General features: G+C 67.8%; 53 protein-coding genes and 1 tRNA gene (1 of these 54 running past the window's edge). 27 read left to right on the top strand and 27 right to left on the bottom strand.

Features of this window, described 5'->3' with window-relative positions:
• A protein-coding gene (locus LRA87_RS14235) for a sensor domain-containing protein (RefSeq protein ID WP_230632445.1) crosses the window boundary here: on the top strand, positions 1-1,164 show its 3' end. It extends 1,443 nt beyond the left edge of the window; the window shows 1,164 of its 2,607 coding nt (coding positions 1,444-2,607); the start codon falls outside the window, past its left edge; it ends in the stop codon at positions 1,162-1,164.
• Here the strand turns inward: LRA87_RS14235 and LRA87_RS14230 are convergent.
• The 9 genes from LRA87_RS14230 to LRA87_RS14190 all read right to left on the bottom strand — a co-directional run bounded on the left by LRA87_RS14230 (position 1,161) and on the right by LRA87_RS14190 (position 12,367).
• Positions 1,161-2,885, bottom strand: coding sequence for a carboxypeptidase regulatory-like domain-containing protein (locus LRA87_RS14230; protein ID WP_230632444.1), 1,725 nt, complete (start codon positions 2,883-2,885; stop codon positions 1,161-1,163). The two genes, LRA87_RS14235 and LRA87_RS14230, sit on opposite strands and share 4 nt — an antisense overlap.
• Positions 2,882-5,002, bottom strand: a complete 2,121-nt coding sequence (locus tag LRA87_RS14225; protein WP_230632443.1) for a DUF4175 domain-containing protein — start codon at positions 5,000-5,002, stop codon at positions 2,882-2,884. The genes LRA87_RS14230 and LRA87_RS14225 overlap by 4 nt, the downstream gene beginning before the upstream one ends.
• Entirely contained in the window at positions 4,999-6,108 is a 1,110-nt protein-coding gene (locus tag LRA87_RS14220) for a BatA domain-containing protein (protein ID WP_230632442.1), read from the bottom strand. Before LRA87_RS14220 ends, LRA87_RS14225 begins: the two co-directional genes overlap by 4 nt.
• Positions 6,105-6,977 (bottom strand): DUF58 domain-containing protein, encoded by an 873-nt coding sequence (locus LRA87_RS14215; RefSeq protein WP_230632441.1) that lies wholly within the window; start codon positions 6,975-6,977, stop codon positions 6,105-6,107. Before LRA87_RS14215 ends, LRA87_RS14220 begins: the two co-directional genes overlap by 4 nt.
• The gene (locus tag LRA87_RS14210; protein ID WP_230632440.1) at positions 6,970-7,956 is read right to left on the bottom strand and encodes an AAA family ATPase; all 987 of its coding nucleotides are present in this window, start codon (positions 7,954-7,956) and stop codon (positions 6,970-6,972) included. The genes LRA87_RS14215 and LRA87_RS14210 overlap by 8 nt, the downstream gene beginning before the upstream one ends.
• A 7-nt stretch (positions 7,957-7,963) precedes the next feature.
• Positions 7,964-8,665: a DUF4159 domain-containing protein gene (locus LRA87_RS14205; protein WP_230632439.1), complete on the bottom strand. Its 702-nt coding sequence runs from the start codon at positions 8,663-8,665 to the stop codon at positions 7,964-7,966.
• Positions 8,666-8,754: 89 nt separating this feature from the next.
• Entirely contained in the window at positions 8,755-10,089 is a 1,335-nt protein-coding gene (locus tag LRA87_RS14200; RefSeq protein ID WP_230632438.1) for a TldD/PmbA family protein, read from the bottom strand.
• A gap of 12 nt (positions 10,090-10,101) precedes the next feature.
• Positions 10,102-11,736, bottom strand: a complete 1,635-nt coding sequence (locus LRA87_RS14195; RefSeq protein ID WP_230632436.1) for a TldD/PmbA family protein — start codon at positions 11,734-11,736, stop codon at positions 10,102-10,104.
• 214 nt (positions 11,737-11,950) lie between these two features.
• Positions 11,951-12,367 carry a DUF3597 domain-containing protein gene (locus tag LRA87_RS14190; protein ID WP_230632434.1) on the bottom strand — a complete coding sequence of 139 codons (417 nt, stop codon included), beginning with the start codon at positions 12,365-12,367 and terminating at the stop codon, positions 11,951-11,953.
• Between the two features lie 122 nt (positions 12,368-12,489).
• Here LRA87_RS14190 and LRA87_RS14185 point away from each other — a divergent pair, with 122 nt between their 5' ends.
• Positions 12,490-13,086: a DUF4142 domain-containing protein gene (locus tag LRA87_RS14185; protein WP_230632432.1), complete on the top strand. Its 597-nt coding sequence runs from the start codon at positions 12,490-12,492 to the stop codon at positions 13,084-13,086.
• Between the two features lie 122 nt (positions 13,087-13,208).
• Here the strand turns inward: LRA87_RS14185 and LRA87_RS14180 are convergent, their stop codons facing one another.
• From LRA87_RS14180 to LRA87_RS14170, 3 genes are all read right to left on the bottom strand, one after another.
• A complete protein-coding gene (locus tag LRA87_RS14180; RefSeq protein ID WP_230632430.1) occupies positions 13,209-13,502 on the bottom strand; it encodes a CsbD family protein in 294 nt (97 codons plus the stop codon).
• Positions 13,503-13,573: 71 nt separating this feature from the next.
• A complete protein-coding gene (locus LRA87_RS14175; RefSeq protein WP_230632428.1) occupies positions 13,574-13,957 on the bottom strand; it encodes a reverse transcriptase-like protein in 384 nt (127 codons plus the stop codon).
• Entirely contained in the window at positions 13,954-14,820 is an 867-nt protein-coding gene (locus tag LRA87_RS14170; protein WP_230632426.1) for a type 1 glutamine amidotransferase, read from the bottom strand. Before LRA87_RS14170 ends, LRA87_RS14175 begins: the two co-directional genes overlap by 4 nt.
• Positions 14,821-14,981: 161 nt before the next feature.
• On the opposite strand from LRA87_RS14170, the gene LRA87_RS14165 reads away from it, so the two are divergent.
• From LRA87_RS14165 to LRA87_RS14155, 3 genes are read left to right on the top strand one after another with little or no spacing between them, the layout of a single operon-like run.
• On the top strand, positions 14,982-16,031 hold the full coding sequence (locus LRA87_RS14165; protein ID WP_230632424.1) for an alpha/beta hydrolase fold domain-containing protein: 1,050 nt from the start codon (positions 14,982-14,984) through the stop codon (positions 16,029-16,031).
• A gap of 39 nt (positions 16,032-16,070) precedes the next feature.
• Positions 16,071-16,397, top strand: coding sequence for a hypothetical protein (locus LRA87_RS14160; protein ID WP_230632422.1), 327 nt, complete (start codon positions 16,071-16,073; stop codon positions 16,395-16,397).
• Positions 16,394-17,473, top strand: coding sequence for an SPL family radical SAM protein (locus LRA87_RS14155; RefSeq protein ID WP_230632420.1), 1,080 nt, complete (start codon positions 16,394-16,396; stop codon positions 17,471-17,473). The genes LRA87_RS14160 and LRA87_RS14155 overlap by 4 nt, the downstream gene beginning before the upstream one ends.
• Positions 17,474-17,538: 65 nt before the next feature.
• On the opposite strand, the gene LRA87_RS14150 is transcribed toward LRA87_RS14155, so the two are convergent.
• Positions 17,539-20,037 (bottom strand): ABC transporter permease, encoded by a 2,499-nt coding sequence (locus tag LRA87_RS14150; RefSeq protein WP_230632418.1) that lies wholly within the window; start codon positions 20,035-20,037, stop codon positions 17,539-17,541.
• On the bottom strand, positions 20,034-20,696 hold the full coding sequence (locus LRA87_RS14145) for an ABC transporter ATP-binding protein (RefSeq protein WP_230632414.1): 663 nt from the start codon (positions 20,694-20,696) through the stop codon (positions 20,034-20,036). The genes LRA87_RS14150 and LRA87_RS14145 overlap by 4 nt, the downstream gene beginning before the upstream one ends.
• Positions 20,697-20,721: 25 nt before the next feature.
• Here LRA87_RS14145 and LRA87_RS14140 point away from each other — a divergent pair, with 25 nt between their 5' ends.
• The gene (locus LRA87_RS14140) at positions 20,722-21,426 is read left to right on the top strand and encodes an arylesterase (protein ID WP_230632412.1); all 705 of its coding nucleotides are present in this window, start codon (positions 20,722-20,724) and stop codon (positions 21,424-21,426) included.
• Positions 21,427-21,496: 70 nt separating this feature from the next.
• Positions 21,497-21,751, top strand: a complete 255-nt coding sequence (locus LRA87_RS14135) for a glutaredoxin domain-containing protein (RefSeq protein ID WP_230632410.1) — start codon at positions 21,497-21,499, stop codon at positions 21,749-21,751.
• Positions 21,752-21,805: 54 nt separating this feature from the next.
• Here LRA87_RS14135 and LRA87_RS14130 read toward each other — a convergent pair whose 3' ends face one another.
• Together LRA87_RS14130 and LRA87_RS14125 are read right to left on the bottom strand one after the other, a co-directional pair.
• Positions 21,806-24,520 (bottom strand): exo-rhamnogalacturonan lyase family protein, encoded by a 2,715-nt coding sequence (locus LRA87_RS14130; protein ID WP_443024887.1) that lies wholly within the window; start codon positions 24,518-24,520, stop codon positions 21,806-21,808.
• Positions 24,521-24,531: 11 nt separating this feature from the next.
• Entirely contained in the window at positions 24,532-25,182 is a 651-nt protein-coding gene (locus LRA87_RS14125; protein ID WP_230632406.1) for a DUF6250 domain-containing protein, read from the bottom strand.
• 171 nt (positions 25,183-25,353) lie between these two features.
• Between LRA87_RS14125 and LRA87_RS14120 the strand changes: the two genes are divergently transcribed.
• The 8 genes from LRA87_RS14120 to treY all read left to right on the top strand — a co-directional run bounded on the left by LRA87_RS14120 (position 25,354) and on the right by treY (position 37,278).
• A complete protein-coding gene (locus LRA87_RS14120; protein ID WP_230632405.1) occupies positions 25,354-26,139 on the top strand; it encodes a rhamnogalacturonan acetylesterase in 786 nt (261 codons plus the stop codon).
• A complete protein-coding gene (locus LRA87_RS14115; protein WP_230632403.1) occupies positions 26,130-27,404 on the top strand; it encodes a rhamnogalacturonan acetylesterase in 1,275 nt (424 codons plus the stop codon). The genes LRA87_RS14120 and LRA87_RS14115 overlap by 10 nt, the downstream gene beginning before the upstream one ends.
• Position 27,405: 1 nt before the next feature.
• Complete coding sequence (locus LRA87_RS14110) at positions 27,406-28,353, top strand: alpha/beta hydrolase (RefSeq protein WP_230632402.1); 948 nt, start codon at positions 27,406-27,408, stop codon at positions 28,351-28,353.
• 49 nt (positions 28,354-28,402) lie between these two features.
• Positions 28,403-28,957: a DNA-3-methyladenine glycosylase gene (locus LRA87_RS14105; RefSeq protein WP_230632401.1), complete on the top strand. Its 555-nt coding sequence runs from the start codon at positions 28,403-28,405 to the stop codon at positions 28,955-28,957.
• Between the two features lie 69 nt (positions 28,958-29,026).
• The gene (glgX, locus tag LRA87_RS14100; protein ID WP_230632399.1) at positions 29,027-31,138 is read left to right on the top strand and encodes a glycogen debranching protein GlgX; all 2,112 of its coding nucleotides are present in this window, start codon (positions 29,027-29,029) and stop codon (positions 31,136-31,138) included.
• Positions 31,135-32,829, top strand: coding sequence for a malto-oligosyltrehalose trehalohydrolase (gene treZ, locus LRA87_RS14095; RefSeq protein WP_230632397.1), 1,695 nt, complete (start codon positions 31,135-31,137; stop codon positions 32,827-32,829). The genes glgX and treZ overlap by 4 nt, the downstream gene beginning before the upstream one ends.
• 268 nt (positions 32,830-33,097) lie before the next feature.
• A complete protein-coding gene (malQ, locus tag LRA87_RS14090; RefSeq protein WP_230632395.1) occupies positions 33,098-34,993 on the top strand; it encodes a 4-alpha-glucanotransferase in 1,896 nt (631 codons plus the stop codon).
• Positions 34,990-37,278, top strand: a complete 2,289-nt coding sequence (treY, locus tag LRA87_RS14085) for a malto-oligosyltrehalose synthase (RefSeq protein ID WP_230632393.1) — start codon at positions 34,990-34,992, stop codon at positions 37,276-37,278. Before malQ ends, treY begins: the two co-directional genes overlap by 4 nt.
• A gap of 63 nt (positions 37,279-37,341) precedes the next feature.
• On the opposite strand, the gene LRA87_RS14080 is transcribed toward treY, so the two are convergent.
• Both LRA87_RS14080 and cpdR read right to left on the bottom strand, forming a co-directional pair.
• Positions 37,342-37,416: transfer RNA gene (locus LRA87_RS14080), tRNA-Val, on the bottom strand.
• Positions 37,417-37,475: 59 nt separating this feature from the next.
• Entirely contained in the window at positions 37,476-37,853 is a 378-nt protein-coding gene (gene cpdR, locus LRA87_RS14075) for a cell cycle two-component system response regulator CpdR (RefSeq protein ID WP_230632391.1), read from the bottom strand.
• Positions 37,854-37,949: 96 nt separating this feature from the next.
• Here cpdR and LRA87_RS14070 point away from each other — a divergent pair, with 96 nt between their 5' ends.
• The gene (locus tag LRA87_RS14070; protein ID WP_230632388.1) at positions 37,950-38,810 is read left to right on the top strand and encodes an N-formylglutamate amidohydrolase; all 861 of its coding nucleotides are present in this window, start codon (positions 37,950-37,952) and stop codon (positions 38,808-38,810) included.
• A gap of 224 nt (positions 38,811-39,034) precedes the next feature.
• On the opposite strand, the gene LRA87_RS14065 is transcribed toward LRA87_RS14070, so the two are convergent.
• The 3 genes from LRA87_RS14065 to LRA87_RS14055 all read right to left on the bottom strand — a co-directional run bounded on the left by LRA87_RS14065 (position 39,035) and on the right by LRA87_RS14055 (position 41,946).
• On the bottom strand, positions 39,035-39,580 hold the full coding sequence (locus LRA87_RS14065) for a cytochrome b (protein WP_230632386.1): 546 nt from the start codon (positions 39,578-39,580) through the stop codon (positions 39,035-39,037).
• A gap of 115 nt (positions 39,581-39,695) precedes the next feature.
• Positions 39,696-40,457, bottom strand: coding sequence for a SapC family protein (locus tag LRA87_RS14060; protein WP_230632384.1), 762 nt, complete (start codon positions 40,455-40,457; stop codon positions 39,696-39,698).
• Between the two features lie 55 nt (positions 40,458-40,512).
• The gene (locus tag LRA87_RS14055; protein ID WP_230632382.1) at positions 40,513-41,946 is read right to left on the bottom strand and encodes an FAD-binding oxidoreductase; all 1,434 of its coding nucleotides are present in this window, start codon (positions 41,944-41,946) and stop codon (positions 40,513-40,515) included.
• Between the two features lie 65 nt (positions 41,947-42,011).
• Here LRA87_RS14055 and LRA87_RS14050 point away from each other — a divergent pair, with 65 nt between their 5' ends.
• The 3 genes from LRA87_RS14050 (at position 42,012) to LRA87_RS14040 (ending at position 44,274) form a co-directional block, all read left to right on the top strand.
• Positions 42,012-42,482 carry a hypothetical protein gene (locus LRA87_RS14050; protein WP_230632381.1) on the top strand — a complete coding sequence of 157 codons (471 nt, stop codon included), beginning with the start codon at positions 42,012-42,014 and terminating at the stop codon, positions 42,480-42,482.
• Positions 42,483-42,586: 104 nt separating this feature from the next.
• Positions 42,587-44,047: a DEAD/DEAH box helicase gene (locus LRA87_RS14045; protein WP_230632379.1), complete on the top strand. Its 1,461-nt coding sequence runs from the start codon at positions 42,587-42,589 to the stop codon at positions 44,045-44,047.
• A complete protein-coding gene (locus tag LRA87_RS14040; RefSeq protein WP_230632378.1) occupies positions 44,047-44,274 on the top strand; it encodes a DUF1289 domain-containing protein in 228 nt (75 codons plus the stop codon). The genes LRA87_RS14045 and LRA87_RS14040 overlap by 1 nt, the downstream gene beginning before the upstream one ends.
• A gap of 179 nt (positions 44,275-44,453) precedes the next feature.
• Here LRA87_RS14040 and LRA87_RS14035 read toward each other — a convergent pair whose 3' ends face one another.
• The 4 genes from LRA87_RS14035 to LRA87_RS14020 form a co-directional block, all read right to left on the bottom strand.
• A complete protein-coding gene (locus LRA87_RS14035) occupies positions 44,454-45,077 on the bottom strand; it encodes a glutathione S-transferase family protein (RefSeq protein ID WP_230632377.1) in 624 nt (207 codons plus the stop codon).
• A gap of 57 nt (positions 45,078-45,134) precedes the next feature.
• The gene (locus tag LRA87_RS14030) at positions 45,135-46,001 is read right to left on the bottom strand and encodes a dienelactone hydrolase family protein (RefSeq protein ID WP_230632375.1); all 867 of its coding nucleotides are present in this window, start codon (positions 45,999-46,001) and stop codon (positions 45,135-45,137) included.
• 110 nt (positions 46,002-46,111) lie between these two features.
• A complete protein-coding gene (locus LRA87_RS14025) occupies positions 46,112-46,792 on the bottom strand; it encodes a DUF1013 domain-containing protein (RefSeq protein ID WP_230632373.1) in 681 nt (226 codons plus the stop codon).
• A 105-nt stretch (positions 46,793-46,897) separates the two neighbouring features.
• A complete protein-coding gene (locus LRA87_RS14020; RefSeq protein WP_230632371.1) occupies positions 46,898-47,896 on the bottom strand; it encodes an NAD(P)H-quinone oxidoreductase in 999 nt (332 codons plus the stop codon).
• Between the two features lie 73 nt (positions 47,897-47,969).
• Between LRA87_RS14020 and LRA87_RS14015 the strand changes: the two genes are divergently transcribed.
• The 3 genes from LRA87_RS14015 to LRA87_RS14005 all read left to right on the top strand — a co-directional run bounded on the left by LRA87_RS14015 (position 47,970) and on the right by LRA87_RS14005 (position 51,209).
• On the top strand, positions 47,970-48,164 hold the full coding sequence (locus LRA87_RS14015) for a DUF1192 domain-containing protein (protein ID WP_230632369.1): 195 nt from the start codon (positions 47,970-47,972) through the stop codon (positions 48,162-48,164).
• Between the two features lie 146 nt (positions 48,165-48,310).
• Positions 48,311-50,623, top strand: a complete 2,313-nt coding sequence (clpA, locus tag LRA87_RS14010) for an ATP-dependent Clp protease ATP-binding subunit ClpA (RefSeq protein ID WP_230632367.1) — start codon at positions 48,311-48,313, stop codon at positions 50,621-50,623.
• Positions 50,624-50,789: 166 nt separating this feature from the next.
• On the top strand, positions 50,790-51,209 hold the full coding sequence (locus LRA87_RS14005; RefSeq protein WP_230632366.1) for a hypothetical protein: 420 nt from the start codon (positions 50,790-50,792) through the stop codon (positions 51,207-51,209).
• Positions 51,210-51,298: 89 nt separating this feature from the next.
• Here the strand turns inward: LRA87_RS14005 and LRA87_RS14000 are convergent, their stop codons facing one another.
• On the bottom strand, positions 51,299-51,505 hold the full coding sequence (locus tag LRA87_RS14000) for a hypothetical protein (RefSeq protein ID WP_230632364.1): 207 nt from the start codon (positions 51,503-51,505) through the stop codon (positions 51,299-51,301).
• Positions 51,506-51,666: 161 nt separating this feature from the next.
• Here LRA87_RS14000 and LRA87_RS13995 point away from each other — a divergent pair, with 161 nt between their 5' ends.
• Positions 51,667-53,367, top strand: a complete 1,701-nt coding sequence (locus tag LRA87_RS13995; protein ID WP_230632363.1) for a GGDEF domain-containing protein — start codon at positions 51,667-51,669, stop codon at positions 53,365-53,367.
• Positions 53,368-53,425: 58 nt separating this feature from the next.
• Positions 53,426-53,620, top strand: coding sequence for a hypothetical protein (locus LRA87_RS13990; protein WP_230632362.1), 195 nt, complete (start codon positions 53,426-53,428; stop codon positions 53,618-53,620).
• A 4-nt stretch (positions 53,621-53,624) separates the two neighbouring features.
• Here the strand turns inward: LRA87_RS13990 and LRA87_RS13985 are convergent, their stop codons facing one another.
• On the bottom strand, positions 53,625-54,983 hold the full coding sequence (locus LRA87_RS13985) for an NAD-dependent succinate-semialdehyde dehydrogenase (protein ID WP_230632360.1): 1,359 nt from the start codon (positions 54,981-54,983) through the stop codon (positions 53,625-53,627).
• A 75-nt stretch (positions 54,984-55,058) separates the two neighbouring features.
• Between LRA87_RS13985 and LRA87_RS13980 the strand changes: the two genes are divergently transcribed.
• The 3 genes from LRA87_RS13980 to coaD are packed head-to-tail and all read left to right on the top strand — an operon-like array spanning position 55,059 to position 56,720.
• On the top strand, positions 55,059-55,298 hold the full coding sequence (locus tag LRA87_RS13980) for an exodeoxyribonuclease VII small subunit (protein WP_230632358.1): 240 nt from the start codon (positions 55,059-55,061) through the stop codon (positions 55,296-55,298).
• 4 nt (positions 55,299-55,302) lie between these two features.
• The gene (locus LRA87_RS13975) at positions 55,303-56,193 is read left to right on the top strand and encodes a polyprenyl synthetase family protein (protein WP_230632356.1); all 891 of its coding nucleotides are present in this window, start codon (positions 55,303-55,305) and stop codon (positions 56,191-56,193) included.
• Between the two features lie 20 nt (positions 56,194-56,213).
• Positions 56,214-56,720: a pantetheine-phosphate adenylyltransferase gene (gene coaD / locus LRA87_RS13970; RefSeq protein WP_230632354.1), complete on the top strand. Its 507-nt coding sequence runs from the start codon at positions 56,214-56,216 to the stop codon at positions 56,718-56,720.
• Positions 56,721-56,854: the final 134 nt, after the last annotated feature.

Raw genomic sequence — 56,854 nt, 5'->3', positions numbered from 1 at the left:
GTCGGCCACGATGCCGGCGATGTCGTGCTGAGGACGTTCGGCGACCGTCTGCGCGTGGCGCTGGGAAACGACTGTACGCTCGCACGGCTGGGCGGCGACGAATTCGCGGCGGTCATCGCCGGCAGCGACGATCCGGCGGTGGTGCTCGACCGCGTCAAGGCAGCGTTGCGCCGGGTGCGCGAACCCCTGGCGCACGACGGCCGTATCCTCGACTGTCAGGCGACCGCGGGCGGGTCGCTGTTCCCGGCGGATGGTGCCACCGCCGCCGAATTGCTCAAATCGGCCGACATCGCGCTCTACGCCGCCAAGGATCAGCAGCGTGGCGGGCTGATGACGTTCCAGCCCTATATGCGGGCGGACCTGCAACGCCGGTCGTCGATGCTCAGCATCGCCCGTGATGCGGTGCGCGACAACCGGATTATGCCCTTCTACCAGCCGAAGGTCGCGCTGGGCACCGGCAAGGTCTGTGGGTTCGAAGCGTTGCTACGCTGGCAGCATCCCTTGCTCGGCCCGCAGGTTCCGGCGATGATCGCCGCGGCGTTCGAGGATCTGGAACTCGCCGTCGGCCTCAGCGAGCGGATGCTGGCGGGGATCGTCGGCGATATGCGGCGCTGGCTGGACGAGGGCATCGAATTCGGCCGGATCGCGTTCAACCTGTCTCCGGCCGAGTTCCGCCGCGAGGATCTGGCGGACCGTATCCTCGGTCGGCTCGTGCGAGCCGGGCTGCCACCCGAGCGGCTGGAGCTGGAGGTGACCGAGACCGTATTCGTCGGACGTGGCGCCGAATGCGTTGCGAGCACGCTGGAAACGTTCAACCGCGCCGGCGTGCATATTGCGCTGGACGATTTCGGCACGGGCTATGCCTCGCTGACGCACCTGAAGGCGTTCCCGGTCCACACGATCAAGATCGACAAGAGCTTCGTCAGCCATCTCGACCGGGATGCGGGCGACGCGGCGATCATCGATGCGGTCGTCGCGCTCGGGCACCGTCTGGGTATGACGGTGGTGGCCGAAGGAGTGGAAACCGTCCCGCAGGCTCGACACCTGCTGGCGCAGGGGTGCGATATGGCGCAGGGCTATCTCTTCGGGCGCAGCGTGCCGGGTGCGGCGGTTCCCGCGGCGCTGCACCAGGCCTACCGGATCGCGCAAGGCGACTGGCGCTAGGCGCGTCGGCGTTCGAACCACCACAATGCGCCCGCTGTGATCAGGAACGCGATGAACCATCGCCAGGAGGGCCGACGTTCCTGTTCCGGCGACGCCAACTCGCTGCGCCGGCGATCTCCTGCCAGCGCGAGCGTTGCCTCGCGACGGCTCGCGGCGCGCAAGGCCGGCAAGGCACCGGCCGGATGGACGTAGAAGGGCGTGACGCCGGCGCGATGCCAGCCGGCATGGACGGGCCAATATGCGGCGCAGCCTGCGGCAGCGGGGTCCGGCACCGGCACGGTGCGAGTGCCGTCCGGCGCGACGACACCGACAGGTCCGCCGGTTGCACAGATCGCGACGCGCTCCCCCGCCCACGCTAGCGGGTCGATCCGGATGTCCGCAGCAGGCGTGCCCCGGCCGACTGTCGAAGCGATCGCATTCCAGATGTCGGCATGCGCGTCGCCGTTGCCGCTGGTCGCGAGGGCGAAGCTGTCGAGAAGCGTGACGAGCGCGACCCGGCCGCGACCGACGTTTCGCCAGCCGGCGAACGGCGTGCCGCGCACGTCGCGGAGCAGCGGAACGCCGCCGATCGACGTGGCGAGCCGGGTGAGTTCGGGCACCTCGCCCAGCGGTGCGGCGATCGAGGCGGGCGCGTCGCGCGTACCCGGACCGCGGCGGGCAGCCAGCGCGGCCTCGCCGGGCGCCGCCGGCGGCAGGCGCAGCGGCACGACGGCGGAACTGCCGCCGGTGGCGAGACCCAGCACCTGCCACCCCTTCGCCACGGGTCCGGTGACCCGGACGACCAGTCCCATGCCGCCGCGCACCGCCTGCGCTAGCGCCGCGCGCGCGCCGTATCCGAGCCCCGCCCACATGCGATCGTCGAGGATGGCGATATCATAGCCCGCATAGCTCGCCGGCGGCTCGCCCAGCGTCAGCCCGCCGCCGACGGCGACCTGCGTCTGCGCCGCGACACCCGCATCCGCGGCCCAGCGGCGCAGAAACTTCACCTCGGGTCCCGGGGCCCCGGCAAGGATCAGCGCGCGGGCGGGCGCCACCGCACCTGTGACGAGCGGCACGGCGGCGCTCTTCCCGTCGGACAGGCGTAACGTGAACAATGCCTCGCCTGCAACGCGCGCAGTGCCGTGCAGGACGACGCTGCCGTCCGCCGCAGGCCGGGCGGTATCGACGATTCGCCCGGCAGGGTCGAGCAACGTCGCTGCGGCCCCGCCCTCCACCCGGGCGGCCACGGCGAAGCGCTGGCCGGGGGCAACCGGCGGCGGCGGAACGAGCGCGACGAGGCCGCGGCGCTGCGATGGCGCTGCGTAGCGCAGCGTGACCGCAGCGGCGGCGACCCGGTCGCGGGCGACCAGGCCGCTGCCGACGACGCGGATCGCCGTCGCACCCGGATGGCGTCGCAGCGCGGTGCCCAGATCGGGTTGCCGGATCGCGCCGGCTACGTTCCCCGCCTCCGGCAGCGCCACCAGCGTCTCGCCAGCGCGCGTCGATACGAAACGCGGCGCGCCTTCCGTCGCGACGACCAGCGTCTTCGTCGTGTTCGCTGCGGTCGACCCAAACAGGGTGAGGTACAGCAAACCCGCCACCGCGATCTGCATCGGTCCCAGCACTGCCAATCGCCACGCCGGACCTCGAACCGTCGCGCGCCGCCGCCACAGCCACAATCGCACCCACGCGATGGCGACGGCGAGCGCCAGCAGAGTAGCGGCAATCCGGTCCGGCGTCATGGCAGGGCATCCAGATAGCGGCGCGCGACCGCGTCGCCGGCGTTGCGGCGGGCAAGGCCGGGTGCCGGACGCGGCAACGCCTGCCACAAGGCGCTGCGCAGAGCGTCACGGCAGCGTGTGCAGTCCGGCTGGCGACGAAGCGTATCGATCGCGCCAGCCAGCGCGAGCGGATCGGGAATACGGCTGCCCCCGGTGCGCATCCATCGGGTCAGGGCGTCGAGCGCAGCGTCCCGCCGTGGCCCGTCGAGCGCGCGCCAGATCGCGGCAGGAGTGGGGTCTATCGGATCGGCGGCGGCGGTCGGCAACATACGATTACCCATCGCGCCGCGATCGCCGGTCATCCGCCGCGCCAAGTCTACCGCAGGCAGGTCGGAGCCGGTCCGCGCCAGAAAGATGCGCGTCGCCTGCTGCACCTGCTTGATGAAGCGCAGCGCCTTGTAGGCATAGGGCAACGCCGCCTTCGGGTCCCCCTGACGCAATGCGCGTTCGGATTGCCACATGTTGTCCAGCGCCTGACGCAGCGTCGCGCGCGTGCCGGGGTCGAGCAGCGTCGCGGCCTCCGATTCATCGTGGGTGTGGCCGTATTCGGCGGTGACATCCTCCGCCGCGCCGAACCCTGCCGCCGGTGCAGGCTCGGCATGATCATGCCCATCGGTCGGCGCGGCAGCGGTAGCATGCGCCGCGCCCTCCTCCTCGTCGTTGGTCGGCATGACGTTGGTCGCGCCGCCGCCCGTCTCCTCCCCCATGAACTGGCCGTAGCGCATGCGGAGCAGGCGCTGGTCTGCGCCGATCGCATCGGATCGCGACAGGAAGCGGTCGGCCGGCGGGCGGGGTCGTTCGTTGAGCAGCGCCTCGGTATCGATGATGATCTGCCGCTGGCTGCGGAAATAGGCGGGCATGACGCGGCGCGTCATCGCTTCGAGCCCGCCGCCTTGCGCCGCCACGGCGGGCGGGCGACGCAGGATGATGCTGGGGCCGCGCACCTCCTGCGGCGAGGGAGTGCGAGTGTCGCTGACGATCAGCTGCGCGACGATGTCGCCGGGTTCGACGAAGCCCAATGCGGCAAAATTCAATTGCGCGGTGAAACGCCGCTCGCGGGGTGCGCCACTGCCGCTGACGGTCAGCATCCGTTGGAAGAAGCGGACGTTCTCCCCCTCCCCCTGAGCGACGACGATGCGCAGCCGGGCGGTGGCGCTGACCGCGTAATCGTCGGTGGCGACGAATGCGATAGGGGCGCTGCGCTGACCGGGCGTCAGCAGGGTCAGCGGCGTGCGCGGCATCGCGACGCGAACCTGCGGCGGGCGATCGGCGATCGTGTTGATCCGGTGGAGCGGAGGAACACCCGCCCGCTCGGCACCCATGGCGGCGACGCGGTAGAGCAGAGGCGTGTCGGCGCGATGGCTCGCGACCCAGTCGCCGCGGTCACGGACCAGCGGTATCGCCGGGCGACCGACCGTCGCCAGCACCGCACCGCGCGGCTCGGGCATGAACCGCAGCGTCCAGCGCACGCGCGAGCCCGCCGGGACGCGTGCATCCAGCGTCCCGAGCAGGCGTGGCGGCAAGCCGGTATAGGCTGGCGGCGCGACCTCGAGCGCCAGGGCGGTGAGACGGGGAACGCCGGGCAAGACCGGCAGTCCCTCTCGCGCCGGTACAAGCGAGGCGCCGGGGTGCTGGGGCCACAGCAGGATCGCGGCCGTCGCGGTCAGGCTGGCGCACATGATCGCGGCGATCGGCCACAGGCCGCGCGGCGCATCCAGCGCCGGGATGGAAGCGGCGTCGACGCGGGCGGCGATACGGCCGCGCTGGACACGCTGAAGCGGGGTGAGCGTGGCAGGATCGGCGAACAGGAGGTCGCTGCTGTCCTCCAGATCGCGGCGCGTCGCGTCGAGCGCGGCGATCAGCCAGCGGCGGTCGAAGCGCCGCGCCCGAAGGTGCGCTACCGTTGCCAGTGCGACGAGGCCAACGATCAGCAGCGTGACGGCGGTGGCGGGACCGGACAGTCGCCAGCCGATCGCCGCAAGCACGATGACAAGCGGCACGCTGGTCGCGGCGTCCCGGCGCCATGCCCGCAGGCGGGTCGGGCGCGTCCAGAGCGCGACGCGGGGATCTGCGCTCATGGTGCGGGGGCCCGTCCGGCGCGCGTGGCGAGCCAGCGTTCGATGACAAACAGCGCTGCAACGGTGACGGCGAGCCATGGCGAGAGCGGCCGGGCGGGAGGGGTCGGCGCCAGCCCTCCGGCTTGTGGGGCATAGGCTTTCGCCGCGACGCGCGCCGGCTCCGGCGGACGGACGAACAGCGCGACGAGCCGGCGGGGAAAGTCGGGATCGAGCAGCTGCGGCATCGCGGCAGGGGAGAGCGCACGGGTGAAACGAAGGAGGCGCCCTTTGCCAAGGGGCTGCATGTCGACGAGCGGCGCACCCATGGTATCACGCCAGACGGGGACGGTGGCGCCGGCCGGAACGATCGCGTCGGGTGAGACGAGGATGGTTTCATCGGCCTCGATATGCTCGATGATGCTGCGGGGTATCGGGCCGGCACCCAGCCAGATGAGAGCGCGGCCCGCCGCTCCCCCCTGCACCGCCACGGATCGGTAGCCGATGTCCGTTCCGCCTAGCGCGCGGATCGCGGCGGCAAGGTAGCGGGCGCCGGGATGGGCCGGATCGTATCGCAACGCCGGGGGGGCAGCAGGCACGGCCGCGGCACTGCCCCTGCCGTCACCCGCGATCCGCCACGTCACGGTTCGCGACAGCGTCGGCCGCTCGGCGTCGGCACCGTCGAACAGGCGCGGTACGACGATCGTCAGCCGCGTCTTCGGCGGCAGTTCGGCATCGAGCTGACGGATCAGGCTGGCGATCGGCTGCCGACCGGTGGGCGGCGGGGTATCCACGGCGGGAAAGCCGGGCGCGAGCCAGATGCGGCGTGCTGCCGACGGCGGGGGGATGTCCGCACCGGGCGCGACAGCGATCACCGGCATCGCGGCATCGACGTCGGAGAGAACCGGTTGCGCCAGCACCAGCGCAACGGCCACGAGAAGCAGCAATCGCGTCGCCAGCAGCAGCCGCTCGTCGAACCGTGGTCGATGACGCGGTCGTGGCTTCTGGCTGAGCCAGCGCAGCGCCGCAAAGTCGGTCGGGCGCTGTTCGGTACGGCGGGCGAGATGAATCAGCAGCGGCAGCAACACGCTCGCGAGCGCCGCGAGGCCGAGGGGAAGGAGCAGGGTCACCGTTGGCTCCGTCCGAACAGTGTCTGCAACGGCGTGTCGAGCGGCTGGTCGAGGACCAGTGTAGCGTAGCGGATGCCCGCGGTAACGAGTGCGGCGGCGAGGTCGGCCTGTGCCGCGCCGAAGCGGGCGAGATACTCCGCACGCAACGCCGCGGCATCGCCGAGCAATTCCTCACCGGTTTCGGGATCGCGAAAGCGGTAACCGCCATCCAGCGCGAAATCGCGTTCAGTGACGGTGAGGATCTGGATCGCCAGCACCTCCCGGCCCGCGGCGGCCAGCTTGCGCGCGAGATCGAGGCAGGCCGGGTCGAACCAGTCGGACAGGATCGCAACCATGTCGCGCGCGCCGATCCGGTCCCAGATCGGTGCCAGCAACGTGTCGGCGGGGAAGCGTCCGCTGGCGTCGATCCCATGCAGCGCCAGATGAGCCCGGTCGCGCTGGCGGGCGCCACCGGCTGCGGGGATCAGGTCCAGTCCCGTGGCGCGCAGCGTCGCCAGCGCGAACCGGTCGCCCTGCGCCAGCGCCAGCTCGACGAGCGCGGCGGCGATGCCCTTGGCGGCATCCAGTCGGCGGCCGGTCGCGTCCGCCTGATTCATCGATGCGCTGGCGTCGAGCAGGATCCACAGAGCGACCGGGCTTTCGCGCTCCGCTTCCCGCACGAAGAACTTGTCCGATCGGCCGTAGAGCTTCCAGTCGATCTGGCGCGGCTCGTCACCCTGTTCGTAGGGACGATATTGCGCAAATTCGAGGCCCGACCCGCGCGCGCGACTGGAATGCAAGCCCAGCCCGCGGTCGCCGATCGCGCGGCGGGCGACGATGGTCAGTCCCTTCAATCGGTGGCGGACGTCCGCCGGCAACAGGTCAGGCACCGGGTCCCCGGACGGCGGCGAGCAGGCGGTCGACGACGGCATCGGGGCTGACGCCATCGGCTTCGGCGGCGAACGCGAGGATCAGGCGGTGGCGCAGCACCGGCGCGGCGAGCGCGGCGACATCCTCGCGCGTCGCCGCAAGCCGGCCTTGCAGCAGCGCGCGTGCCTTGGCGGCGAGGACCAGCGACTGGCCGGCGCGCGGGCCGGCACCCCAGCGGACGTAGCTGCGCAGCGTCTCGGGCATCGACGCACCCGGACGCGTGGCGCGCACCAGCCGCGTGATCCAGTCGAGCAGGTCGGGGCTGAGGTGGACGTCGCGGACCAAGGCCTGGATCGCCAGCACATCCTCGCCGTCCATCACCCGCGGCACCGTCGCGAAGCCGCTGCCGGTGGTCGCGGCGAGAATGTCGCGCTCCTCCGCTTCGGACGGATAATCGAGCCGCACGTGCAGCAGGAAGCGGTCCAGCTGCGCTTCGGGGAGTGGATAGGTGCCGGCCTGCTCGATCGGATTCTGCGTCGCGAGGACGAAGAACGGCTTCGGCAGCGTATAGGTCGTGCCGCCATAGCTGACGGTGCGTTCCTGCATCGCCTCCAGCAGCGCTGCCTGCGTCTTCGGCGGCGTGCGGTTGAGTTCGTCCGCCAGCAGCAGGTTGGTGAAGACCGGCCCCTGTTGGAAGCGGAAGTGGCGCTTGCCGGTGCCGTGATCCTCTTCGAGCAATTCGGTGCCGAGGATGTCGCTCGGCATCAGGTCCGGCGTGAACTGCACGCGGCGGAAATCGAGGTGGAGCGCCTCGCCGAGCGAGCGCACCAGCAGCGTCTTGCCGAGGCCCGGCACGCCCTCCAGCAGGCAATGGCCGCCGGCGATCAGGCCGATCAGCAATTGCTCGACCACCGCCGCCTGCCCGACGATCGCCTGCCCGATCGCGGCGCGCAGATCGGTGAGCTTGGACAGCTGGGCCTCGATGTCTGCTTCGGTCATGCGGTCCTCACGAATTGAGCGCGTACATCACGATGTTCACGCCGAACTTGGTGTTGTCCTGCGCGAGGAAGCGTTTGTTGCGCCAGTCGTAGTCCCATTCGCACCCGTAATCCTTGTTACTGTACAGCAGGCCGAGGCGGCCATCGATGGTGATGCCCTTGAGGTAATCGTGGACGAGGTCGTCGCCCCAGCCGTTCAATTCGAAGCCCGTGTTGGGCGGCCCGTCGAACTTGAAGAAGCTGGTGTAGATCGGGTGCTTCGGCGGCAGCTTGGCGAGCGCCTTCGGCCCGAAGATGGCGCGCATCTGCCGTTCGAAACTCTGCGCGAACAGGCCGTCGATATCGTGGTTGCAATCGTCGACCAGCACGAACCCGCCGCTTCGGACGTAGCGTTCGAAATTGCGGCGTTCGGCTGCGTTGAACTCCACCAGGCGATGCCCCGCCATGTAGCAGAAGGGCGCGGTCAGCATCTTGGGGTCTGACAGCGCGACGACGCGTTCCTTCGGGTCGATGCGCAGATTGGTGTAATCGACCAGCGACGTCAGCAGGTTGCTCGGCATGCGCTGGTCGACGTCCCAGTCACCGCTGTCGTAGCGCAGACGGGTGAACCAGAAGTCGTAGGCTCCTGCCGCAGCGGCGGCGCGGGGAATGATTGTAGCAGCAAGCGTAGCAATGCTTGCGCGCAGAAACTCCTGCCGGTTCACCCTCACCCTTCCGCGGCTACGCCGCTCCCTCCCTCTACCGCCGGGAGAGGGAGAAGACGCCGAAGGCGGCGCAGGGTGAGGGTGAGCGCCACCAACTACACCGCGTCCGACAGCGACGTGAACGTGAAGTCCCGCAGCCGCATCGGCGGCAGCATCATCAACGTGTCGCCCTCGTCGCCCTTAACCCGCACCGGCTTGCCCAGTTCATCGATGTTGTTCAGCATGATCACCGGGCTTTCGTTGAAACGGAAGTTCTTCAACGGATATCTGATCTCGCCGTTCTCGATATAGAAGGTCCCGTCGCGGGTCAGGCCGGTGAGCAGGACGGTCTGCGGATCGACCATGCGGATGTACCACGTCCGCGTGACCAGAATGCCCTTCTGCGTGCCGCGCACCAGGTCGGCGGTCGACTTGGTGCCGCCCTCCATGATGATATTGCCCGGTTCCGGCGTCGCAGGCTTGCCCTGCTTCTGCGCCCAGTAGCGCGAGTAATCGAGGTTCGCGATCTTCCCGTTCTGGACGATCTGCATGCGCGTACGCGGCAGGCCGTTACCGTCCCATGGCAATGCCGGCACGTCCGGGTGATTGGGATCGGCGTAGATGTTGACGCGCGGATCGAAGACCTGCTCGCCGATCTTGTTGCCGCCGCCCTTCTTCGACAGGAAGCTGCGGCCTTCATCGGCCTCGCGCGCACCGAAGAAGTTGAACATGAAGCCGATAAGCCCGGCTGCGGCGGCGGGTTCGAGGATGACGGTATACTTGCCCGGCTCCAGCGCGCGGGCGTCGACCGACCCCGCCGCCTTGCGCGCCGCGGTACGAACATCGGTGCCGGCCGAGAAGGTGTTCACGTCCTGCACGTTGCGGCCGACCCAGCCCGACCCACGGCCATCCTCGCTACGCACGGTGCAGGTGTAGTCGACACCGGACGCCCGCTGGTAGCCGAAATTGCCCTTGGAATTGGCGAAGGCGACGAAGCTCTGGCCGTCCTGCAGGAAACCCGCGGCGATCAGCTTCTGCGCCTTGCACGCGGCGATCGAATCGCCCGCCACCTTGGCCCGATACTCCGGCGTGATGTCCGCCGTCGTCTGGCTGAACGTCGGCGTCGCCTTGTACGCCTGCTTGCCGACTGCGGGGACGAACTCAGGGTTCTCGGGCGCAAGCCGGGCGAGCTCCTCCGCCCGGCGGACGACGCGCTCCAGCGACGCATCGTCGAACGCGTTGATCGTCGCGGTGCCGACGCGCTTGCCGAACGCGACCTGCACTGCGAGATCGGTGTTCGACACGATGCCGCTGGTCGAGATGTTGTTCAGCGCGAAACGGATGTTGCCGTCGACCGAACCGGTCAGTTCGGCGATACATTCGTCTGCCTTCGACAGCGCGACGCACTTGGTCAGAATGGCGCGTGCCTGTTCTTCGGTGAAGATTGCCATGATCCTGTCTCCTCAGCCGAGCGAACGGGCGGTGTTGATGACGTTGATGCCGTTGAAGCGCGCGGTCGAGGACCCGTGGCTCACCGTCGACACCTGCGACGGCTGGCCCTTGCCGTCGAAGAAGCTTCCTCCCATCCGGTAATCGCTGGCATCGCAAACGCCGACGCAGGCATTCCAGAATTCCGGCGTGCGGATCTGGTAGGCTACGTCCTCGATCTGCTGCGTGATCTTGCCGTTTTTGATTTCGTAGAACAGCTGCCCACCGAACTGCGCATTGTAGCGCTGCTGGTCGATCGAGAAGCTGCCGTCGCCGACGATATAGATGCCGTTCTCGACACCGCCGATCATGTCGGCGACACTCTGCTTCTTCTTGCCGGGTTCCAAGCTGACGTTCGGCATGCGCTGGAACTGCACGCTCGACCAGCTGTCGGCATAGCAACAGCCGTCGGACGCGGTTTTGCCTAGCAGCTTCGCCTGGTCGCGGATCGCCTCCAGATCGACGAGCTTGCCGTCGCGGATCAAATCCCACTTCTTGGTCTTCACGCCCTCGTCGTCGTAACCGACCGCCCCCAGGCTGCCGGGTTGCAGCTTGTCGGCGACGATGTTGACGTTGGCGCTGCCGTACTGGAACCGCTCCTTGACCTTGTCGAGCGTGACGAAGCTGGTGCCGGCGTAATTGGCTTCGTAGCCGAGCACGCGGTCGAGCTCGAGCGGATGGCCGACGCTTTCGTGGATCGTCAGCCAGGTGTGCGAGGGGTCGAGGACGAGGTCGTATTTGCCCGGCTTGACCGATGGTGCCTTCAGCTTTGCGACCGCCTGTTTGGCGGCCGCGATCGCGTCCTCCTTCATGTCGTAGGACAGGCCGTAGTTGACGACGCCGTTGGGCGAGACGAACTTGTCCTTGGCATTGCCGTCGAGATACTCGAAGCCCATCCCCATCGGTGCCGACAGCCCTTCGCGGGTGCGGAACTTGCCGGTGGTCTTGTCGATCGCGGTCGCGGTCATCGGCGCCCAGATGCGGTGGACGTCCTGATCGATGTACGATCCGTCGGTGCTGGCGAAATACTTCTGTTCGTTGACTACGAACAGCATCGAATTGACGAAGTTCGCGCCCGCACCCTGCGCGGCGGCGTTGACGCCGAGCAGCAGGTCGACCTTGTCCTTGATCGGCACCGCCATCGCGTTCTTGACGATCGGCGTCTTCCAGCTGACTTCGCCGACGCCGGGCGTAGGAGCGAGCTGGACGGGCGCGGTCTGCGTCTTGGCGTTCGCCTTGGCGATGGCGACCGCCAGCTGCGCCGCCTTGGCAACCGCTTCGGGCGTCATGTCGTTGGTCGCGGAGAAGCCCCACGCCCCGTCGGCGATGACGCGGACGCCGGTGCCGAGCGATTCCGTGTTGACGACGTTCTGCACGTTCGCTTCGCGGGTGATGACGAACTGGCGCATGTAGCGGCCGACGCGGACATCGCAGTACGTCGCGCCCGCCGATTTGGCGGCGTTGAGCGCAGCATCCGCGAGCCGTTTCTTGACGGCAACGTCGATGGTCGATTGCAGCTCTTCCGCCGCGATCGCGCGACCGAGGAAGGACGGCACCACGCCGCCTCCGAGCGCCAGGCCGGTTACGGCCAGGAAATCGCGTCTATGCAAGGCTGTCGTCCCCCCGGATGGACGCTGGCCGGCATGTTTGCCGTGAGCGCCAAGATGATGCGAGGCGAGCGACTTGCCCGCCTCATACACCGATCATTGCTTGGACCGGGGGATCGGTCAAGGTGCCTTTGCGTCCGACTGACGCCGCTGGGCCGGTCCCAATCGCTCCATCATCCCGGCGAACGCCGGGATGATGGAGTGAAGAGAGAAATGATCAGTTGCGCAGGCTGTCCGGCACGATGCCGCCATTCTCCGCGAGCTTCGCCATTACCGCCTTGTGGAGGGCGATATTCTGTTCTGCGCTGCCGTCGTCACCGGCGTGGACGCCGAGTTCCTGACCCAGTTCCTTGCGCGCGGCGAGGCTGGAATCCAGGTCGAGCAGCTTCAGCAGGTCGACGATCGACGATTGATAATTGCCGCCGCCGTTCTTCATCGCAGCCATTTCGGACAGCACTGCGCCGACGTCCACCGATTGGGTGGGCGCTGCCGCAGGGGTTGGGGTTGGGGCTGGCGCAGGCGTGGGTGCCGGGGCCGGTGCGGCTTGCGTGGTCTGCGGCGGCTGCTGCGGCGCGGCAGGCGCGTCCTTCTTATGGCCGAAGATCTTGCCCATGATATTGCCGAAAATACTCAACGTCGTTCTCCTGTCGAACCGAACCATGCGCCAACGTCGGGCGCGCCGGAACGCTCCCGTTGCGACGGCGGAACGGGTGGCGGGGCCGATACGTTGAGGACGCCGCAGCTAGGGAGACGAAAATGTTGAATAAAACCATGGTGATCCTGTCGGCGTCGGCACTGGCGCTCGCCGCCTGCGGGCAGAAGACGGACACCGCCGGCACCACCGATACGACCCTCGCGACCAATGACGGCGCGGCGTTCGACGCGGGCAACGTGGGTGCGGCCGATGCCAACATGACGGCGCCGGCCACCGGCGGTCAGGTCTTCGCCAACACGGCCGCCGCCAGCGACGCCTTCGAGATCGCCACATCGAAGCTGGCGCTCGACAACAGCAATTCCGCCGCGGTGAAGAAGTACGCCAACCAGATGATCGCCGCGCATACGACGTCGACCGACAAGCTGAAGGCGACCACGGCGGGCCTGACGCCGGCGATCACGCCCGATCCGGCGCTGAACGCAGAGCAACAGGCGACGGTCGATGCGCTGAAGGCCAAGAAGGGCGCCGACTTCGACACGGCGTATATCGCCGCGCAGCAGTCCGGCCATCAGCAGACGCTCGACGCACTGAAGGCCTATGGCGCGACCGGCGATGTGCCCGCGCTGAAGACCTTCGCCAACGGGCTTGCGCCGACGGTGGCGGCACATCTGAACATGGCGAAGGGACTGAAGTCCTAAGCGCCCGATCCGATAACGATCGCCCTTACCCTTCCGCCGCGACGTGAGGGTAAGGGCCGAAGACGAAAAAGGGGGCGCCGGTCGAAACCGACGCCCCTTTTTTTGGTATCGGCTGCGAACGGTTACGCCGACTTCTTGCCGCGCAACGTGTTGAGGATCGCCAGCCCGACGACACCGGCAAGCGCGGCGGCGGTCCAGGGGCGGTCGTTCGCGAACTTGCGGGCCTTGTCCGCCAGCGGAGCAGCGGCGGCGGCGACGGTTTCCTTGGTATCGCCGATCGTCTTCTGCACCTTGCCGCTCAGCTGGTCGGCCACGCCGGCGTTCTGCGTTTCCGTATCGCCGGTCGCATTGCCGATCGTTTCCTTGACCTTGCCGGTGAGGTCCGTGGCCGTGCCCTCGATCTGATCCTGGTTCATAACGTTTCTCCTGTGAAATGACTGCGCCGGTCAACGCACCGAAGGCCCACAGTTTCCGCAGGTGCGAACAATCAGCGCGGATGGCGCCGCGCCAGCGCGTGGCCGGCGAGGTTCTTGGACCGACCGACATGCTTCACATGAACGCGCGGAATGACCGCCACCGCTTCGCGATAGGCGGCAAGATGCGGCTTCAGCTGCGGGTTGCGACAGACCCAGCGCCCCAGCGCCTGTTCGACGATGGTCCGCGCATCGCCGACGAACAATACGTCCTGTGCTCCGGCCGCCAGCGCGATTTCGGCGGCATAGCGCAGCGCCAGCCATTCCGCCGTGCAATTGTCCCCCTCCCCCGCATCATCGCGGATGTAGCTGCGGCCGCCGGTTACGACCGCGATCTCCATCCGCCCGGGGTTGGGCCGGGCGCCGCCGTCGAAATACAGCGTCATCCGCGCCGTCATGCCGCCTGGCGACGCGGTGCGACGAGCGTATCGACGAAATTGCTCAGCTCGGTGCGGCGCTGCGCCTCATCGGCGAACTGCCGGTCGAGGCCCAGCTCCCACAGCAATGCGCGATCCTCGGGCGCATCGTGCAGCGCGTCGAGCAAGGCGGCGCGGCGTTCGACGCCGGCCTCGTCATGCGCCAGTCCGGCCGCGATCAGATCAGAGGCCTGTCGGCGCAGCGCGACGGCAATCTCTCCCGGACTGAGTTCGGGATGATATTGCACGCCCCAGAAGATGCCGCCGCCGTGACGGATCTCCGCGGCCTGCACCCGGGTGACGGCATTGCCCGCGAGCAGGGTTGCGCCCGCCGGCAGTTCCTCCACCTCGTCGCCGTGAATCGCGGGCGCATCCCACGCCGGCGCACGCCCGGCGAGCAACGGATGGTGACGCCCGGCCTCGGTCGGGGTGATCCGCCGCGCAATACCCGCCTCCATCCGCTGCGGCATCTTGCGGACCCGTCCTCCCGCCGCGGCGACGGCGAGTTGCAGGCCGGCGCAAGATCCGAACGACGGAGTTCCGCTGGCGAACACCGTCCGCATGAAGGCGAGCTGACGGCGAACCTCCGGCGTGTCGTCATAGACGTGGAGCGGCGATCCGGTGATGAACACCGCGTCGAACCCACCGACCCGCTTCGGATCGAGCGGTTCGGCATCCTCGTCGGCGGGGGCGACGAGGGTGATCGTCGCGCCGGGATACATCTGTTCGAGGGTCGCGCCATAGCTTTCGCCCGAGCTGCGGCCGGCGTGTTTCCGCCGGGCCTCCCGCTCTTCGGGCGTTTCGCTCTCGGCGACGAGGAAATGGTACACGTGGTGGACTTTCATGCGATGGGCCTCCCCTAACGCGCGAGCGGCGGCGACGGATCGGGCAGACATCAAATGTCATTCCGTCCCATGTCGCCGGTGTTCCGCTGACGGTCGGCGCGATATGGTCTTTGCCACGCGGCATCGGTACCCATGGGCCGGGACGCAAGGGAGAGATCGGGATGTTCAGCCGGCGCGAGATATTGATCGGTGGCGCTGCGGCGGCATTGCCGATTCCCGGCAGCCGGTCCGCCCGGGCGGCACAGGCGATACCATCCGATGCGCGCTTCGCCGCGGTCGATCCGCAGATGATCGACGACCTGAAGCTACTACGGCCGATGGACGTGTCGGCGGATAACCTCGCCGCGTTCCGCTCGCGCCCCGCGACGCGTCAGGCTCATCCGCTGCCCCCCTCGCCGGTGTCGCGACTGCCGCTGAAGACCGTGACGATCCCGGGGCTGGCCGGGCAGCCGCCGGTCGGCACCGTGCAGTTCGACCCCGGGCCGCGGAAGGCGGGCCGCGGTGCCGTCGTCTGGATGCACGGCGGTGGCTATGTCGCCGGTGCGGCGGGCATTCCGGTGGCGCTGCGCGAGGCGGCGCTGGCGCATGGCTGGCTGGTCGTATCGGTCGACTATCGGCTCGCACCCGAGGCACGACTGACGGCATCGCTCGCGGACAATTACGCGGCGCTGCGCTGGGTGCACGGTCAGGCGGAAGTGCTGGGTGTCGATCGCGCCCGGATCGCCGTCGGTGGCGCGAGCGCGGGCGGCGGTCATGCCGCGATGCTGGCCCTCGCCGCGCGCGATCGCGGCGAGGTGCCGCTCGCCTGTCAGGTGCTGATCTACCCGATGCTCGACGATCGCACCGGCAGCAGCCGGCCGGCGCGGCCGGGTACGGGCGAGTTCGTCTGGACGGCGGCGTCGAACCGGTTCGGCTGGTCGTCGCTACTGGGTGTCCCCGCCGGCAGCGCAGGGGTATTGCGGGGCGTCGTGCCGGGCCGCTGCAACGATCTGGCCGGCCTGCCGCCGGCGTTTATCGGTGTCGGGACGCTCGACCTCTTCCTCGATGAGGATATCGCCTATGCCGGCGCCCTCGCGGCGGCAGGCGTCGCGGTCGATCTCGCGGTCGTACCGGGGGCGTTCCACGCCTTCGACGGGATCGCACCGACCGCGCGGGCGTCGCGCGCCTTCACCGCGCGCTGGGTCGCCGGGCTGACGGCGGCGCTGACCTGACAGCGTGCACCCGATGCGGAGGTCGCGCGTTGCGCTCGCATGACCGATGCCATCCCCCTCACCACCCCGGACGGCCGTTATCTGGTCGTACGGGGCCGGTTGTGGCGCACCGCCGATCCGTCCCTGCCGCCGGACCGCCGCGACGCGCTGGTGCACGACCTGATGCAGGCGCGACGCGATGTCGGAGCCGCCTTGCGCACCAGCGATGCGGCAGCGGAACGCGACGCGCGCCATCGCGTCGATGCCGCGAAACGCGCGCTGGGCGAGCGTGGCCCGGTGTGGTGGCGCGATGGCGCACCCGACCTCAACCGCCACATGGCCGCCAATACGCCCTATGCCGACTGGTTCGCGGCGGCCGGTTCGTGAGCGACGACGTGCCACGTCGACTGAAGCTGTGGCTGCCGAAGCGCGTGATCGTCACCCGATCCGCGCAGGCGCAGGAGCATGGCCGCGCCATCGCCGCCCGCGCCGCCGCGCTCGGCGTCCCGGTGGACATCCTGTCGTCGGACCGGCTGGGACTGGCCCTGCCCGACGATCCCCGACAGGCCTATGCGGAGGCGAAGCGGACGCTGGCGGTGACGGTCGCGCCACCATCCAGGCTGCGCCTGCAACCGATTGCGCCCTCGGCGGACTGGCGGGTCGATCTGGCCGAAGGGTGCCCGGCGCATTGCAGCTACTGCTATCTGGCCGGTTCGTTGAAGGGGCCGCCGATCACGCGCGTCTATGCCAATCTGGCGGAGATCGTCGGCATCCTGCCCGGCTATCTCGGCACCGGCACCGTGACCTCGCGCTCGAAAGCGCGAGCGAATGAGGGAACGACGTTCGAAGCGAGCTGCTACACCGATCCGCTGGCGCTGGAGCATCTGACCGGCTCGCTATCGGCGTTGATCGAGGCGTTCGGGCGGTGGCAGGCGCCGGTGCAATTGCGCTTCACCACCAAGTTCGCCGCGGTCGAACCGCTGCTGGCGCTGGAACATGGTGGCCGCACGCGGATGCGCGCATCGATCAATCCCGCCGCCTATGCGCCGTTCGAAGGGGGGACGGATCCGGTCGCGGCGCGGCTCGCCGCTCTCGCCCGGATGGCGCGTGCAGGCTATCCTATCGGGCTGACGATCGCACCGATCATCGCCGCGGACGGCTGGCAACGCGCCTATGCCGGGCTGATCGCACAGGCCGGCACGGCGCTGGCCGACGTGCCCGATGTCGACTGTACGATCGAACTCATCACGCATCGCTACACGCCGGGATCGAAGGCGGTGCTGGACAGCTGGTATCCGGGATCGAAGCTGGACATGAGCGATGCCAACCGCGCCGAGAAGCGGACAAAATTCGGCTCGGTCAAGCACGTGTACGACGCCTCGACGATGAAGGAACTACGCTGTTTTTTCGAGGCGGAGCTGGCGAGCACATTGCCGTTCGCCCGGGTGTTGTACTGGACATGACACCCACGACCGCGCCTTCGCTGCGGCGCCTCGTACAGGGCTAAAGGAAAGGAGGCGTTCGCGCCTCACACCTGTCGCAACGCCCGCGCCGGGCGGATGCTCAGGATCGGCCATGCGCCGACCAGACCGATCGCCAGCGTGATCCCCAGCCCTGCCAGCAGCGTCATCCCCACCGCCACCGCATCCGGTGCCCAGGCGAAGTCGAACAGCCGCGCCACGACATACCATGCGCCGCCGAGGCCCAGCGCCAGCGCGACCAGCGTCACCACCGCGCCCAGCAGCAGATATTCCAGCGCCTGCACCGCGAGCAACTGCAACCGCGTCGCCCCCAGCGTGCGAAGGATCACCGCGTCGTAGGTCCTTGCCTCCCGCGCCGCCGCGATGGCGCCGACCAGCACCGCGATACCCGCTGCGACCGCGACGCCCGCCGCGGCGGCGATGGCGGCGGCAACCTGTCCTACGAGGTCGCGAACCTGCGCCAGCACACCGCGCACCTCGATCACCGACACCGATGGGAAGGGTGCCAGCAGTGCGCGCGTCACCCGTCCCTCCGCCCCGGTCGGCAGGTCGATCGTCGCGGCAAGGTTGTGCGGTGCATCGGCCAGCGTATTCGGTGAAAAGACCAGCACGAAGTTGAAGCCCAGCGTATCCCATTCGATCTCGCGAAACGATGCAACCCGCGCGGTGCGCTCGACCCCCAGCAGGCTGACGGTCAGCGGATCGCCGATCCGCAGCGTCAGCGCCTGCGCCAGCCGCTCGTCGACCGATACCAGCGGCGGGCCGGTGTAATCGCGTGGCCACCAGCGGCCCGCGGTGAGCGTACTCCCGTCGGGCAGGGTGGCGGCGTAGGTCAGGCCACGCTCGCCGCGCAACGCCCATGCCCCTTCGGGCAGCGTCTTGAGGTCGGCCACGCGGACGTCCTTGTACGCGGTGATCGTGCCGCGCAGGATCGGCACCGTCTTCACCGTTGCGGCAGGAGCGGCGGCGGAGACGATGCGGCGGAACTCCGCCTCGCGCGGACGCGGCACGTCGAGCGCGAACAGCGCCGGGGCACGGGCGGGAACGGTAGTGGCGATGTTCGCGTCGATGCTGGTGCGGATCGCGGCGAGCAGCACGAACAATGTCAGGCCGAGGCCGAGCGCCACGACCAGCGCCTCGGTGCGCGCGCCGGGCCGATGCAGCGCGGCGATGGCGAGGCGGAGCAGCGGCCGTCGCGATGCGGGCAATCGCCGTGCGACGCTGCGCACCAGCCGTCCCAGGCCGGCGAGCAGCAGCAACGCCCCCGCCACCGCGGCGAGGAAGATCGCCGCCATCCCCGGTTGCGCCGACGTGGCGACGGCGAGCGCCACCGCGGCGCCCCCTGCCACCAGTGCGACGATACGCCCGCGCCACGAACTCGCCCGCATTGGCGCCAGCGCACCGCGCAGCAGGCCGGCGGCCGGCGTCGCCCCTGCGGCGGCGAGCGGGGGCGCGGCGAAGGCGGCGGCGATCAGCAGGCCATAGGCGGCGGCGCGGACGAGGGGCCATGCCTCCAGCGTGAGTTCGGGAACGACCGGCAATGCGCCCGCCAGTGCCTTACCCAGCAGCGGCACCGCGAGGATACCGATGGCCAGCCCGCCGGCGACGCCTGCCGATGCCGCCGCACCGATCTCGATCGCATAGACACGGGCGACGTCGGCGGTGGTGGCGCCGAGAACCTTGAGCGTGGCGATTCCACCGCGCCGGGCAGCGAGGAACGACGCGACGCCGTTGCCGACACCGATGCCGGCGATGGCGAGCGCGGCGAGGCCGACCAGCGTCAGGAACTCCCCCATCCGGTCGACGAAGCGCGACGCACCGGGCGAGGCGCGATTGCGCGTCTTCGCTTCCCAGCCGCCGGCCGGATAGGCGTCGCGGAACCGTTCGGATACCGCCGCAGGGTCCCGTCCCGCGGGCAGGCGAAGGCGGTAGCGGGTATCGTACAGACTGCCGGGCTGGATCAATCGCGTGACGGGAAGCGTCTGCATCGCCACGATCGCGACCGGGCCGAGCGTGAATCCCTCCCCCAGCCGGTCCGGCTCGTCGGCGATGACGCCGGCGACGGTCAGCGTCGCCGGGCCCACCTTGAACGACGCGCCACGCTTCAGGCCAAGCCGCTCGGCCAGCGCCGGGACGATCCAGGCCTGTCCCGGCAACGGTCCGGCGACCCTGCGACCATCCGTCAGCGTGATACGGCCATACAGCGGATAGGCGCCGTCGACGGCCTTCAGCTGGATCGGCGCCGCCACGCCGCCGGCAACGGCATTCGCCTGCATCCGGATCGTCTCCGACACCGCACCCGCGCGCTGCATCGCCGCCAGTTCCGCACGCACTGCACGACGTTGCGACACCGCGAATTCGACGTCGCCACCCAGGATCACCGCACCGCGCGAGGCGAGTTCGCGGCCGACGGCATCGGCAAGCCCTCCGATCGCCGCCAGCGCGCCGACGCCAAGCAGCAGGCACACGACCAGCAGCCGCAGCCCGCGAAACCGCCAGTCCAGCTCGCGCCGCGCCAGCGTCCAGGCGAAACCCCAGCGGCTCACACGATCCGCCCGTCGGCCAGCGTCACGACCCGGTCGCACCGCCCGGCAAGGCTGCGATCGTGCGTGATCACGACGAGCGTCGCACCGATCGCGGTACGGCGGGCGAACAGCAGGTCCATGATCGCGGCACCCGTCGCCGTATCGAGATTGCCGGTCGGTTCGTCGGCGAACACCAGCGGCGGGCGTGGACCCAGCGCGCGGGCGATGGCGACGCGCTGCTGCTCGCCGCCCGACAATTGCGAGGGATAATGGTCGAGGCGGTGGCCAAGGCCGACGGCGGCCAGTTCCTCGGCCGCGCGGTCCCACGCATCGTCGGCACCGGCCAGCTCCATCGGCACCGCGACATTCTCGCGCGCGGTCATGGTGGGTAGCAGGTGAAAGGCTTGCAGGACGATGCCGATCCGTCCGCGGCGGGCACGGGCCAGCGCGTCTTCGTCGAGTACGCCGAAATCGAGCCCGTCGACGCGGACGCTGCCGCCGCTCGCCCGCTCCAGCCCGGCCAGCACCGCCATCAGCGACGACTTGCCCGACCCCGATGCACCGAGCAGCGCAACGCTTTCTCCGGGGGCGACGGACAGGTCGATACCGCGCAGGATCGTGGTTTCGCCCAGCGTCAGCGTGACATCGCGGGCAGCGATCACCATAGCGGATTGGGTCATGACGGAAGGAACAGCCTTGCAAGGGATGAAGCGCTATGCGGCAGGCGCCGCGATCGTCCAAGCCCTGTTGCCGGGTCTGTTGCTGGCGGGCTGCGATCGCACCGCGCCCTCCCCCGCCCCGACCGCGACACCGACCGAAGCCGCAGTGACGCGCCCGGCCGGACCGGAGCGACTGGTGCTGGCGTTCGGCGACAGCCTGTACGCCGGATACGGGCTGGACCGTGGGCAAAGCCTTCCCGACGCGATCCAGACGCGGCTGCGGCGCGACGGCATCAATGCGACGATCGTCAACGCCGGCGTATCGGGCGACACCAGTGCGGCCGGACGGCAGCGGCTGGGGTTCGTGCTCGACAATCTGCCGCGCAAGCCCGACCTTGTGCTGCTCGGCCTCGGCGGCAACGACGTCCTGCGGCAGATCCCGGCGGCGGAGACGCGGGCGAACATGACCGCGATGCTGGACGAACTGCGCAAGCGGGGCGTGCCGGTGATGCTCACCGGTATGAAGGCGCCACCCAATCTGGGTGCGGACTATGTCGCGGCGTTCGACGGCATCTGGCCCGATCTGGCGAAACGGGATCGGGCCGGACTGTACCCGTTCATCCTCGACGGCGTTATCGGCAATCCCGGGCTGATGCAGGCCGACCGGGTGCATCCGAACGCCGCGGGCGTGAACCGCATCGCCGACCGCGTGACGCCGCTGGTTGCGGAACGGCTGACGGCGGCGGAGTGACGGCGGCGGGGTGACGGAACGTCGCGGTTCGCGCTTCGCTTAACCCCCCGAACCCTCGAAAGGATTATCCATGGCCGAAAGCCGCAAAGCCACCCTGTACCGCATGGTGCTGCCCGATCACACCTGCCCCTTCGGCGTACGCGCCAAGCAGATCCTGCAGGCGGAGGGGTTCGAGGTCGACGACCGGATCCTGCGTTCGCGCGAGGAGGTCGAGGCGTTCAAGGCGGAACACGGCGTGGCGACGACGCCGCTGGTGTTCATCGACGGCGAACAGATCGGCGGCAGCGACGATCTGGAGCGCTATCTGGCGAGCGAAGACATCTGAGCCTTACGTCCCCGGCAGCGACCGGGGACGTGGGAAGGGGGACGCGCCGGCTTCCTAATCCCGCCCATTGTCCTTTGCACGCTTGCGCCCCGGCGCATCGGGCGCGACGATCGGTATCCGGTCCAGCGCCTCCGGCACCAGCGCGAGCGTCTGGATCGCCGCCAGTCCCCATTGCGACGCCGCGTTGGTCGACACGCCGGGCCATTCCAGCACCCCGGCGACCTCCCGCCGCGGATCGGCCGGCCACGTCCCCAGCCCCGCATCGCCCGACAGGAATTCCCCCGCCGCGCGCATCGCGAGCGCGGGATCCTTGTCCTCGAACGCGGCATAGGCGGTCAGCCGCGAATGCCCCTCGCGCAGGTTGCGCGGCCCGAACGGCGCACCGAATTTGGCGAGATAGTCGGCCTGTGGCGCATTGTACCAGCGACAATAGTCCAGCCACGCCGCGCGATATCGCGGCACGTCGAGCAACCGGATCAATTCGCTGTTGACCTCCACCGCGCCGAACACCGCATTCAGGTGCGACAGCCCGATCTTGCGGTTCTGGTCGATGAATCGCCCGGACGCCATGTCGAACGGCGCGCTGCCGGTCAGCCAGCCGTGCGGCAGGCGGCCGATCGTGTCGAGCCCGGCGAGGATGCGGTCGCGCCAGCGGGTGTCGCCGGTCCTCTCCCACTCCGTCAGCCACGCCGCCGCCAGCGGGGACCACGTCGTGCCGAACGTCATCTCGATCGTCCCGGCGGGCAGGACGGGACGCTTCGCTCCCGGCACCTTGCGGCCGATCTCCACCCGCGTCAGCGCCTGATCCGAGGTGACGAGGTCGCGCAGCAGATCGCCGACGCGCTCGTCCGCGGTCAGATAATAGAAGATCCGGCGATAGCTGGCGTTGCTGACCCGCGGCTGTTTGGAACTGTCACTCCAATGCTGGACCCCATGCCGCGTGCCGAGCCCGCGGAAGCGACCCGTGTGATAGACGTCGACCTCTCCCGTGTGCCGCGTCATCGCCTCGGCGAGGCGGAATGCCTGCGCGTCGCCGGTCCGCAACACCTGCGTCCACAGCCACAGGTCGGGAGACAATTCGCTGTTCGCCCAGGCGAAGCCGCCGATGTCGTAGCGCCACTGGTGCCGGTCGGCGTCATAGGTGTGCATGACGTCGCCGTGGTTCCAGAACCCGTACCACGACCGCCGGTCGACCTCGCCCGCATAGAAGTCGATCAGGTCGACCAGCTGGTCCTCGATCGCCGTGCGGTTCGGCGTCGTACGATCGGGCAGGCTCCAGTCGCCGAACACCCGTGCGGCGTGCAGATGCGCCGGCGCCGCCATCAGCTGCGGCGGCTGCGCCTGCATCGTCGCCAGCGCCGCGAGCGTCCCGGTCGGCGGCGTCGCGGGAAATGCCCACACCATCAGCTCGCTGGTGCGCGCCACACCCGAAGCATCGTCCCAACCCGGTTCGTAATCCTCGTAGGTGACCGACAGCCCTTCGTTCTGCGCGTCATAACCGCCCATGCCCATGACACCGTGATACGGCCGCAGGTCCATCGCCGGAGCGTCCGGCGACCACAGCCAGGCGGTCAGCCGGGCGGTGTCGCCGGCCGCGCCGTCGATGTGCAGCGCGGTCGGGTGGCGCTGCCAGAAATAGCGCACGCCGATCGCCGCGCCCCCGCTCGGCCCGCCGACATAGGCGAGGCCGGGCGCGCGGCTGCCCTCCGTGCTATCGACCCAGCCCTGCCCGGGCCCGGTGCGCTTGGTGATGGCAAAGCCGTTGGCGTTGGGCTGTTCGAGGCGAAAGTCGCCCCAGGCGGGGATACGTTCCAGCGTATCGCGCACAGCAGGCGCCATCTCGCCGAGCGGCGGAACGGCACGGCCGGCGATCTGCGCGTCGCGGAACGCCTTGCCGGGATCGCGACGCAGGCCGGTAAGCGGACGGACGCCCTCGGCGAACGTCTGGCGATCGGTGGCGATGCGGACGTGGCGGTCGTGCAGCGCGCCGGTCATCGGCACCGCCGCCTGAACACCGAGCGCCGACAGGAAATCCTTCGACACGTCGCCGTCGAAGATCACGCTGTGGACGATGCGCAATCCGGCCGAGCCCGCATAGGCGTAGAGCCGCACCGTGAACGGCATCCAGCGCCGTGTGCCGGCGGCATGATGCCCCTCGATCTTCACCACCGCGCGTACCGGCCCGCGCTGTTCGATCGTGACGCGGTCGATGCTGCCGCCGAAGGGGACGGGATCGCCATGCATCGGGTCGCTGCGCACCGCACCGACCAGCGACACCGGGCCGAGGACCGGCCTGCCGCCCTGGCTGGCGGAACGGATCAGCGCATCGCCCGATTTCGCGATGTCCCAGCGCAGATCCCCAGTCTGGATAACGATCGCGTCGGCCGTTTCGGACACGCGCACCGGTTGCTTCGGCGCGGTTTCCCGCCCGCGGGTGACCGTGAGGTCGGCGGCGGAGACGTCGGCGGGAATCGCATGCGCGGTCCATTTGACCGACCCGTCCGGCCATGTCGCGCTGATCCAGCTTTGCGCCGGCACCGCAATGCCGGCCGCCTGTACCGCGAGGCGGGTGTTGCGCTTCAGCACGCCGCGTGGCCACGCCACCCCGAACGTTTGTCCCGCATGCATCGCCGGTGCGGCGCCATCGATCCAGCGGACCGGGGCCGGGGCGAACGCTGAAACGGCGGCGGCGTCGGCTCCGGCCGGCAACCACATCGCGGCCCCGCCGAACAGCCCGGCCCTGATCGTGTCGCGTCGGTTGAGGTGCATGCGTCTCTCCATCAGCGCTGCGTCACCGACACGCGGCGGATACGCAGGTGGCTCCAGGTGGTGCGCAGCCCCCAGTGGCCACGCGAATAGGGTTGGTCGTCGGCCAGCGTGAACAGCCGCTTTCCGTCGCGCTCGACCGCCACGATACGTCCGTTGGCGATCAGCCGGATGCGTGTCCACACATTGGGCCGCAGCATGGCGGCCGGGGTGCCGAGGTCGTGTTCGGGCAACAGCGGCCGGTTGCCCGGCTGGCCGATGTAGCGTCGGAAGCGCGTAGTCGTGTTCCGGTTACCGCCGATGCCGACATAATAGGTGCGAAGGTCGTCATATGCGGCAAAGCCGCCGCTGCGGGGATGCGCCAGAACCGATCCGCCATCCGCATCGGTCGCCATCCAGAACGCGTTGAGGTCGCTGACTGCGTCGTTTGGCCCGCCGGCGGACACCGCCATCGCCTCGAAACTGATCGTCACCGGCGCGGTGATCGCCTGCCGCCACCACAGCGTCAGCCCCTTGGGCGTGTCGATATCGATGATGCCGCCGCGGACGTTGACGCGCGCATCCGGGGATTCCGCCTCGACACGCCAGTCGGACAGGCTCGGAGAGGCGGACACCGCAGCCGGTGTCGCCGCCATGATCGCCAGGACCGCCAGTCGTCTAAGCAAGGCTCCATCTCCTTCGCAGCGCTCTGTCGGCGCGACACGATGCTTAGAACTCCCGATCGGGCATGCCAAGTCTATCCCGGATAATCGTTTCATGTTCCACATATTGGCAGTTGCGCATCGTCGTGGCCGGACGCATGATGCGGTACAAAGACGTATGATGTGGAGAGTGGCATGAGGATGCGGTGGCTCGGCGCGGCGGCGATGATCGCGCTTACGGGAGCGGCGGACCCCGTCCCGCCGCGGATCTTCATCGCCAGCGATTCGACGGCGCAGGACTACAAGCCGGAAAAATACCCGCAGTCCGGCTGGGGCACGATGTTGCGTTGCGCTGCGCCCGGCGTGACGATCGAGAATCGCGCGATCGGCGGCCGCAGCACCAACAGCTTCATCCGCGAGGGCCGGCTCGACAAGATCGCCGCCGATCTGCGCAAGGGCGATACGCTGCTGATCCAGTTCGGCCACAACGATGCCAGCGTCGACAAGCCGGAACGCTACACGACCATCGACCAATATAAGGCGAACCTTCGCCGTATGCTCGACGTCGCGAAGACGGCGGGCGCCAGGGCGGTGATCCTGACGCCGGTCGCCCGCCGCGATTTCAGGTCGGGTGTCGAACAGCCCAGCTTCCCGACCTATGCCGATGCCGCGCGTGAAGTGGCGAAGGCCACGCGCACGCCGCTGCTCGACCTCGGCAAGGCGTCGCAGGCGATGGTGCAGGCGGCGGGGCCGGACGCGTCCAGGGCCTATTATTTGCATTACGACGGGGCGGCGGGTGCGCCCGGCTATCCGAACGGCGTGTCCGACGACACGCATTTCAGCGAACTGGGCGCGCGCAAGATCGCCGATCTGGTCGCCGTCGGCCTCAAGGCGACACGCCTGCCGGTCGCCAGGCGGATCACGCCGCACGTCCCCGCGCTGACGCGCACGACCCCGGCGGGCGGCCCGTCATGCGGGTGATGCTGGCCGGCGCCTTGCTGCTTCTCGCGTCACCGGCCGAAGCCGCAGCCCGGTCGAACGACGTCGCACCCTCCAGCACGAACGCGGCGGTCCGCAGCTTCACCTTTGGCGACGCAGCGAAGAACGGCGGCGGCGCAGCGAGGAACGACAGCATCGCCGTGCCGGCAGGTCGCCCCTACGCGGATGGCTACGGCTACGAACCCGGCTCGGCCGCGCTGTTCTCCGTCGCAGCGGCACCCGGCAATTATCGCGTCACCGTGACGCTCGGCCGCCGCGGTGCGGCCTCCACCTCGACGATCAAGGCGGAATCCCGCCGGCTGATGCTCGACGCCGTTTCCGTTCCGGCCGGCCGCAGCATGACGCGAAGCTTCATCGTCAACGTCCGCGACGCGGCGCTGACGCCGCCCCCCGCGAATGCGCCCGGCGGCACCAGGGTTCTGCTGAAGCCGCGCGAGCGCAACTCGCTCAACTGGGACGACCGGCTGACGCTGGAACTTCTCGGCGATCGGCCATCCGCGATCCGGATCGAACCGGTCGCCGTTCCCACGATCTTTCTGCTCGGCGATTCCACGGTCACCGACCAGCCGGCCGAACCCGCGGCCAGCTGGGGCCAGATGCTACCCATCTTCCTCAAACCCGATATCGCGGTGGCCAACCATGCGGAATCGGGCGAGACGCTGAAATCGTTCATGGCCGAGCTGCGCTTCGCCAAGGTGCTGGAATCGGTAAAGCCCGGCGATATCGCGCTGATCCAGTTCGGCCACAACGACCAGAAGGTGCAATGGCCGCAGACCTATGCGGCGGCAGAGACGACGTATCGCGACTATCTGCGCGCATGGATCGCCGAATTCCGGCGGCGCGGCGTCACTCCGATCCTCGTCACCTCGCCCGAGCGGCGGGCGTGGACCGGCGACCGGATCAAGCCGACGCTGGGCGACTATGCGGCAGCGGTAAAGGCGGTCGGCGAAACGGAACGCGTACCGGTCATCGATCTCAACGCCGCAAGCATCGCCTTCTACGAAGCGCTGGGTCCGGCGCGGGCGCCGCTGGCGTTCAACGACGGCGGCAAGGATGCCACGCACCACGACAATTATGGCGCGTGGGTCCTCGCCCGCATCATCGCACAGGGACTGGCGGGGCAGCCCGCGGCGACGCACCTGCGCGACGATATCGGCCGGTTCGATCCCACGCATCCGCCCGATCCCGCGACCTTCCGGGTCGCCGCCAGCGTGACGCGCGATGCCACTCGACCCGACGGGAATTGAGATGACCGACCGACGCACCCTGATCGCCGGCGGCCTCGCCGCGCTGCTGCCGCTCCGCGTGTCGGCGCAGGCAACGGCCGAACGCTTCCCGCTCTGGCCGAAGGCGGCACCGGGCGGCGAAGGTCGCGCCATCGCCGATCAATGGGTCAAGCGCTCGCCCACCGGCGGCGCGGACGATATCGCCTGGCCGCACGTCGCGACGCCGATGCTTACCGTGGTACGTCCCACGAAACCGAACGGCGCGGCGGTATTGATCTGCCCCGGCGGCGGCTATGCCCGGGTCGCGGTGGGCCGCACCGGCGGCGGCATCGCGCGCGAATTCGCGAACCGGGGATTCACGGCGTTCGAGATGCTCTATCGCCTGCCGCACGATGGCTGGGCTGCTGGGCCGGACGTCGCGTTGCAGGATGCGCAGCGGGCGATGCGGGTGATCCGTGCCGGTGCGCAGCGGTTCGGAATCGATCCCGCGAAGGTTGCGGTCACCGGCTTTTCCGCTGGCGGCCATGTCGCGGCACGATTGGCCGCACGCGCGAGCGTGCGGGTCTACGATCCCGTCGACGCGGCGGATACGCTGTCGGCGCGGCCGGACGTGGCCGGGCTGTTCTTCCCGGTCATCACGATGCTCGACGACGGCGTCCATGCCCAGTCGCGTCGCGAACTGCTCGGCACGCACGCCGCCGGGGCCGGCTGGCAGCGACGCTATTCCGCGCAGCTCGACCTGCCCGCGGACATGCCGCCGACCTTCGTCGCGGCGAACGCCGACGATCCGGTGGTGCCGGCGCGCAATGCCGTGCTGATGTACGAAGCGTTGAAGGCAGCGAAGACGCCCGCCGAATTGATGATCTTCGAACGCGGCGGCCACGGTCCACCCGCACCCTATCGCAACGGCAAGGCAGTGCCGTGGATGGACCTGTTCGTCGACTGGGCAGGCGATCACGGCTGGGCGTGACCGCGGCACCGACGTTGCACCTGCCTCGCGACCGCTTACCTGCGACACGATGCCGTTGCCCCGCGCCTTTTTCGACCGGGCGGTCGACCACGTCGCGCGCGACCTGATCGGCGCGACGCTGCTGGTCGATGGCGTCGGCGGGATCATCGTCGAAACCGAAGCCTATGACACCGACGACCCCGCCTCGCACAGCGCACGCGGTCCGACGCCGCGCAACGCCGCGATGTTCGGCCCGGCTGGCCATGCCTATGTCTATCGCAGCTACGGCATCCACTGGTGTTTCAACATCGTCTGCCGTCCGGGCAGCGCCGTCCTGATCCGGGCGATCGAACCGACCCACGGCCTCGATACGATGATTGCCCGCCGCCGTCTCGGCGACCCGCGCCTGCTGTGCGCCGGGCCGGGCCGGCTGTGTCAGGCGCTCGGCGTCGACAAGACGCTGGATCATGCCCCGCTCGACGGCCCGCCCTTCACCCTCGAACCCGCACCCGCCCCGTCGTCGATCCACATCGGCCCTCGCATCGGCATTACCCTCGCCACCGATACGCCATGGCGCTTCTGCCGCACCGGATCGCGATTTCTCAGCAAACCACCACGCTCCTGAAACCGATACGGGACCTTCCATGCTGCACCTGCGTTCTCGGCCAGCAAAACCATCACGGGGGTTCCAGACTTGCACGCATTGCCCGACCGGCTCGATCCGGGCTCGCCCTACCCTCTCGGCGCCACATTCGACGGGCTCGGCGTCAACTTCGCGGTCTTTTCGGCCAACGCCGACGCCATCGAACTGTGCCTGTTCGATCCCTCCGGCAAGCGCGAACTGCAACGTATCCGCCTGCCAGAATGCACCGACGAGGTGTGGCATGGCTATCTGCCCGATGCCGCGCCGGGCCTGCTCTACGGCTATCGCGCACATGGCCGCTACGAGCCGGAGAACGGCCACCGCTTCAATCCCAACAAGCTGCTGCTCGACCCGTATGCGCGCAAGCTGCACGGCCAGATCAAATGGACCGACGCGCTGCACGGCTACAAGGTCGGTCACGCGAAGGAGGACCTGAGCTTCGACAAGCGCGACAGCGCGCCGGCGATGCCGAAGGCGGTGGTGGTCGACGACCATTGGGACTGGTCGCGCGATACGAAGCCGAACACGCCGTGGTCGGAAACGGTCATCTACGAGGCGCACGTCAAGGGCCTGACCAAGCTGATGGAGCTGGTGCCGCCGCGCGAACGCGGCACCTATGCGGCGTTGGGACATCCCGCGGTCATCAAGCATTTGAAGCATATCGGCGTCACCGCCCTCGAACTGCTGCCGATCCAGACGTTCACACAGGACCGTTTCCTCCAGGAAAAGGGCCTGAAGAACTATTGGGGCTATAACACGCTCGGCTTCTTCGCGCCCGAACAGGCGTATATGTCGACCGAGAGCCAGGACGAGCTACGCCGCGCCGTCCATCGACTGCACAAGGCGGGGATCGAGGTGATCCTCGACGTCGTCTACAACCACACCTGCGAAGGGTCGGAGAAGGGGCCGACGCTGTCATGGCGCGGACTCGACAATGCGAGCTACTACCGGCTGGTCAAGGATCAGCCGCGCTATTCGATCAACGACACCGGCACCGGCAACACGCTGAACCTCAGCAAGGCGCGCGTCATCCAGATGGTGACGGACTCGCTGCGGTACTGGGCAACGAGCTTCGGCATCGACGGATTCCGCTTCGATCTCGGCCTGACGCTGGGGCGTGAGGATCATGGCTTCGATCCCGGCGCGGCGTTTTTCGACGTGGTGCGGCAGGACCCGGTGCTCGGCCGGTTGAAGCTGATGGCGGAGCCGTGGGACGTCGGCCCCGGCGGTTACCAGCTCGGCAACTTCCCCCCCGGTTTCGCGGAGTGGAACGATAAGTATCGCGACACCGTCCGCCAGTTCTGGCGCGGCGAGCCCGGCCAGCGCGGCGACCTCGCCGGACGGCTGTCGGGATCGGGCGACCTGTTCGACCGTCGTTCGCGCCGGCCGTGGGCGAGCATCAACCTGATCTCCGCGCACGATGGCTTCACCCTCGCCGACACGGTGATGTACGAGGAACGCCACAACGAGGCCAACGGCGAGGACAATCGCGACGGCCACGACAACAACCATTCGCGCAACTGGGGGGTCGAGGGGCCGACCGACGATCCCGCGATCAACGATGCGCGCGGGCGCGTGCAGCGGTCGATGCTGACGACGCTGCTCGCCTCGCTCGGCACGCCGATGCTGGTCGCGGGCGACGAATTCGGCCGCACGCAGCAGGGCAACAACAACGCCTATTGTCAGGACAACGAGATCAGCTGGCTCGACTGGAACGCCGCCGCGACGCCGGAAGGGCAGACCCAGATCGATTTCGTCGCCCGCCTCGCCGATCTGCGCCGCCGTTACCCCGTGCTCCGCGCCGCGACCTTCCTGTACGGTCAGGATTCGCCCGGCCACGGCATCGACGACATCGAATGGTGGGACGAGCGCGGCCAGCAATTGTCGGCGGAGGACTGGCAGAACCCCGAAGGCCGCGCACTCATGATGCGCCGCGCGAGCTGCAACGACGTCGGCGAGATCGAGGCGGTGTCGCTGCTGGTCAACGGGTCGGAAGACCCGGTGACGTTCCACCTGCCGCCGCCGCACAGCCAGCGCACCGTATTGATCGACAGTGCCAGGCCCGATCAGGGCGAAGTCGCGATCGAAGACAGCTACGAAGTGTCGCCGCAGGGTGCGGTATTGCTGACCTGGACCGGCAGTTTCGAGGAGCCGTCGGCGTGAGCCGGCGCTGGGGCGCGGAACTCCGCGACGACGGCACCACCCGCTTCGCGCTCTGGGCGCCCGATCGCGACGCGGTGATGCTGGAGATCGATGGGGCCACGACGCTGGCGATGAGCGCGGACGGCGACGGCTGGTTCACGGCCACCGTCGCTGCCCCGGCCGGCACGCGATATCGGTTTCGCTGCGGCGACCTGATCGTACCCGATCCGGCGTCCCGGGCGCAGTCGGGCGGCGTCCACGGCTGGAGCCTCGTGATCGATCCCGCCTACCCCTGGTCCGTCGCCGACTGGCGCGGCCGTCCGTGGGAAGAGACGGTGCTGATCGAGCTGCACGCCGGCGTGCTCGGCGGCTTCCGCGGCGTGATGGACCAGATCCCGACACTTGCCGCGCTGGGTTTCACCGCCGTCGAACTGATGCCGGTCGGCGCGTTCGGGGGCACGCGCAACTGGGGCTATGACGGCGTCCTGCCCTATGCGCCCGCCGAGGCGTATGGCGCGCCCGCCGACCTCAAGGCGCTGGTCGACGAGGCGCATGCGTTCGGCGTGTCGGTGTTCCTCGACGTCGTCTACAATCACTTCGGGCCGGACGGGAATTACCTCAACGCCTATGCGGCGGACTTCTTCGACGCCGGGGTGGATACGCCATGGGGCGGCGCGGTCGCGGTCGCACGCGCGCCGGTGCACCGCTTCTTCGTCGACAACGCGTTGATGTGGCTCGGCGAATATCGCATCGACGGCCTCCGCTTCGACGCGGTGCACGCGATCGCCGATCCCGCCTTCCTCGACGCGATGGCGACGGAGGTGCGCGCAGCCTTCCCCGATCGCCACATTCACCTCGTCCTCGAAAACGAGGAAAACGACGCGGATCGCCTCGAGCATGGCGGTTACGACGCACAGTGGAACGACGATTTCCACAACGTCATGCACGTGCTGCTGACCGGCGAGACCAGCGCCTATTACGGCGACTTCGCCGACAGACCCGCCGAACGCCTCGCCCGCTGCCTGTCCGAAGGCTTCATCTATCAGGGCGAGGGGTCGCCCAACCACGACGGCAAACCGCGCGGCAAACCGAGCGCGCATCTGTCGCCGACGCGCTTCGTCGCGTTCCTCCAGAACCACGATCAGGTCGGCAACCGGGCGCTCGGCGAGCGGCTGACGCTGCTGACCGATACCGCACGCCTGCGCGCCGCCACCGCGCTGCTGCTGCTCGGCCCCCAGATCCCGCTGTTCTTCATGGGCGATGAACAGGGCAGCGAGAGCCCCTTCCTGTTCTTCACCGACTTCCACGACGAACTGGCGGACGCGGTGCGCGAAGGCCGGCGCAAGGAATTCGCCAAGTTCGACGCCTTCGCCGACCCCGCCGCGCGCGAACGCATCCCCGATCCCAACGCACTGGCCACCTTCGACCGCTCGCGTCCGCAGCCGGGACCCGATGCGACCGGCTGGCGCGACCTGATCCGCGACCTCATCGCGTTGCGCCAGTCCGCGATCGTCCCGCACCTTTCCGGCGCGAAGGCATTGGGCGCGGAGGCCACCGGCGACGCCGCCGTCACCGCCCGCTGGCAGCTGGGCGACGGCAGCATCCTGACGATTGCCATCGACCTCGCCTACGATCCCGATCCGTTGCCACAGGGCGACGGCGAACTCCTCCACGTCGAAGGCGAACGCTTCGCCGCGTGGATCGCGCGATGATGTTCGCGCGGAGGCGCGGAGGGCGCAGAGAGGGTGCGGGCGGGGCCGGCGGCAGACTTTCAAGAAGGTTGATCCACGCGGAGACGCGGAGACGCGGAGAGAAGAAGAGGAATGCCGGGGCCACGTTTCTCCTCCGCGTCTCCGCGTCTCCGCGTGAATCAAACTTCTTAGCTGCGCGGCTGAAGATCGCACCGCCGGCTCCACAGGCAAAGCTCCTCTGCGCCCTCCACGCCTCTGCGCGCACCAGCTGTTGGAAAGTGCAGTCCCGATGACGATCCTCGCCAAAGACGCCGCAGCAGCCGGTCTCCAGATCGAATGGGAGGACGCCGACGGCCAGCAGCATAGGGTCGCCGACGACACGATCCGCGCGATCCTCGACACGCTCGACACCCGTACGGACGGCATCCCCTTCGTCACTGCCGACGTCGGCAAGCCGGTCGCCATCGCCGCCAGACCCGGTCTCGCCACGCTGATCCTCGACGACGGCACCCGCACGACCGTCACCGTAGCGGCCGACGGCACGATCCCGCCGATCGCCACTCCCGGCTACCACCGCCTGGAAACCGACGACGGCGCGATCACCCTTGCCGTCGCGCCGGACCGATGCGTCCCCCCGCCCCACGGCCATAGCTGGGGACCGGCCGTGCAAATCCCGGCGCTGCGCGGCCGTGTCCCGACGCCTTATGGCGATCTCGGCACGCTCGTGGACGCTGCCCGGGCCTTTGCGAAGGCCGGCGCGGATGCGATCGCGATCAGCCCGACGCATGCCTTGTTCCCGACCGACGCCGGCCGGTTCAGTCCCTATGCGCCGTCGAGCCGCCTGTTCCACCACGCGCTGCTCGCCGATCCGACGCTGGCGGGCGTGTCGCCTGCGGCCGATGACGGCGGCGCGCTGATCGATTGGCGACGCGCCCTTCCCGCCCGCCTCTTGCAGCTTCGCCACGCCTTCGACGCGGCGCCTGCCGATCTGCTCGCCCGCTTCGAAGCCGACCGCGCCTTGCGACAGGACTGGAACGAGCACGCCCGCTACGACGCGCTCCACGCGCATTTCGGCACCCGCGGCTGGCAGGACTGGCCCGCCGAATATCACGACCCCGCCAGCGTCGCGGTCGAACGCTTCGCCGGAACCCACGCACAGGACGTCGCCTTCTACGCCTTCCTGCAATGGCTGGCCGAATGCAGCCTCGCCAACGCGCAGTCCGCCGCACGCGATGCCGGCATGCGGATCGGCCTGATCGCCGACCTCGCCGTGGGCATGGACGCGGGCGGCAGCCACGCCTGGAGCCGGCGCGGCGACCTGCTCACCGGGTTGTCGATCGGCGCGCCGCCCGATCCGCTCGGGCCGCAGGGGCAGAACTGGGGCATCACCGCGCTGTCGCCCTTCGCGCTGCGCCGCACCGGCTTCGACGCGTTCATCCGCACCGTCCGCGCCGCGCTGTGCCACGCCGGCGGCCTGCGCATCGACCATGCGCTGGGCCTCAAGCGGCTGTGGGTGATCCCCGATGGCGGCCGGGCGAGCGACGGCGCCTATCTGGCGATGCCGTTCGACGACCTGCTCCGCATCCTCGCGCTGGAATCGCATCGCGCCGGTGCGATCGTCATCGGCGAAGACCTCGGCACCGTGCCACCCGGATTCCGCGACACGATGGCGGCGAAGGGCATGCTCGGCATGCGCGTGCTGCCGTTCGAGCGCGACGCCAAGCGCTTCACGCCCTCGACCGATTGGGACGAACAGGCGGTGGCGATGACCGGCACGCATGACACCGCGACGCTGGCGGGCTGGTGGACCGGTCGCGACATCACCTGGAACCACAAGTTGAAGCGCAGCGACGGGGACGAACCTTCCGACCGCCTGCGCCGTATCGGCGAGAAGAAGGCGCTGTGGACCGCCTGCACGACCGCCGGCGTCGCCTCCGGGCCGGTGCCGCACGACGCAGCACCCGCAGTAGACGCGGCAATCGCCTTCACCGCGCAGGCGCGCTGCCCACTGACGATCGTGCCGCTGGAAGACCTGATCGGGATCGAGGAACAGCCCAACCTGCCCGGCACCACCGACGAACATCCCAACTGGCGTCGCCGCATGCCCGATACGACCGACGCGCTGCTCGCCCGTCCCGACGTCGCCCGCCGCACCGCCCTCCTCTCAGCAAAGACACCCCGATGACGCTTCCCCGCGCGACCTATCGCATCCAGTTCCACAAGGGCTTCACCTTTGCCGATGCGGAGGCGCTGGTCCCCTATCTCGATCGGCTCGGCATCAGCCACCTCTACGCCTCCCCCATCACGGTCGCCGCGGCGGGATCGACCCACGGTTACGACGTGATCGATCCGACGAGGATCAATCCCGAACTGGGCGGCGAAGACGCCTTCCGCAGCCTGGTCGCCGCGCTGCACGCGCGCGACATGGGCGTCGTCATCGACATCGTCCCCAACCACATGGGCGTGGCGGGCGGCGGCAATGCGTGGTGGAACGACGTGCTGGCGAAGGGGCGGGACAGCGAATACGCGCGGTTCTTCGATATCGACTGGTCGCGCCGCCTCGTCCTGCCGGTGCTCGGCGATACGTTGGCCACGACGGTGGCGAACGGTGACATTGCCGTCGAGGGCGACCGGATCGTCGCTTATGGCGAACATCGCTTCCCGATCCGCGCAGCCTCCGACACGAGCGACCTCGCCGCACTGCTCGACCAGCAGCATTACCGACTGGCCAGCTGGCGTGTCGCCAACGACGAACTCAACTGGCGCCGATTCTTCACGGTCAACGACCTCGCTGGCATCCGCATCGAGGACCCGGCGGTGTTCGACGCGACGCACGCGCTCTACTTCCGCCTGTACGACGAGGGACTGATCGAGGGCGTCCGCATCGACCATGTCGACGGCCTCACCGACCCGATCGGCTATTGCCGCAAGCTTCGCGACCGCCTCGGCCCCGACGCGTGGATCGTCATCGAGAAGATCCTCGGCGCGGGCGAAGGCCAGCCGGTCGGCTGGGGTATCGACGGCACCAGCGGCTACGACTTCATGGAACAGGTGGCGCTGCTGATCCACGATCCGCTTGGCGCGCTTCCGCTCGAGGAGCTGTGGCAGGATGTCAGCGGCCGTTATCAGGGGTTCGAAGCGGAGGAATTCGAGGCGCGGCAGGATCTGTTGTCGTGGCAATTCTCCGGCCAGCTCGACGCCTGCGTCGCCGCCTTCGCCGCACTCGACACCGACGAGGCCGTCACCACCGCCATGCTCCGCCGTGCGATCGAGCGGCTGTTGTGGGTATTCCCGGTCTATCGCACCTATGGCACCGGCGACGACGCCCCCGCCAGCGACGCGCGCATCCGCGGCATCGTCAGGGAACGCCTGTCGTGGCTGATCCCGCCCGGCGAGGCGCATGTGGTCGACCGCATCCTCGCGTGGCTCGCCGGTGACGGGCCGGGTGACGCGGCAGAGGCCGTCCGCCGCTTGCAGCAGCTATCCGCACCGATCGCGGCGAAATCGGTCGAGGACACGGCCTTCTACCGTTCCGGCCGTCTGCTCTCGCGCAACGATGTCGGCTTCGACGCCAACATCCTCGGTATCGGCCTGGACGAATTCCACACGCTGATGGTCGACCGCGCCCGCGACGTACCGCGTGCGATGCTGACCACCGCCACGCACGACCACAAACGGGGCGAGGACGTCCGCGCCCGGCTTGCGGTGCTCAGCACGATACCCGACGTCTGGCGCACCCGCGTCGAGGGGTGGGAGGCGATGTCCTTCGCGTGGAATCACGACGTCGATGGCGGCGACCGCTATATGCTGCTCCAGACCATCGTCGGCGCATGGCCGGCTGAGGGGGCGTCGGGAGACTTCGCCGATCGTCTCAAGGCATGGCAGCAGAAGGCGCTGCGCGAGGGCAAATTGCGCTCGTCATGGGAAGCCCCCGACGAAGCCTACGAAGCCGCCGCCGCCTCGCTCGTCGACAGCTATCTGTCCGACGATCGCTTCGTTGCGGAGGTGACCGCCTTCGTCGCCGACATCGCGGCCGCCGCGGACGCGAACACGCTCGTCCAGACCCTGCTCCGCTACACGGTGCCCGGTGTGCCGGACCTGTATCAGGGCACCGAGCTGGCGGACCTCAGCCTCGTCGATCCCGACAACCGCCGCCCGGTCGATTACGCCGCCCGTGCCGCATTGCTGGGGCGCGACGATGCTCCGGCCAAATTCCGCCTGATCGCCGATCTGCTGGCGTTGCGGCGCGCGCATCCCGGGCTGTTCGCCGCTGGCGATTACCGACCGGTGGCGGTCGAGGGCAGCGACCGCATCCTCGCCTTCACCCGCACCGCCGGTGGAAAGACGCTGAAGGTCGCGGCACTCGTTCGCGGCACCGCGATACCCGATGCGACCATCGCCTTCGACGATCAGCCCGTGTCTGCCCGCGACGCGTTCGGCGAGCGCGTCATCTGGTACGCCGTCACCTGATCGTCCGCGGCTTCCCAAAACAAAAAGGCCCCGAAAACCCGCAGGTTTTCGAGGCCCTTTCGATGGTGGGCGTGGCAAGGATTGAACTTGCGACCCCTGCGATGTCAACACAGTGCTCTACCACTGAGCTACACGCCCGCCGGAGGTGGGCCATTAGCCGGGGCTGGCCCGGCTGGCAAGCGGTCAATTCGGTAAAATTAGCTCAACCCACTAACACTACCCACCTCAAACACGCGGTCGACCTCGGCGACGAGATCGCGCAGGTGGAACGGCTTCGACAGGACCCGCGCATTGGGCATTTCCCGCCCGGCCTTCAGCGTCACCGCGGCAAAGCCGGTGATGAACATCACGCGCAGGCCCGGCACCATTTCGGCAGCGCGGCGCGCCAGTTCGATGCCGTCCATCTCGGGCATCACGATATCGGTCAGTAGCAGGTCGAACGTCTCGGTTTCGAGCAACGGGATCGCCGCCGTACCGCGATCCACAGGCGAAACGGCATAACCCGCACGTTCCAGCGCCCGCGTCAAATATTCGCGCATGATCTGGTCGTCTTCGGCCAGCAGGATTCTGATCATCGCTTCGTCGGTCCCCATTCGCGGCCGCATCTATGACGATGAGGTGTGAAGATTTCCAGAGCGCCGAACGCGCGAAACCGCTAAGCCGTGCCACAGATGGACGCTTCGTTCGAACGGATCGGCGGTCAGGAGCCGGATGGCACACCGCTGAGCCCTGTAGTGCTGTCGGTGCCGCACGCCGGCCGTGATTATCCGCTGGCGTTGCGCACCGCGCTACGCGTGCCCGAAGCCGCATTGGTGGTGCTGGAGGATCGCTACGTCGATCACGTCGCGCAGGGCGCTCGATCGATCGAGACGATGCTGGTGCAACATCGCGCCCGTGCGTGGATCGATCTCAACCGCAGCGAGACCGAACGGGATGCCCGCGTAGATGAGGGCGCGCGAGCGCATAGTCAGCCCACCGCATCGGCAAAATTGCGCAGCGGTCTGGGGCTCGTCCCCCGCCGCGCCGGGGCGGCCGGCGACCTCTGGCGACGCCGCTTCACCGGGGCGGAGGTCGCGGCCCGCATCGTCGAGGATTATCGCCCGTATCACGAAGCGCTTGCCATGACGCTGGCCGCGGCGCGGGACAGGTTCGGGATCGCGGTGCTGCTCGACATACATTCGATGCCAGCGGTCGGTCCGCATGCCCGGATCGTGTTGGGCGACCGGTTTGGCCAGGCGTCCGCCGGTCGCTTCGTCACGCGACTGGAGGCGGCAGCGGCGCAAACCGGCGTACGCACCGCGCTCAACACCCCCTACGCCGGCGGTCACATCCTGGAGCGGCAGGGCGCGCCGTCGCGGAATATCCACGCGATCCAGATCGAGATCGACCGGACTCTGTATCTCGACCCTATGCTCGACCGGCCCGGCACCGGCATGGCGCAGACCATCGCGACGCTGCGCACGATGATCGACGCCGTCACGGATGAGGCAATGGCAGGGCAAGCAGGCGCCACCGCGCTGGCAGCCGAATGAACGACATAAAAAAACCACCCCGTGCTGTTCGCACGAGGTGGCCAAGGTTCAGGGAGGAGGCACACTGAAAGTGTGCCATACGGCGTCGCGAAAGGGGGGACACGAGCGCCGTACAGAAGTAAAATAGGTGAACCGTGAATTGGTTCAACCCCGACGTACCCGCCCGATGATTATTTTTGCGAATGCCCTGTTCCACGAGCGGATGCCGCAATCTGCCGCCGGACCTATCGACGCAACGCAGGCGCCATGCGGGTAAGCACGGTGTCGCGCAGGATCAGGTGATGCCGCAAGGCCGCTGCGATATGGAGCACCACCAACGCCGCCATGAGCCAGCCGATCGGCCCGTGCGCATCATGGCCAAGATCGGCCAGCCCCTTGCCGACCGGCAGCGTCGGAACATCGAACAGGCCGAACCACAGCAGCGGTCGGTGCGGACCGGGCCCCGACACCATCAGCCAACCGGTCAGCGGCATCGCGATCATCAGCAGGTACAAGGTCCAGTGCGTCGCGTGGGCGACGCCTTTTTCCCATACAGGCGTGCCGGCGGGCAAGGCGGGCGGTCGATGGGCAAGGCGCCAGGCGACGCGCCCGGCGGTCAGCAACAGCACGGTGATGCCGATCGCTTTATGCGCGCCCATCAGGGATCGCAGCACCGGAATGGCGTCGTGGCCGATCCCGATGACCAGATTGACGATGACCAGCACCGCGATCGACCAGTGAAAGGCGATCGCGACACCGGAATAATATTCGCCGCGGGAAAATCCTGCCATGTCGAGTCCCTTGCCGTAAGGATCCGACAGTCCCCCGCGCGCATGGCAGGGTCAAGCGCGGACGATAGTCACCGGCGGCCGGTCGGGAGAGCCGCAGGCGCCCCCCCGCCGCGCATCAGCCGATCTGCGGCTGCGGCGTCTTGCCCAGCGTGACTTGGCGCGCGAAGATTTCGCGCATCAGCGACAGCGAGAACAGGTGCGCGTACAACAGCGGCAGCATGCCCGACTGCGACATCTTGCGCAGCTGGTCGCCGCGCAGGCCTGCAAGCTTTTCCTCGTTGATCATCTGGAAGCCGCGATAGACGAACGGCTGCTGGTTCTGATCGGCCTGGATCGTCACCTCGCCCTCCATCAGCAGCTCCTGCTCGCGCAGCTCGTTCATGAAAGCCTGCGTACGCGCACCGGCCTGTTCGAACTGCTCGGCGAAGTCGAGAATCGCCTTTGTCGTCTGGCTCGGCTGGCCGTTCTCGAACAGCACGTCGCCCTCGTCGAACGCGCCGAGCGCTTCGGACGTCGGATCGAAGCAGAGCGACAGCTCGTCTGAGTCGGGGCGCAGGCGGGCGAGCATATACGGATAGCGTCGCACATAGGCCGGCACGTAGAAGTTCGTCTCGGTCAGCTTGCCGTCGTCGCCCATGAAGACGTTGACGCCTTCGTTAAGGCCCATCAGCGCCAGCGGAATGGCATCTTCGCCAACCGAGAATACGATCGGCATGTGACGCTGCACCATCGGGAATTCGTCCGTGGTGATCGGCACCGCATGCTGCCCGACCAGGAACGGTGCACTGTCCTGCTGCCGCACGCGCCAGGTCGCGTGGGTCTCGCTCGAAAGCGGCTCGAGGCCATTGTAGAACAGGGGAAGCGGCGCGCTGGCCATCGGAACTCTCCACGTCGTAATGTGTTTGCGGCGCAGCCGCGGTTGGCGCGTTGCTCTATTGGGCCGCAGCCTCAGGCGCAAGCGCGACGAGCTTGCCCGGATTGAGGATGTAGAGCGGGTCCATCGCCGTCTTGATCGCGCGGAGCGTCGCCAGCCGCGCCGGTGACGATAGCCGCTCCAGCTCGCCGCGCTTCATCTGGCCGATGCCATGCTCCGCGGCGATCGACCCGCCCGCGGCAATGACCAGATCGTCGACGAATCGCGTCACCTCCGGCACGTTCTCGGCATACCAGACGTCCGGGTCGGTACCCGGAGCAGCCCGGACGTGGAAGTGGATGTTGCCATCGCCCAGATGGCCGAAACCGCTGGCGTGCGTCCCGGGAAAGCGCGCCTCGCACGCAGCCGCCGCCTCGATCATGAACCGCGGCATGGTCTCCACCGGCACCGACAGATCGTGCTGCGATGCCGGTCCCAACGCCCGTTCCGAGTCGGAGATCGACTCGCGGATGCGCCAGAACGCTGCCGCCTGTGCCTCGCTGGCGGCGATCGTCGCATCGGCGACCAGATTGTCCCCCAGCGCATCGGCTAGCAGGCGCTCCATCAGCGCAGCTCCCGTGGCATCGGTATGCTCGATCAGGACATGCCACGCATGATCGCCAACAACCGGCGCCCGCGCGCCGGGAACGTAGGCGAGCACCGCGGCCAGCGATTCGCGTGGCAGGATTTCGAAACTTTCCAGCGCCTCGGTCGCCTGCTGGAAGCGGCGGAGCAGAATAAGGGCAGCCTTTGGGTCGGCGACCGTCACCCAGGCCGTCGTACGGATCTCAGGCACAGGCACCAGCCGGAGCGTTGCGGCGGTGACGACGCCCAGCGTCCCCTCCGCCCCGACCAGCAATTGGGTTAGGTCGTATCCGCGATTGTCCTTCTTCAGCGCCGCCAGACCGTCGTGGATGCTGCCATCCGCCAGCACCACTTCGAGCCCCGCGACCAGGCCTCGCATCGATCCGAAGCGCAGCACCTGCGTTCCCCCGGCATTGGTGGAGACGAGTCCGCCGATGGTCGCGCTGCCCTTTGCGCCCAGCGTAAGTGGGAAACGACGCTCCATCGCCGATGCCGCGTCGTGCAGGTCGGACAGGATTACTCCCGCCTCCGCCACCGCCAGCCCGGCTTCTGCATCGACCGACCGGATGCGGTTCATTCGTCGCAACGACAGGATCAGCGCCGAACCGTCCGCAGGCGGGGTCGCTCCGCCCACCATCGAACTGTTGCCGCCCTGTGGCACCAGTGGAACCCGATGTCGCACCGCCGCCCCGACGATCGCCGAAACCTCCGCGGTCGAAGCCGGCGCCAGTAAGGCCGGGGATCGACCGTGGAAGCGCCGGCGCCAGTCGGTTTCCCATGGTGCGATATCGGCAGGATCGGTGATGATGCCGTTCGGTCCCAGAACGGGACGGAGCGCATCGAGCATGGCGGATTGCGCGGGCGTCATGCCACGGCGCGCTAGGCCAAGTTCATCGCGTGTTCAACGACGGTGGCTAGGAACCGGAGCCTGCCATGCTGCATCCCGCCTTCCCCGTATCCCTCCTCGCCATCGCTGCACCCGCCGTCGCGTCTGTCGGCGATGCGCTGGCGCAACTCGACGGGATGCAATGGGCGCAGACGACGATCCACGAACGCGTCGTGATTCGCGTTCCCCGTATGAGCATGAGCCGATCGGTCGGGCGCGTCGCAATTCCGGCACCGATCGTCCGCTACAAGGAAAAGAAGGGGCCGAAGTGCGTCGCCGTCGCCGATCTTGGCGGCGCGTTGATCACCGAAGCTGGTGCGGTCGATCTCGTAATGGCAGGCGGCAAGCGTCTGCGTGCGAAACTGGACGACGATTGCGGACCGATGGACTTCTATAGCGGCTTCTACCTGCGCCCCGCCGCCGACGGAAAGGTGTGCGCCGATAGGGACGTCATCCGGATGCGTTCGGGAGCCAGTTGCGGAATCAGCACGTTCAAGACGCTTCAGGTCTCTCGCTGACCGCCTTTTCTTGACTTTTGCTGGCAAATCCGCAAGCGCCCGGTTAGCGTTGCTGCGCGCGTGTGCGGCCGTTCTTTTCCGGACCTTTGCATGAGCCTTTTGGCATGAGCTTCGCCGACCTCGGCCTTTCCGACGAACTCCTGACGGCGGTCACCGACGCCGGCTATACGGAGCCGACCCCGATCCAGGCGCAGGCGATCCCGTCGGTACTGATGATGCGCGACCTGATTGGCATCGCCCAGACGGGAACGGGCAAGACTGCCGCGTTCGTGCTGCCGATGATCGACATCCTGTCGCACGGCCGCAGCCGCGCCCGCATGCCGCGCTCGCTGATTCTGGAGCCGACGCGCGAACTCGCTGCGCAGGTTGCCGAGAATTTCGAGAAATACGGCGCGGGCACCAAGCTGTCGATGGCGCTGCTGATCGGCGGCGTGTCGATGGGCGACCAGATCAAGGCGCTGGAAAAAGGCGTCGACGTGCTGATCGCAACGCCCGGTCGCCTGATGGATCTGTTCGGACGCGGCAACATTCTGCTCACCGGCTGCTCGATGCTGGTCATCGATGAAGCGGACCGGATGCTCGACATGGGGTTCATCCCCGATATCGAGGAAATCTGCACCAAACTGCCCAAGACGCGCCAGACTCTCCTGTTCTCGGCGACGATGCCTGCCCCGATCAAGCGGCTTGCGGACAAGTTCCTCGACAACCCCAAAACGATCGAGGTGTCGCGGCCGGCATCGACCAACCTCAGCATCAAGCAATATCTGGTGCCAGTGTCGGGCGTGGCGGCGAAGAAGCGCGACGCGCTGCGCCAGCTGCTGAACACCGACGAGGTGCGCAACGCGATCATTTTCTGCAATCGCAAGACCACCGTGCGCGAGCTCAACAAGAGCCTGAAGCAGCACGGCTTCAAATCCGGCGAGATCCATGGCGACATGGAACAGGCGCAGCGGATTGCCGAGCTGGACCTGTTCAAGGACGGCAAGATCAACATCCTGGTGGCGTCCGACGTCGCTGCACGCGGGCTTGACATCAAGGGTGTCAGTCACGTGTTCAACTTCGATGCGCCGTGGCATCCCGACGATTACGTCCACCGTATCGGCCGCACCGGCCGCGGTGGCGCGACCGGCATCGCGTTCACGCTGGTGACGTCGGAAGATGCCGAGAACATCCAGAATATCGAGAAGCTGACCGGGCAGAAGATCGATCGGCTCGAGATCGGCGCCGCTCCCAAGGCGGAAGCTCCGGCCACGGAAGAACCGCGTCGTGCCCGCCGCGAGCGTACGCCGCGTGGTGAAGGTCGGCGCGAGCGCGCACCGCGTGCCGAAGTCGAGGAAGCGCCGCAGGTCGAGCGCGAGGCGAAGGTCGAGGCAGCTCCGCAGCAGACCGAACGTCCGCAATGCGTGCCGCGTGCCGAGCCGACGTTCACGCCGCCGCCGCGGCGCGACGTACGCCGCGATGACCGCAACGATCGTCGTCCGCGTCGCGACGAGCGCGACGATGGTCCGGACGAAGGCTGGAACGGTCCGATCCCGGACTTCCTCAACGCGGTGATCGCGCTCTGATGCCGGGCGGCGGTCGCCCCCGCCGCCCGTCCGATGCCGTGATCCAGCCGGTGCCGCCGGTGGTGATCGTCAGTCCCTGCACCGGCGTATGCGCCATCGACGCCGGGGACCTGTGCCGCGGCTGCGGTCGCACGCTGGACGAAATCGCCGCGTGGAGCGTGATGACGCCGGCAGAGCGCGATGCGATCATGGTGGCATTGCCGACGCGACGCAGGGCGCCGCGATAACGGCGGTCACACCGTCGGCTTCGTGTCGATCGGCGTCAGGCCCTTGTCGTCACCTCGGGATGTTCCCCGACTGCTGTCCTCCGTGACCGGGAGAGGTGCAGACAACCCGTAGCCGTAGCAAGCGCCTTATCAAGACGCGCCGGGGCCTTCGGTTCGCTCGCACTGACCACAGTGACAGCTCAGGTGGCAGCCATCGCGGCCATTGCCGCGTCGTCCAGCGCCGCGGCCCGCTCATACGCCTCCCGCGCCGTCAGCCGCGCGATATAAGCATCGAACGCGTCGCGCTTCGGTAGCGAACCGAACTGCGCGCCCCAGATCACCTGCGACCCGACGTAGACGTCCGCTGCCGTAAACCGATCGCCGGCGATATATTCATGCGCCGCCACCGCCTGTTCCAGTACATCGACCATGCGGTCGTAGGTGCCATAACCAGCCATCCGCTGTTGCTGATCGGTCGGCGCGACACCGAGCGAGCGGTTGGTGATCGCGGCCTCGACCGGCCCGGCCGCGAAGAACAGCCAGCGATAATAGTCCGCCCGTTCGTCTTCGCGTGGGGCGAGGCCGGCACCGGGAAACGCCTCGGCAAGATAGGCGCAGATCGCGGCACATTCCGTCACCGTCTTGCCTCCGTGAATGATCGCCGGCACCTTCGCCATCGGGTTGACCGACAGGAACGGCTGCTCCTTCATCGTCGAGGCATAGTCGAGCAACACGGCATCGTAGTCGACGCCGGCCTCCTCCAGCATCCAGCGCGCAATCCGACCGCGCGACATCGGGTTCGTGTAAAGAATCAGGTCGGCCATTTGCAATTCTCTCATCAGACTCGCCGGAACAAAGATCGAACGATCCTGTCTCCAGTGTCAAGCGTGGCGATCGAGGTTGTTCGCGAACAGATCGAGCATCTTTCCCCACGCGCGCTCGGCCTGTGGCTGATTGTAGACCTTGCTGTCGATCACGCACCAGCCGTGCATCGCACCGTCATAGACCTCGATCTCGGCAGGGCGCTTCGCGGTCGTGAATGCCTCCCGCAGCGCGACCTTGTCGTTCGGGTTGCGTGCATCGTCGTTGGTGGCGATCGCGATCAGATAACCGCCGCGCAACTGCGGGACCAGCTTGTGCGGGCTGTCAGGGGCATCGTTGACCAGCCCTGCGCCGTGGAACGAGGCACCAGCCTTGATCCGTGATGAGGCTGCCGCGGTGCGGATCACCATCGGCCCACCCATGCAATAGCCGGCGCTGCCGATACCGCGTTTCGTATCCACTTCCTTCTGCGTGTCGAGGAAGGCGACGAAGGTCTTGCCGTCGCTGGTTACCGCCGCGGGCGTCAGGACCGCCCGCCATGGCGTGATCCGTTCGCGAACCGCCGGCTGGTCGAACGACTCGCCCGGCTGGACGATCGGCGACTTGGCCGAGCGGTAGAACTGGTTGACGACCAGCACTGCGTAGCCAGACTGGGCGAGCCGGTCCGCCATCGTGCGGAACGCGGGACGCAGGCCCATGATGTCGGGCCATATCAGCACCGCCGGATGCTTGCCGGCCGTCGGTGCGGTAAAATAGGCGTCGCACTGGCCATCGGGCGTGGTGATGACCACGTCGCGGCCCTTGATCGGCTTCGCGTTCGCCGGAGCGGGCAGCAGCACCGCCGCGCCGATCGCGCCCGCGGCGGCACCCAGTTGACGCCGGGACAGATGACGGTCGGTATCGGCGGCGGTCAATTCGTCGCACATGCGCGCTCTCCCAAGTATTTGGGGGAGGCTAGCCGAGACTCACCGCCGGTGCCAACGCATTACGTGTTCCTGCTCTCGCAGGATCGGAGACACAGTTCGGCCGGACCGCGTCAGCGCTTGAACGGATCGTTGAACAGTGCCGCCGCCGCCGCCGCGGGATCGTTATGATCGACATCGACACCGCGCGCCGCTGCGTCACGCTCAGCCCGCAACGATGCGATCAGCGCCTCGCGGTCGCCTTCAAGGCGCGTATCGGTCGGTGCGGCCTCGTTGCCCGATGCCTTCGACGCCTTGGCGACCGCGGCATCCAGTTCACGCTGCGTCGTCAGACCGAGCGTCACCGGATCCTTCGGCGTGATGTTGCCGATGTTCCAGTGGCTGCGATCGCGGATTGCGGCGATCGTGGTGCGGGTGGTGCCGATCAGGTTGCTGATCGCGCCGTCCGTGATCTCGGGATGGTTGCGGATGATCCAGGCGATGCCGTCGGGCTTGTCCTGACGCTTCGACACCGGGGTGTAGCGCGGCCCCTTGGTACGGCGGACCTGCTCGGGGCCCTTGATCATCTTCAGGCGATAGGCCGGATCGGCCTGGCCCTTGTCGACCTCTTCCTGCGTCACCTCGTGCGCACGGATCGGGTCGCGCCCGGTCAGCTTGGTCGCAGCAGTGTCGTCGGCGATTGCCTGCACTTCCAGGATGTGGAGACCGCAGAAGTCCGCGATCTGGTCGAAAGACAGCGACGTGTTGTCGACCATCCAGGAAGCGGTCGCATGAGGCATGAGCGGCTGGGCCACGGGAAAACTCCGTCGGAAATAAATAGGGCCGCCCCTTATCGGAGCGGCCGTGTCATAACCTGCGATGTACTGCGCACTGCTCGGAAGGGCAAGGTGCGACGGCAGCTATAGCGTCAGCACGATCTTGCCGACATGATCGCCCTCTTCCATCCGCGCGTGCGCGGCCGCGGCCTCGCCAAGCGGAAATACCTGATCGATCACCGGGCGCAGCCGGCCGGACTCGACATGCGGCCACACCGTACGGGCGATCTCGTCTGCCACCAGCGTCTTGAAGGCGGTGTCGCGCGGGCGCAGCGTCGATCCGGTCAACGTCAGGCGGCGGCGCATGATCTCGAACAGCGGGATCGTCGCCTGTGGCCCGCCCTGCACCGCGATCGAAACGTGGCGACCGTCGTCGGCGAGGCATTGAAGGTTGCGCGGCACGTAATCGCCGCCGACCATATCGATGACTGCGGTGACGCCCTTGCCGTCGGTGATCGCCTTCACCTGTTCGACGAAATCGTGCGTCTTGTAGTTGATCGCGTGATCCGCGCCCAGTTCCAGCGCCCGCGCGCACTTCGCGTCCGATCCCGCGGTGACGATGATCGTCAGGCCGAAGATGTTGGACAACGTGATCGCCATCGTTCCGATGCCGCTGGTACCGCCGTGTAGCAGCACGCTGTCGCCCTCGGTTGCGAAGGCGCGTTCGAACAGATTGGTCCAGACGGTGAACAGCGTCTCGGGTATCGCCGCCGCCTCGATCATCTCCAACCCCTCGGGGATCGGCAGACACTGACCGGCGGGCGCAACGGCGTATTCAGCATAGCCGCCCCCCGCGAGCAGCGCGCAGACCGGCTGACCCAATTGCGTGTCCTCCACTCCCTCGCCCACCGCGACGATAGTACCGGCGATTTCCAGACCGGGGATCGAGGAAGCGCCCGGTGGCGGCGCATAGCCGCCCTTGCGCTGAAGCACGTCGGGACGGTTGACACCGGCGGCGGCGACGCGGATCAGCACTTCGCCCGCACCCGGCTGCGGCACCGGTCGCTCGACCAGCCGAAGCACCTCCGGTCCGCCCGGCGCCTCCGGGTCGATCGCCTGCATCATCTGGGGCAGTTCGCTCATCCCGTCGCATCCTTCGCGTCCGATCCGCGCGCCTTATTGACATCACCGGGGCAAGGGTCAACGTTGATAGACGATGGATCTGGACGACGCCCCTTCGCGTCCCAACGACGCATTGACCGAGCTGCTGCGGCAGGACCTCGATCCGTTTTCTGTCGCCGAGCTGGATTCGCGCATTGCCGCGCTGGAAGGTGAGATCGCTCGCACCCGCGCCGCGCGCGATCGATCGGTTAACCACCGCGCAAGCGCGGACGCGTTATTCAGGCGATGAGCCGTTGCCGCACCGGACGGGCGCAGAGCCCTTCGCTCCGGTCGCGGTGTCAAGAGCTTGATGGACGCGCCCCCGATACCGACATTGGTGGAAAGGACGCGGCGACGCACCCCCGGCGCCTCCATAGTACGACTGGAGTAATCTGAATGCCATCCTTCGCCCCCGCGCTCGAGACCACGCTCCACAAGGCGCTCGAAGCCGCGTCCTCGCGTCGGCACGAATATGCGACGCTCGAACATCTGCTGCTCGCGTTGATCGGCGACGAACATGCCTCCAAGGTCATGGAAGCCTGCCACGTCGACCTGGGCGAGCTCAAGACCACCGTCGCGCACTACCTCGACACCGAACTCGACGCACTGAAGGTCGATGCCTCGACCGACCCGTCGCCGACCAGCGGCTTCCAGCGGGTCGTGCAGCGCGCGATCCTGCACGTGCAATCATCGGGCCGCGACGAGGTGACCGGCGCCAACGTGCTCGTCGCGCTGTTCAGCGAGCGGGAGAGCTATGCCGTGTACTTCCTGCAGCAGCAGGACATGAGCCGCCTCGATGCCGTGAGCTTCATCAGCCACGGCGTCGGCAAGGGCGGCACCGCCGACGCCACGCCGCCGAAGGGCGCCGAGGAGGACAAGCCCGCCAAGGGACAGGAGAAGGGCAAGACGGAAAGCGCACTCAAGCAATTCACCGTCGACCTCAACGAAAAGGCCAAGATCGGCAAGGTCGATCCGCTGATCGGGCGCGGGCCGGAGGTGGATCGCACGATCCAGATCCTGTGCCGCCGGTCGAAGAACAATCCGCTGTACGTGGGCGATCCCGGCGTCGGCAAGACCGCGATCGCCGAGGGACTGGCGCGCAAGATCGTCGAGGGCGAGGTTCCCGACGTGCTGAAGGAAGCGGTCATCTACAGCCTCGACATGGGGTCGCTGCTGGCCGGCACGCGCTATCGCGGCGATTTCGAGGAGCGGCTGAAGGCGGTCGTCAACGAACTCGAGAAGCTGCCGCATGCGGTGCTGTTCATCGACGAGATCCACACCGTGATCGGTGCGGGTGCCACGTCGGGCGGCGCGATGGATGCGTCCAACCTGCTGAAGCCCGCACTGTCGGGCGGCACGATCCGTTGCATCGGTTCCACCACCTACAAGGAATTCCGCAACCATTTCGAAAAGGATCGTGCGCTGCTGCGCCGGTTCCAGAAGATCGACGTCAACGAACCGACGATCGAGGATACGATCAAGATCCTCGCCGGCCTGCGCTCGGCGTTCGAGGATCACCATAACGTCAAATATACGCCCGATGCGATCAAGTCGGCGGTGGAACTGTCGGCGCGTTACATCAATGACCGCAAGCTGCCCGACAAGGCGATCGACGTGATCGACGAGGTCGGCGCGATGCAGATGCTGGTGCCGGCGAACAAGCGGAAGAAGACGATCACCGCCAAGGAGATCGAACAGGTGATCGCGACGATGGCGCGCATCCCGCCGAAGTCGGTCTCGACCGACGACAAGGCGGCGCTGGAAAGTCTCGAGACCGATCTGAAGCGCGTCGTGTTCGGCCAGAACAGCGCGATCGAGAAGCTGGCGTCGGCGATCAAGCTCGCCCGCGCGGGCCTGCGCGAGCCGGAGAAGCCGATCGGCAACTATCTGTTCACCGGCCCCACCGGCGTCGGCAAGACGGAGGTCGCCAAGCAGCTGTCGTCGATCCTCGGCATTCCGCTCCAGCGGTTCGACATGTCGGAATATATGGAGCGGCATTCGGTCAGCCGGCTGATCGGTGCGCCTCCCGGCTATGTCGGGTTCGACCAGGGCGGCCTGCTGACCGATGCGGTCGACCAGAACCCGCATTGCGTGCTGTTGCTCGACGAGATCGAGAAGGCGCATCCCGACCTGTTCAATATCCTGTTGCAGGTGATGGACAACGGGCGCCTGACCGACCAGCACGGCAAGTCGGTGGATTTCCGCAACGTCATCCTCATCATGACCACCAATGCCGGTGCGTCGGACATGGCGCGCGAGACGGTCGGCTTCGGCAATCTGACGCGCGAGGGCGAGGACGAGCAGGCGGTGCAGAAGATGTTCACGCCGGAATTCCGCAACCGGCTCGATGCGATCGTGCCGTTCGGGTATCTGCCGACCGAGGTGGTCGCGCGGGTGGTGGACAAGTTCATCCTCCAGCTCGAACTCCAGCTTGCCGACCGCAACGTCCACATCAATCTGGACGATGCCGCGAAGAGCTGGCTGACCGAGAAGGGCTATGACAAGCTGTACGGCGCGCGTCCGATGGGCCGCCTGATCCAGGAAAAGATCAAGCAGCCGCTGGCCGAGGAATTGCTGTTCGGCAAGCTGGTCCATGGCGGCGAGGTGACGGTGCGGATGAAGGATGGCGCGCTGTCCTTCGCGATCGAAGCCGCGGCGCCCAAGAAGCCGCGCAAGAAAGGCAAGGCCGAGCCGGTCGATGCCAAGTAAGCGTTAGAACAACCTCCGAAACGGACCGGACTGTAGCCGGTTCGGTCCGCATCGGTGATAATGCTTTCGGGTGCCGACATTCGACGCCCCTACCCGACTGCTCCCCGACCCAGACGTTCGCGCCTCCAGCGATGCAAAGGCGCTCGCAGACGCGGCGGCCGGACGGATGATCGACAGCGAGACGGTGGCCCGCTGGCTGGGTGGATGGCATCTTGCCCGGACCAGCTTTGACGACCTTCGCCACGTATTTCCCTTGCATCGTGATCGGCCTGCATCGCCCGAATCCGGCAGTGGGTTCCGCATCCGGTCGAACGACGCCGTCGGCGCTTTTCCCCTCATGTGGACCCAAACCGCGATAGACGAATGCAGTCGCATGCGACGGATATTCACTGTTATCAGCGACGAAGCGGAACCCCGTTTCGCCGCGGCTCTGGTTACGGTGATGGTGCGCCTGATCATCGATGGCCCCGGTTGGGATAGCGGCATCGCGGACGTTCCGCTGCTGCCGCCATTCGCGCTGCGTGTCCTGATCGAGAACACCGGCCTGACGGTACTGGGCCCGCGACAGCCCCACATGCTGGTTTGAACGGTCGCACGCCACCGGGCGGGTCTAGCGAAACGGCGGTTCCAGTGACTCCGTCCGCAGCGCGGCCGTCGCAGCTTTCGTCGGGGTGGTCAGCGCATCGGGCATGGCATCCAGCGGAAACCATTCAGGTCCGTGGTGCTTCGCCGGCTCCATATTGCGCGGAGTTCCAGTGAAGGCATCGGCGCGATAGATCGGTGCGACCCAATGCGTCCCCGCGCCATGTCGATCTGGTCGACGAGGCACAGCAAGCGTGCGGCGACCACGACGATGCCCAACTCCTCGACGATCTCTCGCATTGCAGCCTAGGCTGATTCGGTCTGCACGTCCGGTGCAACGAACGCGTTCACCGGGATATCTGCCATTGGTATCGCCTGTCCTCGCCCGTTCCAGGCCAATCCTTCGTATCCCTGACATGCCGTTTACCAAAGCTTTGGAAACGATGACTTACTAGGGGTGCATGCCGAAGTGGCCTCCGATCCGGTGCATCGTTGCCACCCTGCTGCTGCTGCTGGCAAGCATCGTCGCTGCGCCGGCGGTCGCGGCTACCGGTACGCCGCTGCGGACCTGCATCTTGCCCGCAACATTGTTGTCCGGGATCGCTGGCGACGCGTTGCCAGAGACGCTGTTCGCACATCCCGACCGGTTCGATTGCACGACCAGAGCGACCGATTTCGGCGCGGGCGATTTCTGGGTCCTGTCGCAACCGCTGCCACAGGCTGCAGTGGGCGGCCCCGTCACCCAGGTCCGGCAGGCGAGCCTGTGGCAGAACCGGGTCACCCTCTACGTCCTGTATGCCGATGGCGCGATCCGGCATATCGGCTTCACCAGCGCCACCGCCGGTGAGCATCTGATGCTGGGCGCCGTGGTGCAGCTGGCATTGCCACGCCATCACGTCCGCCCGACGCGGCTGCTCTGGCATATCGAGGGATCGCTCAATCGCCGTGGCGTGCTGGTCGGGCCGGCGCTGGTCGATCACCGCACCGCTGCCAATACCGAAATTACGATGGCGGCGCTCTATGCGGCCTTCGCCGGCATGTGCCTGGCATTGCTCGTCTACAATCTGGCGCTTTGGGCAGCACTGCGGCAGGCGTTCCAGCCGGCTTATTGCCTTATGGTGTTGTGCCTGCTGGCCTATGCCTTCACCTCATCGGGGCTGCTCGGCCAGTTGACCGATATCGACAACAACGATCGGCAGCGGCTGAGCTATGTGCTGCTCGGCTGGTCCGCCGCGACCGCGATGGTGTTCGCCCGCGCATTTCTGGAACAGCGCGTCTTCGACGGCTGGCTGCGGCCGTACAGCAACCTCGTCATCGCGTTCCTGCTGATCGCCACCGGCAGCTACGCCATCCTGTCACCGCGCTTTGCGGACATCACCGATCCGCTGAGCACCTTCGCGTATCTGCTGGTGATCACCTGGCTGGTGCCGGTGCTTGTCCGCGCCTGGCGGCGGCGCAGCAACTATCTCTGGATCTTCGCCCTCGCCTGGGGCGCGCCGGTCGCGCTGGCCGGCGTCCGTGTCCTCGCCGCGTTCAACCTGATCGGCTGGCAGATGTGGATCGACAATTCGACGCTGCTGGCGATGGCGCTGGAGGCGGCGCTGTCGTCGCTCGGCGTCGCCTATCGCATTCGCCTGCTCAGCGTCGAGCGGGACGAGGCACGCGAGCAGGAGATCGCCGCCCGCCTGCTCGCCGCGACCGATCCGCTGACCGGCCTGCTCAACCGCCGCGCTTTTCTGGACAATGCGATCGGGCGGACGGAAGACCACCAGCTGATCCTGATCGACATCGACCATTTCAAGAGCATCAACGAGACGATCGGCCATGACGGCGGCGACGAGGTGCTGCGCGTGATCGCAAGGGCCTTGCGCGCCTCCGCGACGCCCGAGGCACTGGTAGCGCGCGTCGGCGGCGAGGAATTCGCGATGATCGCTCCGGCCGAGGCGCCACTCGACGCGCGTGGCGTGCTCGACAGGCTGCGCATGGAGCGGATGCCGTTCGACCTGACCGTCACTGCCAGCATCGGCACCTGCATCGGCCCGCTGACCCGCGAGACTGACTGGAAGGCGATGTATCGCTGCGCCGATCGCGCCTTGTTCGAGGCGAAGGCGGCAGGCCGCGACCGCGTGCGTAACGGCGCGACGCTTGCCGACGCCGCCTGACGGGCCGCTGGCAGCCGCCTCGACTTTCTGCTACGCATCGTCGGGGAGGACATGCTGGATGACGGACCGTCGTAAATTGGCAATCGCCGCACTGGCGGTCGTGACGATCGTAGCGGTGCGCCACCCGACTCCGAACATCCGCCTGTTGACCCATGACGTTGGTGATACACAACCCCATCGCGTGCAGGCGGCGATCGACCTCGGGCTGATGGGCTTCTCCGTCCTTTATACCTGGACCGCGCGCCGTACCTGATTGATCAGCCGATCACGGTCTTCAGGTTCATGAATTCGTGCAGCCCGTATGGACCGAGCTCCCGCCCGTAACCCGACCGCTTGATACCGCCGAACGGGGCCTCCGGACTGGAGGCCAGCATCGCGTTCACCGCGATCATGCCAGCCTCGATATCCCGCTCGAACCGGTCGCGCTCGGCCGGATCGCGTGTCCAGACCGACGATCCGAGGCCGAACGGCACGTCGTTCGCCAGCGCGATCCCGGCGTCGATATCGGCGGCGCGGAACACCATCGCGACAGGACCGAATAATTCCTCCTGCGCCGCCGGATGATCGATCGGCACGTCGACCAATATTCCGGCCGACATATAAGCGCCCCTGCCTGGCAACGCCTCGCCGCCGAACAACAGCTTGCCGCCGGCGCGCCGGATCGCCTCGAGCTGGCCGAGCGTGGTGGCGCGCTGCTCTTCGCTCGACAGCGGTCCCATGTCGGTGTCGCCGTCCATCGGATCGCCGGCCTTGACTGCGCGCATCGCCGTCGAGAACCGCTCCAGGAAAGCATCATAGACGTCGGTATGGACGATCATCCGTTTGGCGCAGATGCACGACTGGCCGGTGTTCTGCACCCGCGCCTTCACCGCCTGCTGGACCGCAGCGTCTAGATCGGCCGAGGGCATGACGATAAACGGATCCGACCCACCCAGTTCCAGCACCGCTTTCTTCAGGTGACGCCCCGCCGCCTCGGCGACCTTGATCCCCGCGCTCTCGCTGCCGGTCAGCGTCACCGCAACGATGCGCGAATCTGCGATCAGGGCATCAACCTTGTCGCTCTTGATCGCAAGGTTCTGAAACAAGCCGGCGGGCGCACCCGCCGCGACGATCATCCGTTCGATCGCCGCGCCGCACCCTTGCGTCAGCGAAGCATGCTTCAGCAACCCGACATTGCCCGCCATGATCGTCGGCGCGGCAAAGCGAACGACCTGCCAGTACGGGAAATTCCACGGCATGACGGCCAGTACCGGTCCCAGCGGCAGCCAGCGCGCGGTGGCGGGACCGTTTGGCGTCTGGAACGTTGCCGGCGCGAGCATCGCCGGTCCCTCCTGGGCATAGTGACGAAACGCCGCGGCGCATTTCTGCACCTCGGCGATGGCCGATGACAGGGTCTTGCCCATCTCGCGCGTCGCGATCTCCGCCAGTTCGCGCACATTGGCCTCGAACTGTTCCGCGATACGTTCCAGCAAGGCGGTCCGCTCGTCGTACGTCGTCGTCCGCCATCGCACATACGCGGCAGCGGCGCGGGCGATCTTGTCCTCCAGTTCGGCGGCGGTGAGCTCGGCAATGCTGGCGCCGGCGATGCCGGTAGCGGGATCGATACTTGTGAACATCAACGGCCAACGCGCCGCAATCGCGAGCGATCCCGCTTCTTGCACCCGCCACGCCCGTGCCGCATAGCGACACGCATGGATACGCCGATCGAAACCCTGTCGTTCGAGGACGCCCTCAAGGAACTGGAACGCATCGTCGGCCGGTTGGAAAGCGGAGAGGCGACGCTGGACGAGTCGATCCAGCTTTACGAGCGGGGCGACCGCCTGCGCCAGCGCTGCGCGGAACGGCTCGACGCCGCGCAGGCCCGGATCGAGGCAATCCGTCTGGATGCCGATGGCAAGGCCGCCGGTACCCGCCCCTTTGCCGCGGGCTGAGGCGATGCAGCCTGCGTTAGCGGACGCCATGGCGACCGTGTCGGCCGACATCGACGCGCGGTTCGACCGATTGCTTGCGGTGCCGGACGATCCCCGGTCGAGCCTGTATGAAGCGATGCGCCATGCCGCGATCGGCGGCGGCAAGCGGCTGCGACCGCTGCTGCTGTGCGCCACCGCCGACCTGTTTGGCGTGTCGCGCGACTGTTCGGGCGAGGTCGCGACGGCTGTGGAAGCGATCCACGTCTATTCGCTGATCCACGACGACCTGCCGGCGATGGACGACGACGATCTGCGCCGCGGCAAGCCGACCGTGCACAAGGCGTATGACGAGGCGACGGCCATCCTCGCGGGCGATTGCCTGCACGCACTGGCATTCGAGATTCTCGCCGATCCCGATACGCATCCGGACCCGTTCGTGCGCGCCGATCTGGTGATGGAACTCGCTCGCGCGTCCGGCCCTTCGGGCATGGCGGGCGGGCAGATGATGGATCTGGTCGCCGAACGATCGCGGTTCGACCTGCCGACCGTCACCCGGTTGCAGCAGATGAAGACCGGCGCGCTGATTTCGGTATCGGTCGAAATGGGCGCGATTCTGGGCCGGGTGCCGCCGGAGGGTCGCACCGGCCTGCGCGGCTATGCCCACGACCTCGGCCTCGCCTTCCAGATCGCCGACGATCTGCTCGATGCCGAGGGCGACGAGGCGATCGCCGGCAAGAAGCTGCGCAAGGACGAGGGCGCGGGCAAGGAGACGTTCCTGTCGCTGCTCGGCATCGACCGTGCGCGCGAACAATGCCGCATGCTGGTGGATCAGGCGGTGCAGCATCTGCATGGCCATGGGCCAGAGGCGGATGTGTTGCGCGACGTTGCGCGCTACGTGGTCGAACGGGACCATTGAGGCCATTCGGGGGCAACGAAATGAGTGAACGGATCGGCGTCTATCCCGGCACTTTCGACCCCGTGACGCTGGGGCATATGGACATCATTCGCCGCGGTGCGAAGCTGGTCGACAGACTGGTGATCGGGGTGACGACCAATCCATCCAAATCGCCGATGTTCACGATCGAGGAACGGATGGCGATCGTGCGCCGAGAGGTGGCGGATGTCGGGGGTGCGATCGACGTCGTCGCGTTCGATTCACTGCTGATGGATTTCGCCGAGCGCGAGGGTGCGAAGGTCATCATCCGCGGTCTGCGTGCGGTAGCCGACTTCGAGTACGAATATCAGATGGCGGGGATGAACCAGCAGATCAACCCGCGGGTCGAGACGGTATTCCTGATGGCAGACGTCGCGCTGCAACCGATCGCCAGTCGATTGGTCAAGGAAATCGCGCTGTTCGGCGGACCGATCGGGAAGTTCGTGACACCCGCCGTTTGCGAGGAGGTCGTCGCGCGAGTCGAGGTGCTGGGCCGCAAGGGCAGCTGATCCCCCCCCCCCCCCCCCCCCCCCCCCCCCCCCCCCCCCCCCCCCCCCCCCCCCCCCCCCCCCCCCCGCCCCCCCCCCCCCCCCCCCCCCCCCCCACCCCCCCCCCCCCCCCCCCCCCCCCCCCCCCCCCCCCC

This window comes from Sphingomonas sp. Leaf37, from assembly GCF_920939475.1.
In the GTDB taxonomy this organism is placed as follows: domain Bacteria; phylum Pseudomonadota; class Alphaproteobacteria; order Sphingomonadales; family Sphingomonadaceae; genus Sphingomonas.
Note: the sequence above shows the minus strand (reverse complement) of the source record. Positions and strands in the feature narration are given on the sequence as shown.

Bases quoted from the DNA above. Each gene is read 5' to 3' on its own strand.
- LRA87_RS14230 (WP_230632444.1), bottom strand. From the start codon at position 2,885: ATGACGCCGGACCGGATTGCCGCTACTCTGCTGGCGCTCGCCGTCGCC.
- LRA87_RS14225 (WP_230632443.1), bottom strand. From the start codon at position 5,002: ATGAGCGCAGATCCCCGCGTCGCGCTCTGGACGCGCCCGACCCGCCTG.
- LRA87_RS14210 (WP_230632440.1), bottom strand. From the start codon at position 7,956: ATGACCGAAGCAGACATCGAGGCCCAGCTGTCCAAGCTCACCGATCTG.
- LRA87_RS14200 (WP_230632438.1), bottom strand. From the start codon at position 10,089: ATGGCAATCTTCACCGAAGAACAGGCACGCGCCATTCTGACCAAGTGC.
- LRA87_RS14185 (WP_230632432.1), top strand. From the start codon at position 12,490: ATGTTGAATAAAACCATGGTGATCCTGTCGGCGTCGGCACTGGCGCTC.
- LRA87_RS14180 (WP_230632430.1), bottom strand. From the start codon at position 13,502: ATGAACCAGGATCAGATCGAGGGCACGGCCACGGACCTCACCGGCAAG.
- LRA87_RS14175 (WP_230632428.1), bottom strand. From the start codon at position 13,957: ATGACGGCGCGGATGACGCTGTATTTCGACGGCGGCGCCCGGCCCAAC.
- LRA87_RS14170 (WP_230632426.1), bottom strand. From the start codon at position 14,820: ATGAAAGTCCACCACGTGTACCATTTCCTCGTCGCCGAGAGCGAAACG.
- LRA87_RS14165 (WP_230632424.1), top strand. From the start codon at position 14,982: ATGTTCAGCCGGCGCGAGATATTGATCGGTGGCGCTGCGGCGGCATTG.
- LRA87_RS14160 (WP_230632422.1), top strand. From the start codon at position 16,071: ATGACCGATGCCATCCCCCTCACCACCCCGGACGGCCGTTATCTGGTC.
- LRA87_RS14145 (WP_230632414.1), bottom strand. From the start codon at position 20,696: ATGACCCAATCCGCTATGGTGATCGCTGCCCGCGATGTCACGCTGACG.
- LRA87_RS14140 (WP_230632412.1), top strand. From the start codon at position 20,722: ATGAAGCGCTATGCGGCAGGCGCCGCGATCGTCCAAGCCCTGTTGCCG.
- LRA87_RS14135 (WP_230632410.1), top strand. From the start codon at position 21,497: ATGGCCGAAAGCCGCAAAGCCACCCTGTACCGCATGGTGCTGCCCGAT.
- LRA87_RS14130 (WP_443024887.1), bottom strand. From the start codon at position 24,520: ATGCACCTCAACCGACGCGACACGATCAGGGCCGGGCTGTTCGGCGGG.
- LRA87_RS14120 (WP_230632405.1), top strand. From the start codon at position 25,354: ATGAGGATGCGGTGGCTCGGCGCGGCGGCGATGATCGCGCTTACGGGA.
- LRA87_RS14115 (WP_230632403.1), top strand. From the start codon at position 26,130: ATGCGGGTGATGCTGGCCGGCGCCTTGCTGCTTCTCGCGTCACCGGCC.
- LRA87_RS14110 (WP_230632402.1), top strand. From the start codon at position 27,406: ATGACCGACCGACGCACCCTGATCGCCGGCGGCCTCGCCGCGCTGCTG.
- LRA87_RS14105 (WP_230632401.1), top strand. From the start codon at position 28,403: ATGCCGTTGCCCCGCGCCTTTTTCGACCGGGCGGTCGACCACGTCGCG.
- malQ (WP_230632395.1), top strand. From the start codon at position 33,098: ATGACGATCCTCGCCAAAGACGCCGCAGCAGCCGGTCTCCAGATCGAA.
- treY (WP_230632393.1), top strand. From the start codon at position 34,990: ATGACGCTTCCCCGCGCGACCTATCGCATCCAGTTCCACAAGGGCTTC.
- cpdR (WP_230632391.1), bottom strand. From the start codon at position 37,853: ATGATCAGAATCCTGCTGGCCGAAGACGACCAGATCATGCGCGAATAT.
- LRA87_RS14070 (WP_230632388.1), top strand. From the start codon at position 37,950: ATGGACGCTTCGTTCGAACGGATCGGCGGTCAGGAGCCGGATGGCACA.
- LRA87_RS14065 (WP_230632386.1), bottom strand. From the start codon at position 39,580: ATGGCAGGATTTTCCCGCGGCGAATATTATTCCGGTGTCGCGATCGCC.
- LRA87_RS14060 (WP_230632384.1), bottom strand. From the start codon at position 40,457: ATGGCCAGCGCGCCGCTTCCCCTGTTCTACAATGGCCTCGAGCCGCTT.
- LRA87_RS14055 (WP_230632382.1), bottom strand. From the start codon at position 41,946: ATGACGCCCGCGCAATCCGCCATGCTCGATGCGCTCCGTCCCGTTCTG.
- LRA87_RS14050 (WP_230632381.1), top strand. From the start codon at position 42,012: ATGCTGCATCCCGCCTTCCCCGTATCCCTCCTCGCCATCGCTGCACCC.
- LRA87_RS14045 (WP_230632379.1), top strand. From the start codon at position 42,587: ATGAGCTTCGCCGACCTCGGCCTTTCCGACGAACTCCTGACGGCGGTC.
- LRA87_RS14040 (WP_230632378.1), top strand. From the start codon at position 44,047: ATGCCGGGCGGCGGTCGCCCCCGCCGCCCGTCCGATGCCGTGATCCAG.
- LRA87_RS14035 (WP_230632377.1), bottom strand. From the start codon at position 45,077: ATGGCCGACCTGATTCTTTACACGAACCCGATGTCGCGCGGTCGGATT.
- LRA87_RS14030 (WP_230632375.1), bottom strand. From the start codon at position 46,001: ATGTGCGACGAATTGACCGCCGCCGATACCGACCGTCATCTGTCCCGG.
- LRA87_RS14020 (WP_230632371.1), bottom strand. From the start codon at position 47,896: ATGAGCGAACTGCCCCAGATGATGCAGGCGATCGACCCGGAGGCGCCG.
- LRA87_RS14015 (WP_230632369.1), top strand. From the start codon at position 47,970: ATGGATCTGGACGACGCCCCTTCGCGTCCCAACGACGCATTGACCGAG.
- clpA (WP_230632367.1), top strand. From the start codon at position 48,311: ATGCCATCCTTCGCCCCCGCGCTCGAGACCACGCTCCACAAGGCGCTC.
- LRA87_RS14005 (WP_230632366.1), top strand. From the start codon at position 50,790: ATGATCGACAGCGAGACGGTGGCCCGCTGGCTGGGTGGATGGCATCTT.
- LRA87_RS14000 (WP_230632364.1), bottom strand. From the start codon at position 51,505: ATGCGAGAGATCGTCGAGGAGTTGGGCATCGTCGTGGTCGCCGCACGC.
- LRA87_RS13995 (WP_230632363.1), top strand. From the start codon at position 51,667: ATGCCGAAGTGGCCTCCGATCCGGTGCATCGTTGCCACCCTGCTGCTG.
- LRA87_RS13990 (WP_230632362.1), top strand. From the start codon at position 53,426: ATGACGGACCGTCGTAAATTGGCAATCGCCGCACTGGCGGTCGTGACG.
- LRA87_RS13985 (WP_230632360.1), bottom strand. From the start codon at position 54,983: ATGTTCACAAGTATCGATCCCGCTACCGGCATCGCCGGCGCCAGCATT.
- LRA87_RS13980 (WP_230632358.1), top strand. From the start codon at position 55,059: ATGGATACGCCGATCGAAACCCTGTCGTTCGAGGACGCCCTCAAGGAA.
- LRA87_RS13975 (WP_230632356.1), top strand. From the start codon at position 55,303: ATGCAGCCTGCGTTAGCGGACGCCATGGCGACCGTGTCGGCCGACATC.
- coaD (WP_230632354.1), top strand. From the start codon at position 56,214: ATGAGTGAACGGATCGGCGTCTATCCCGGCACTTTCGACCCCGTGACG.